This is a genomic window from Shewanella sp. SM21, assembly GCF_025654335.1.
GTDB classification, from domain to species: Bacteria; Pseudomonadota; Gammaproteobacteria; order Enterobacterales; family Shewanellaceae; genus Shewanella; species Shewanella oncorhynchi.
On record NZ_JAKKRL010000013.1, the window covers coordinates 57,672 to 115,342 of the forward strand.

General features: G+C 46.1%; 51 protein-coding genes (2 of these 51 cut by a window edge). 21 read left to right on the top strand and 30 right to left on the bottom strand.

Going from position 1 to position 57,671, the window contains the following annotated elements:
* Positions 1-184 carry the 5' portion of a 50S ribosomal protein L27 gene (rpmA, locus tag L5L94_RS17000; protein ID WP_006080527.1) on the bottom strand. It extends 71 nt beyond the left edge of the window, so only the first 184 of its 255 coding nucleotides appear in the window; it begins with the start codon at positions 182-184; the stop codon falls past the left edge of the window.
* A 14-nt stretch (positions 185-198) separates the two neighbouring features.
* Complete coding sequence (rplU, locus tag L5L94_RS17005; RefSeq protein ID WP_006080526.1) at positions 199-510, bottom strand: 50S ribosomal protein L21; 312 nt, start codon at positions 508-510, stop codon at positions 199-201.
* Between the two features lie 272 nt (positions 511-782).
* On the opposite strand from rplU, the gene ispB reads away from it, so the two are divergent.
* The gene (gene ispB / locus L5L94_RS17010) at positions 783-1,754 is read left to right on the top strand and encodes an octaprenyl diphosphate synthase (RefSeq protein ID WP_049821790.1); all 972 of its coding nucleotides are present in this window, start codon (positions 783-785) and stop codon (positions 1,752-1,754) included.
* Positions 1,755-1,836: 82 nt separating this feature from the next.
* On the opposite strand, the gene ung is transcribed toward ispB, so the two are convergent.
* Positions 1,837-2,502: a uracil-DNA glycosylase gene (gene ung / locus L5L94_RS17015; RefSeq protein WP_028761537.1), complete on the bottom strand. Its 666-nt coding sequence runs from the start codon at positions 2,500-2,502 to the stop codon at positions 1,837-1,839.
* 187 nt (positions 2,503-2,689) lie between these two features.
* Between ung and L5L94_RS17020 the strand changes: the two genes are divergently transcribed.
* Together L5L94_RS17020 and L5L94_RS17025 are read left to right on the top strand one after the other, a co-directional pair.
* On the top strand, positions 2,690-3,253 hold the full coding sequence (locus L5L94_RS17020) for a Tfp pilus assembly protein FimT/FimU (RefSeq protein ID WP_028761538.1): 564 nt from the start codon (positions 2,690-2,692) through the stop codon (positions 3,251-3,253).
* 74 nt (positions 3,254-3,327) lie between these two features.
* A complete protein-coding gene (locus tag L5L94_RS17025) occupies positions 3,328-3,648 on the top strand; it encodes a DUF3144 domain-containing protein (RefSeq protein WP_263164208.1) in 321 nt (106 codons plus the stop codon).
* A 92-nt stretch (positions 3,649-3,740) separates the two neighbouring features.
* Here L5L94_RS17025 and L5L94_RS17030 read toward each other — a convergent pair whose 3' ends face one another.
* The gene (locus L5L94_RS17030) at positions 3,741-4,355 is read right to left on the bottom strand and encodes a LysE family translocator (RefSeq protein ID WP_105250002.1); all 615 of its coding nucleotides are present in this window, start codon (positions 4,353-4,355) and stop codon (positions 3,741-3,743) included.
* 277 nt (positions 4,356-4,632) lie between these two features.
* Between L5L94_RS17030 and L5L94_RS17035 the strand changes: the two genes are divergently transcribed.
* Positions 4,633-5,184 (top strand): thioredoxin family protein, encoded by a 552-nt coding sequence (locus L5L94_RS17035; RefSeq protein WP_113939891.1) that lies wholly within the window; start codon positions 4,633-4,635, stop codon positions 5,182-5,184.
* 141 nt (positions 5,185-5,325) lie between these two features.
* Here the strand turns inward: L5L94_RS17035 and L5L94_RS17040 are convergent, their stop codons facing one another.
* Complete coding sequence (locus L5L94_RS17040) at positions 5,326-7,902, bottom strand: TonB-dependent receptor plug domain-containing protein (RefSeq protein ID WP_263164260.1); 2,577 nt, start codon at positions 7,900-7,902, stop codon at positions 5,326-5,328.
* 368 nt (positions 7,903-8,270) lie between these two features.
* Here L5L94_RS17040 and L5L94_RS17045 point away from each other — a divergent pair, with 368 nt between their 5' ends.
* From L5L94_RS17045 to L5L94_RS17055, 3 genes are all read left to right on the top strand, one after another.
* Positions 8,271-9,731, top strand: a complete 1,461-nt coding sequence (locus L5L94_RS17045) for a sigma-54 interaction domain-containing protein (protein ID WP_105250005.1) — start codon at positions 8,271-8,273, stop codon at positions 9,729-9,731.
* Positions 9,732-9,903: 172 nt separating this feature from the next.
* Positions 9,904-11,376: a cytochrome c oxidase accessory protein CcoG gene (gene ccoG, locus L5L94_RS17050; protein WP_263164210.1), complete on the top strand. Its 1,473-nt coding sequence runs from the start codon at positions 9,904-9,906 to the stop codon at positions 11,374-11,376.
* A gap of 522 nt (positions 11,377-11,898) precedes the next feature.
* The gene (locus L5L94_RS17055) at positions 11,899-13,500 is read left to right on the top strand and encodes an AMP-binding protein (RefSeq protein WP_263164212.1); all 1,602 of its coding nucleotides are present in this window, start codon (positions 11,899-11,901) and stop codon (positions 13,498-13,500) included.
* Positions 13,501-13,597: 97 nt separating this feature from the next.
* Here L5L94_RS17055 and L5L94_RS17060 read toward each other — a convergent pair whose 3' ends face one another.
* The 4 genes from L5L94_RS17060 to L5L94_RS17075 form a co-directional block, all read right to left on the bottom strand.
* Positions 13,598-15,502, bottom strand: a complete 1,905-nt coding sequence (locus tag L5L94_RS17060; RefSeq protein ID WP_263164213.1) for an ABC transporter transmembrane domain-containing protein — start codon at positions 15,500-15,502, stop codon at positions 13,598-13,600.
* Between the two features lie 218 nt (positions 15,503-15,720).
* Positions 15,721-16,278 carry a heme utilization protein HutZ gene (gene hutZ / locus L5L94_RS17065; protein WP_263164215.1) on the bottom strand — a complete coding sequence of 186 codons (558 nt, stop codon included), beginning with the start codon at positions 16,276-16,278 and terminating at the stop codon, positions 15,721-15,723.
* A 36-nt stretch (positions 16,279-16,314) separates the two neighbouring features.
* The gene (gene hutX, locus L5L94_RS17070) at positions 16,315-16,896 is read right to left on the bottom strand and encodes a heme utilization cystosolic carrier protein HutX (RefSeq protein ID WP_263164217.1); all 582 of its coding nucleotides are present in this window, start codon (positions 16,894-16,896) and stop codon (positions 16,315-16,317) included.
* 35 nt (positions 16,897-16,931) lie between these two features.
* Positions 16,932-19,022, bottom strand: a complete 2,091-nt coding sequence (locus tag L5L94_RS17075) for a TonB-dependent hemoglobin/transferrin/lactoferrin family receptor (RefSeq protein ID WP_263164219.1) — start codon at positions 19,020-19,022, stop codon at positions 16,932-16,934.
* 349 nt (positions 19,023-19,371) lie between these two features.
* On the opposite strand from L5L94_RS17075, the gene L5L94_RS17080 reads away from it, so the two are divergent.
* The 7 genes from L5L94_RS17080 (at position 19,372) to L5L94_RS17110 (ending at position 25,014) form a co-directional block, all read left to right on the top strand.
* Positions 19,372-20,229: an energy transducer TonB gene (locus L5L94_RS17080; RefSeq protein ID WP_263164220.1), complete on the top strand. Its 858-nt coding sequence runs from the start codon at positions 19,372-19,374 to the stop codon at positions 20,227-20,229.
* Positions 20,230-20,365: 136 nt separating this feature from the next.
* On the top strand, positions 20,366-21,121 hold the full coding sequence (locus L5L94_RS17085; RefSeq protein ID WP_113939886.1) for a MotA/TolQ/ExbB proton channel family protein: 756 nt from the start codon (positions 20,366-20,368) through the stop codon (positions 21,119-21,121).
* Positions 21,118-21,555, top strand: coding sequence for an ExbD/TolR family protein (locus L5L94_RS17090; RefSeq protein WP_263164221.1), 438 nt, complete (start codon positions 21,118-21,120; stop codon positions 21,553-21,555). The genes L5L94_RS17085 and L5L94_RS17090 overlap by 4 nt, the downstream gene beginning before the upstream one ends.
* 96 nt (positions 21,556-21,651) lie before the next feature.
* Positions 21,652-22,623: a hemin ABC transporter substrate-binding protein gene (locus L5L94_RS17095; protein ID WP_263164222.1), complete on the top strand. Its 972-nt coding sequence runs from the start codon at positions 21,652-21,654 to the stop codon at positions 22,621-22,623.
* A gap of 65 nt (positions 22,624-22,688) precedes the next feature.
* Positions 22,689-23,705, top strand: coding sequence for a FecCD family ABC transporter permease (locus tag L5L94_RS17100; RefSeq protein WP_219235177.1), 1,017 nt, complete (start codon positions 22,689-22,691; stop codon positions 23,703-23,705).
* 10 nt (positions 23,706-23,715) lie between these two features.
* Positions 23,716-24,555, top strand: a complete 840-nt coding sequence (locus L5L94_RS17105; protein ID WP_263164224.1) for a heme ABC transporter ATP-binding protein — start codon at positions 23,716-23,718, stop codon at positions 24,553-24,555.
* Positions 24,556-24,669: 114 nt separating this feature from the next.
* The gene (locus L5L94_RS17110; RefSeq protein WP_263164226.1) at positions 24,670-25,014 is read left to right on the top strand and encodes a DUF2956 domain-containing protein; all 345 of its coding nucleotides are present in this window, start codon (positions 24,670-24,672) and stop codon (positions 25,012-25,014) included.
* Between the two features lie 46 nt (positions 25,015-25,060).
* Here L5L94_RS17110 and L5L94_RS17115 read toward each other — a convergent pair whose 3' ends face one another.
* Both L5L94_RS17115 and L5L94_RS17120 read right to left on the bottom strand, forming a co-directional pair.
* Entirely contained in the window at positions 25,061-25,450 is a 390-nt protein-coding gene (locus L5L94_RS17115) for a hypothetical protein (protein WP_251071146.1), read from the bottom strand.
* 743 nt (positions 25,451-26,193) lie between these two features.
* Positions 26,194-27,732, bottom strand: a complete 1,539-nt coding sequence (locus tag L5L94_RS17120) for a leucyl aminopeptidase family protein (protein WP_263164228.1) — start codon at positions 27,730-27,732, stop codon at positions 26,194-26,196.
* Positions 27,733-27,951: 219 nt separating this feature from the next.
* Here L5L94_RS17120 and L5L94_RS17125 point away from each other — a divergent pair, with 219 nt between their 5' ends.
* The 3 genes from L5L94_RS17125 to L5L94_RS17135 all read left to right on the top strand — a co-directional run bounded on the left by L5L94_RS17125 (position 27,952) and on the right by L5L94_RS17135 (position 31,953).
* Positions 27,952-29,412: an aminoacyl-histidine dipeptidase gene (locus L5L94_RS17125; protein WP_263164229.1), complete on the top strand. Its 1,461-nt coding sequence runs from the start codon at positions 27,952-27,954 to the stop codon at positions 29,410-29,412.
* Between the two features lie 244 nt (positions 29,413-29,656).
* Positions 29,657-30,211 (top strand): cache domain-containing protein, encoded by a 555-nt coding sequence (locus L5L94_RS17130; protein WP_028761558.1) that lies wholly within the window; start codon positions 29,657-29,659, stop codon positions 30,209-30,211.
* Between the two features lie 95 nt (positions 30,212-30,306).
* Positions 30,307-31,953, top strand: a complete 1,647-nt coding sequence (locus L5L94_RS17135) for a methyl-accepting chemotaxis protein (RefSeq protein WP_263164232.1) — start codon at positions 30,307-30,309, stop codon at positions 31,951-31,953.
* A 153-nt stretch (positions 31,954-32,106) separates the two neighbouring features.
* Here L5L94_RS17135 and L5L94_RS17140 read toward each other — a convergent pair whose 3' ends face one another.
* A complete protein-coding gene (locus L5L94_RS17140) occupies positions 32,107-33,039 on the bottom strand; it encodes a DMT family transporter (RefSeq protein ID WP_212600395.1) in 933 nt (310 codons plus the stop codon).
* 92 nt (positions 33,040-33,131) lie between these two features.
* Between L5L94_RS17140 and L5L94_RS17145 the strand changes: the two genes are divergently transcribed.
* Positions 33,132-34,031 carry a LysR family transcriptional regulator gene (locus tag L5L94_RS17145; protein ID WP_263164234.1) on the top strand — a complete coding sequence of 300 codons (900 nt, stop codon included), beginning with the start codon at positions 33,132-33,134 and terminating at the stop codon, positions 34,029-34,031.
* 28 nt (positions 34,032-34,059) lie between these two features.
* On the opposite strand, the gene dinB is transcribed toward L5L94_RS17145, so the two are convergent.
* The 16 genes from dinB to L5L94_RS17225 form a co-directional block, all read right to left on the bottom strand.
* Complete coding sequence (gene dinB / locus L5L94_RS17150; RefSeq protein ID WP_263164235.1) at positions 34,060-35,136, bottom strand: DNA polymerase IV; 1,077 nt, start codon at positions 35,134-35,136, stop codon at positions 34,060-34,062.
* Positions 35,137-35,338: 202 nt separating this feature from the next.
* On the bottom strand, positions 35,339-35,806 hold the full coding sequence (gene bfr, locus L5L94_RS17155; RefSeq protein ID WP_011918791.1) for a bacterioferritin: 468 nt from the start codon (positions 35,804-35,806) through the stop codon (positions 35,339-35,341).
* 9 nt (positions 35,807-35,815) lie between these two features.
* The gene (gene bfr / locus L5L94_RS17160; RefSeq protein WP_006080475.1) at positions 35,816-36,289 is read right to left on the bottom strand and encodes a bacterioferritin; all 474 of its coding nucleotides are present in this window, start codon (positions 36,287-36,289) and stop codon (positions 35,816-35,818) included.
* Between the two features lie 252 nt (positions 36,290-36,541).
* Entirely contained in the window at positions 36,542-36,766 is a 225-nt protein-coding gene (gene nqrM, locus L5L94_RS17165) for a (Na+)-NQR maturation NqrM (RefSeq protein ID WP_105250019.1), read from the bottom strand.
* A gap of 15 nt (positions 36,767-36,781) precedes the next feature.
* A complete protein-coding gene (locus L5L94_RS17170) occupies positions 36,782-37,828 on the bottom strand; it encodes an FAD:protein FMN transferase (RefSeq protein WP_263164237.1) in 1,047 nt (348 codons plus the stop codon).
* Positions 37,829-37,926: 98 nt separating this feature from the next.
* Positions 37,927-39,183 carry an NADH:ubiquinone reductase (Na(+)-transporting) subunit F gene (nqrF, locus tag L5L94_RS17175; protein ID WP_028761565.1) on the bottom strand — a complete coding sequence of 419 codons (1,257 nt, stop codon included), beginning with the start codon at positions 39,181-39,183 and terminating at the stop codon, positions 37,927-37,929.
* A gap of 46 nt (positions 39,184-39,229) precedes the next feature.
* Positions 39,230-39,838: an NADH:ubiquinone reductase (Na(+)-transporting) subunit E gene (gene nqrE, locus L5L94_RS17180; protein ID WP_006080469.1), complete on the bottom strand. Its 609-nt coding sequence runs from the start codon at positions 39,836-39,838 to the stop codon at positions 39,230-39,232.
* A 5-nt stretch (positions 39,839-39,843) separates the two neighbouring features.
* Positions 39,844-40,476 (bottom strand): NADH:ubiquinone reductase (Na(+)-transporting) subunit D, encoded by a 633-nt coding sequence (locus L5L94_RS17185; RefSeq protein ID WP_006080467.1) that lies wholly within the window; start codon positions 40,474-40,476, stop codon positions 39,844-39,846.
* Complete coding sequence (locus L5L94_RS17190) at positions 40,476-41,264, bottom strand: Na(+)-translocating NADH-quinone reductase subunit C (RefSeq protein WP_028761566.1); 789 nt, start codon at positions 41,262-41,264, stop codon at positions 40,476-40,478. Before L5L94_RS17190 ends, L5L94_RS17185 begins: the two co-directional genes overlap by 1 nt.
* On the bottom strand, positions 41,257-42,456 hold the full coding sequence (locus L5L94_RS17195) for an NADH:ubiquinone reductase (Na(+)-transporting) subunit B (protein WP_105250021.1): 1,200 nt from the start codon (positions 42,454-42,456) through the stop codon (positions 41,257-41,259). The genes L5L94_RS17190 and L5L94_RS17195 overlap by 8 nt, the downstream gene beginning before the upstream one ends.
* Complete coding sequence (locus tag L5L94_RS17200) at positions 42,456-43,790, bottom strand: Na(+)-translocating NADH-quinone reductase subunit A (RefSeq protein WP_028761568.1); 1,335 nt, start codon at positions 43,788-43,790, stop codon at positions 42,456-42,458. The genes L5L94_RS17195 and L5L94_RS17200 overlap by 1 nt, the downstream gene beginning before the upstream one ends.
* Before the next feature lie 401 nt (positions 43,791-44,191).
* Complete coding sequence (locus L5L94_RS17205) at positions 44,192-46,246, bottom strand: TonB-dependent receptor domain-containing protein (protein ID WP_263164238.1); 2,055 nt, start codon at positions 46,244-46,246, stop codon at positions 44,192-44,194.
* Between the two features lie 164 nt (positions 46,247-46,410).
* Entirely contained in the window at positions 46,411-46,920 is a 510-nt protein-coding gene (luxS, locus tag L5L94_RS17210; RefSeq protein ID WP_028761570.1) for an S-ribosylhomocysteine lyase, read from the bottom strand.
* A gap of 165 nt (positions 46,921-47,085) precedes the next feature.
* Complete coding sequence (locus L5L94_RS17215; RefSeq protein ID WP_113939872.1) at positions 47,086-48,204, bottom strand: TRAP transporter substrate-binding protein; 1,119 nt, start codon at positions 48,202-48,204, stop codon at positions 47,086-47,088.
* Between the two features lie 232 nt (positions 48,205-48,436).
* Positions 48,437-48,757: a BolA family protein gene (locus L5L94_RS17220; RefSeq protein ID WP_173246445.1), complete on the bottom strand. Its 321-nt coding sequence runs from the start codon at positions 48,755-48,757 to the stop codon at positions 48,437-48,439.
* A gap of 152 nt (positions 48,758-48,909) precedes the next feature.
* A complete protein-coding gene (locus L5L94_RS17225; RefSeq protein WP_113939871.1) occupies positions 48,910-49,524 on the bottom strand; it encodes an alpha-ketoglutarate-dependent dioxygenase AlkB family protein in 615 nt (204 codons plus the stop codon).
* 83 nt (positions 49,525-49,607) lie between these two features.
* Between L5L94_RS17225 and L5L94_RS17230 the strand changes: the two genes are divergently transcribed.
* A complete protein-coding gene (locus tag L5L94_RS17230; protein ID WP_263164262.1) occupies positions 49,608-50,744 on the top strand; it encodes a methyltransferase in 1,137 nt (378 codons plus the stop codon).
* Positions 50,745-50,956: 212 nt separating this feature from the next.
* Positions 50,957-54,133, top strand: a complete 3,177-nt coding sequence (locus L5L94_RS17235) for a DUF2339 domain-containing protein (protein WP_263164242.1) — start codon at positions 50,957-50,959, stop codon at positions 54,131-54,133.
* A 120-nt stretch (positions 54,134-54,253) separates the two neighbouring features.
* Here L5L94_RS17235 and L5L94_RS17240 read toward each other — a convergent pair whose 3' ends face one another.
* Positions 54,254-55,552, bottom strand: a complete 1,299-nt coding sequence (locus L5L94_RS17240; protein WP_263164244.1) for an O-acetylhomoserine aminocarboxypropyltransferase/cysteine synthase family protein — start codon at positions 55,550-55,552, stop codon at positions 54,254-54,256.
* Between the two features lie 123 nt (positions 55,553-55,675).
* Positions 55,676-57,115 carry a PLP-dependent aminotransferase family protein gene (locus L5L94_RS17245; RefSeq protein WP_263164246.1) on the bottom strand — a complete coding sequence of 480 codons (1,440 nt, stop codon included), beginning with the start codon at positions 57,113-57,115 and terminating at the stop codon, positions 55,676-55,678.
* 158 nt (positions 57,116-57,273) lie between these two features.
* Between L5L94_RS17245 and L5L94_RS17250 the strand changes: the two genes are divergently transcribed.
* Positions 57,274-57,671: the 5' end (the start) of a cytochrome ubiquinol oxidase subunit I gene (locus L5L94_RS17250; RefSeq protein WP_011790509.1), read on the top strand. The gene runs 937 nt beyond the window's last position; the window shows 398 of its 1,335 coding nt (coding positions 1-398); the start codon lies at positions 57,274-57,276; its stop codon lies off the right edge, out of view.

The window sequence follows — 57,671 nt, forward strand, 5'->3', positions numbered from 1 at the left end:
GAGCAAACAGAGTATGGTCACGACCAATACCTACGTTTACACCAGCGTGGAATTTAGTACCACGTTGACGAACAATAATGTTACCAGCTAGAACTGATTCACCGCCAAAGCGCTTAACACCTAGACGTTTACTTTCTGAATCGCGGCCGTTACGAGTAGAACCGCCAGCTTTTTTATGTGCCATGAGTTAGACTCCTATTATGCGTTGATAGCAGTAATTTTAACTTCAGTGAACCACTGACGGTGGCCCATTTTCTTGTCGTGGTGCTTACGACGACGGAACTTAACGATAGTAACTTTATCGCCACGACCGTGACTTACAACTTCAGCAACGACTTTACCGCCAGCTACTAAAGGAGCACCAACATGCACTGTTTCGCCATCAGCGATCAAAAGAACTTGATCGAACTCGATAGTTTCGCCAGTTGCAACTTCTAACTTTTCTAAACGTACTGTGTGGCCTTCAGCTACACGGTGTTGTTTACCACCACTTTGAAAAACAGCGTACATAGCTATTTTACTCCAATTCCTAACACGCGGGCTCATTCTTGGATGAGGCAGGGTGCTACAAAAACTTTATTGACAATGGGCGCGGAGTTTACGCGAAGAATCAAACTCTGGCAAGCCCTAATTAGGAAAGAATAAAAAAAGACCGGATTAACTCTCACATTAGTTGAGCTAGTGCTGTCATATGTCAGAATTTTAGGTAAAATTCATTTCATTATAACACGTGAGCCTAAACAGGGGCCGGGAACGTAATGACCCCACAACCAGAGTCTATTATGGATTTAAACGCTATTCGTCAACTGGCTGACACTGATATGCAAGCAGTCAATCAGCTGATATATAAACAGCTTGAATCAGATGTCGCCCTAATTAATCAATTAGGTTTTTACATTATTAATGGTGGTGGTAAACGTCTTCGTCCTCTGCTGTCGGTTTTAGCCGCACGAGCAGTGAGCTACGAAGGCGAAGCACATCTTAAGCTAGCGGCGATTATTGAGTTTATCCATACAGCCTCATTGCTCCATGATGATGTAGTTGATGAATCGACGTTACGCCGCGGACGAGAAACCGCCAATGCACTGTTTGGCAATAGTGCCAGTGTGCTAGTCGGGGATTTCCTTTATACCCGCTCATTCCAGATGATGACCGAACTTGACAACATGAAAGTGCTCAGAGTGTTAGCTGATACGACTAACGTGTTGGCCGAGGGCGAAGTCTTACAGCTAATGAATTGCAATGACCCTGACACCACTGAAGAAAGCTATATGCGGGTCATTTATTGCAAAACAGCCAAGTTATTTGAAGCCGCGACGCTACTCGCGGGCGTGCTAGCAGGTGCAACGCCTGAGCAAGAAACCGCCTTAGGCAACTATGGTAAGTATCTCGGCACCGCCTTTCAGCTTACCGACGACTTACTCGACTATACCGCCGACAGTGACGAGCTAGGTAAGAATATCGGTGATGACCTTGCCGAAGGTAAACCGACTCTGCCACTCATCTATGCCATTGCCCATGGCACAGACGAAGAGAAACAGCTCATACGTCAAGCAATTGAACAAGGTGATGGTACTCAGGCCATAGATAAAATCGTAGCAGCACTGCACCATTGCGGCGCGTTAAACTACACCCAACAAAAAGCAATTGAAGAATCAGAGAAAGCGATCGCGGCATTATCTGCTTTACCCGATAGCGACTATAAGCAAGCCTTAGTAACGCTAGCTAAGATTTCGGTCGACAGAAACCACTGATTGCTAACTAATGTAATTTCGCCCCAAAAATAAGGTCTTACTCAGTAAGACCTTTTTTATTGCTTTAACCGCAATCCTAAAATCAAACCTGCCAAAGGATCGGCGTTTCGCCTCGCTCAAGCAATAATTGATTCACTTGAGAGAAATGCCCACAACCAAAAAAACCGCGATAAGCCGATAAAGGTGAAGGATGTGGTCCTGTGAGCACTTGATGTTGCGGTGCGTTAACGACTTGGCCCTTTTTAATGGCATGACTACCCCAAAGCACGAAAATAATCGGCTGAGTCTGCCGATTTAATAATTCCAGCACCGCAGTCGTAAAGACTTCCCACCCGGCTTTGGCATGGGAATGCGCCTTGCCTTGCTCAACGGTCAGCACCGTATTGAGCATCAATATCCCCTGCTCCGCCCATGCGGATAAATCGCCATGGGATGGCACAACAAAACCGTCAATATCCGTCGCTAATTCTTTGTACATATTGGCTAAAGATGGCGGTGGTTTTATCCCGCATTTAACCGAAAAACATAAACCATGGGCTTGATCTGGGCCGTGATAGGGATCTTGGCCAATCAAAACCACTCTGACTTGTTCAAGGGGCGTCATACTAAAAGCATTGAAAACATCAACTTCGGGTGGATAAACCACTTTCCCAGCCCTGCGTTCATTGTCAACAAATGCGCTTAGTTGCTGAAAATAAGGCAAAGCTCTTTGCTCATCGATAAATGTTTGCCATGTCGCCTGAGTCACTATTTTACTTCCTCAATTCTATAATCGGGTTAGCTTAAAAGTCCTGTAGTAGTATGGCAAGTTTGCAGACCTTACCTGCCGCTAAGTAATACCACTAAACTTGCTAGGTCTCACGTTAAGACTTTCAATTTAAAACATTCGAAATTAAGTGATATAGTGCGCCCATTCTCGCACACTCTGATACGTAATGATGATCCAACATTCTGATAAATCAATTCAAAGACATCAAACGGGTTTCACCTTAATTGAACTTGTGGTGGTCATCATAGTGCTCGGTATTTTAGCCGTAGTGGCCCTGCCAAAATTTATCAATGTGCAACAAGATGCTCAAATTGCAACAGTTAAAGCGGCAGGCGGAGGCTTTAAATCAGCCATCAATCTGGCACGTTCCGTATGGGCTGTAAAAGTGGGCTCAGGTCCAAAAGAGGATTTACCCGTATTTGGTACGGCACAATCCGAACAAATAGATTTCAACGCCTTCGGTTGGCCAGCACAACACTATATCCATGGCAATGAGGCCTCTCCGGCACTCGATAATGTTGAAGACTGTATATCGGTATGGGAAGTATTATTTCAAAATGCCCAGCCAAGTGTCTCGCGCTTGAATATTGATGCGACTGAAACCGACTATAAAGCCAGTTATACCGATCCTGGCCAGTGCACTTATTTGTATCGAACAAACGATAAACTGTCGATTAATTATGACTCCCATACAGGAGTCGTCATTACCGACACAGATCCCAATAGTTAATGCCTGACGATTCCTTCTTACACCAATTAAGTTAGAATCGAACTTTAATCTGTTACTTTTTTAGAGTGAACGCCATGACCGACACGAGCACCACCACCATTTACGAACTTGCCGATCAGTTTATTGCCTTAGCCAATCAGCTAAGCCAACAAGAAGCAGATGTAGGTAAAGTTGGCACAGCACTCCGTTTTGCCGCAGCACGTTTTAATGCCTTCGAAGCCGCGATTAAATCAGCGGATCTCGGTGCTGAAAAAGAGAGCGCATTAGAATGGTTTAGCAGTGAATTCAAAGAAATGCTGAGTGACAACTTAGACGACCACATTGCCAATCCACCCATTATCCAAGAAAGTGTGGCAGAAGAAGCTGATAATTCTGTGCAAATGTTTAAAGGCTAATCACGCCTTGATTTAAATGCATAGCCATAAACAAACACGCCATCGATTGATGGCGTGTTTGTTATTTAAAACCAATGATTTTAGATAGATCACTAAAGCGTGTACACCACACGGATCGCCAGCAATATCAATACTACGCCGGACAACTTATCAATTAACCCCGCTTTTTCTCTCAACTTAGGCAACACACTCGAGTGGGATAGCAATAAGGCTATCAAGGTGTACCAAAGACCATCGACCACTAACGGTGTAAAAACAATTAATGCTTTAGCCGTCATGCTGTCGGCGACCATCACAAATTGGCTGAATAACGCAAGAAAAAATAGCATTATCTTAGGGTTGAATAAAGAAATAGCAATACCATCACGGGCTGCGGTTAAGGTATCTGTCGCCTCCCCTGCAGCCAATTTAGCTTGCATACCGCCATTGGAACGCAGCGCTTGAACTCCCATCCAAGCAAGGTATAAGGCACCGAGAATCGCAATGCCATTAAAGACTAAGGGCGCCTTTTTAAGGACTACGGCTAAGCCCAGTAACGTCACCAGCGCATAGATCCCAATCCCTATCGAGTGTGCCCAAGCACAAACGATACCCTTTCCCCGCCCACCACCTAAAGTATGACGTACTACCATAGTCAAACTTGGGCCCGGCGACATAGCCCCCAAACAACAAATAGCCAATAAACCTAACCAAGTACTCCAACTCATTGATGACACCTTTCGCCGAATAAAAAAGCCCACTGCTGGGCCTTAAACTTGCTTGCTATTCTAACATCGCGTCATCAAGGCGTTAACGCTAATAAATCCATTTTCAATAAATGAACAGTCATTTAAGAGAACCCCAAACGCGATAATCCCATAAATTCACACTGATTTAAGCCGTTAACCGCTAAGATTAGCGTTAACCTAAGTCTTTATAGCCAAACCTTAATACCTAAGCCTTCATCGCTATTATCACAAAGGCGATTCTCAATCAGGAAATTTTATGAACACTATAACGCTGATCAGTATTTTTATTCTTTGCCTATTAATAGGTGCGATCTTATTACTGCTTTGGCAAAGACAAAAAGGTAAAACCATACCGCTGACGGTGATTTTTGTGCTGGGATTTTTCGCCTTAGGGCTCAGTGCTATTATTGGATTTGTGCACAAAAGCGAGGATTACCAAGCCTATCAAAAACTACAATGGCACACCTTAGCCCCAGAGAAAATCGCGCCTCTGGTTGCCCAAGGCTATACCGTCTTTGTCGATATTACCTCTGATTGGTGCACCATCTGCCAAACGAATAAAGCGGAAGTCACCCACAGGGAGCAAATTGTAAATGCCTTGATGGCCGACAATATCATCCTGATGCAAGGTAACTGGAGTGAGGCGAATAAAACGATTGAAACCTATATGCGCCATGAAGGAGTGCCCGGCACGCCCTACAATAAAATTTATGGTCCAAGCGCCCCTAATGGGATTCTATTGCCATCAAAACTCAGTATGAGTGATGTGTTAAATGGTTTAGTTGCCGCGCAAACGAATCGTAACTAAGCACTAAACCATATTTAGGACGAGTCAAATACGAATAAAAAAGGCTGCATTGCAGCCTTTTTGCTTACTTCACTTCTATTTATAAAAGCCAAATTTCTTGAAAGGTGGGTTAGAAATCGCTTCTATAAATTGGCTTACTCATTAAAAACGGTAATTCACTCGACCATAGTAGAAACCGCCGTTGTAATCGAATGGCCCACTTTCATAATAAACGCCACCGAGTTCACCCAAGGTCCCTTCTTTCAGCTTTTGCGCTTCTTGATCAAATAGATTATTAGCCCCCACCGCCAAGGTTAAGCCATCAAGTAATTGATAGCTCATTTCAAGATCGACGGTCACTGCAGCATCAGCCATTTCAGAGCCCCAGTCAGAGGTATCATCAGCGTGAGTCGCATAGTACTCACCAAAATAGTTACCACGTAGTGACAGGGTTACCTTGTCCCATGACTGTGCCCAAGTTAAGGTGGCACGGTGCGCTGGGATACCATCTTCTAATCGACAAACTTTACCCGCATCGGTCGTTTTAAGATCAAACTTATCAACGCTGGTATCGGTCCAACCATAGGCAAGACTGAATTTAGCATTACCCGATAGGATTTCCGCATCATAGGAGGCGACGATATCGATACCTTGAGTCGTAGTATCAAAGTCATTGGTGTAATAGCTCACGCCTTGGATCAACTCAGGGAACTCAACCCCTGCGGCACGTAAGGCATCATAATCTGTAGCCTCAACATCAATCTTACTCGACTGTGCAATACGGCCCTCTACGCCAATGTTGTAGTAATCGACCGTTAAGAAGAAGCTTTCGTACTCATATACAGCCCCAATCGCATAACTAATCGACTCTTCTGGCTTTAACACTTCACCACCGTAAAATGCCGCAAGCGGATCGGTTGGGGGGGCAATAAAGGTCTGGATCAATTCACCATCGATGATCGATGTCTGGGTATTCACCACGTTTTCTTGGCCAACCGTTGGAGCACGAAAGCCGGTGCTGTGTGAGGCGCGGAACGACAATTCATCCGTTGCAGAATACTGCAACGTCAATTTGTAATTTAACGTATCACCAAAGGTTGAAAAGTCTTCGTAGCGCAGTGCTAAACCGAGTAACCAGTCATCACTTAAATAAGCTTCTAAATCAGTATAAATACCTATGTTATGACGTGAGTTTTTACCCGCAGACTCTGGGCCAAAGCCTTTAAAACCATGCGCACCAATGTTGAAACCTTGACTAGCATAAGGGCCAGCAATCCACGAGGCTTCATCACCTTGAGAAATCTCAAACGACTCATTTCGCCATTCAAAACCAGAAGCAAAACTAATGTCTTCAATGCCTCCTAAGGTTATGAAGCGCGAGAAATCGAGGTTAACGGTAGTTTCAACTTGCTCATAAGCCCCCGTATCAAAATCGGTCGGAGTGTCTAATCCTAGTGATGGATTCAACGAATTTTTAAGACCAAAACTGGCTTTGTTCGCCCCAGTACCAGCACTGAAATCATAATTCCATTCACCGATATCGCCTTTTACACCTGCGAAGAAGGACATATCTTCAATGGTGCCGGTGAACTGTGGCGTATAGCCACCTGGAAATATCTGGTTCATAGCAAAGCAATTTGGGTCGGCAACCATCGCCTTGTATGCATCAGTGTCGAGTACGTTGCCGTCACTTCCATCAGCATTTTTAGGGATCGGTACGAGTCCACATGTTGATGGATCACCATTTACAGCGCCCACAAGTAAATTCTGACCACCATCATTGGAATACACATTGCTACGATTTTGCGGGTAACGATAATAGAAGCCTCCCACGGCATCGCGGGAAGACAGATTACCAAAGGCATAGGCATGCATATTGGCATTAATGTCTAAGCCTGAGTTGATGAACACTGAATAGTCATCATTAATCTCAGGATTACCCCACACTTGTGCGGGGTCATTAATCGCGGTATTACCCTGCTCGGCTAAGTTAGCCGCATCAGGACGCTGCACACTACGGCTAGTGGAGTCAGCATTTTTATACTGGAAGCTTAAATTGACGAAGCCATTTTCAGTCACAGGTAAACCGACATCACCTTCGACCGTAGTTGTAGCACCATCACCCTCGTAATATTCTCCTTGGGTCACAGTGATGGAACCACCCTCGGAATTATCTTTTAAAACAAAGTTCATGACTCCGGCAATCGCATCCGACCCATACTGCGCCGCAGCGCCGTCGCGCAATACTTCAACTTGCTTTAATGCAGAACCAGGAATAACTGAGATATCAGGACCTTGAGCGCCATCGTTAATACCACCACCTTGGAACGCAATCACAGATGCACGGTGACGACGCTTACCGTTGACTAGCACTAGCGTACTGTCTGATGGCAAACCCCGTAAATTAACGGGACGAACTAAGGTTGCTGCATCACTAATGGGTTGAGCGCGTGAGTTAAACGATGGCACCGAAGTCACTAACATATCAATCATGTCAGTCGAACCATTCTTTTTAAGGTCGTCACTACTAATAATATCAATAGGAACGGGGGAATCGCCGATTGAGCGTGGCGCAGCACGGGACCCTACAACTGCAATTTTTTCAACGTTCTCATTTTTAACAGCCGTCTCATCTTCTTCTGCTATTGCCTGCGGACTGATTAAACTACCAGACAAGGCTAGAGTAATCGCCAAACTCACTGCACTTAATCCAAACTTCTGCTTCTTTGAGGTCATCATATTCATCCCAACTGCTTATTATTTTTAGAATACCTGACCTGCTTTGTGCGATTCTCGTCCCTAAACCTTGCTACCACGGCCAACACAAATTACATTGCACAAACATTTTTATAACATAAATTAAACAATATCCAATGTTAAATCAGACTTTTGAATGAATATTAGTCATTTATCTTTTATATCAATTTCTTAGATGAAAATATTTTTTAGAGTATGGCACCAAGTAAAATGTACTCGAACGGCAAAAAGTGTGAGCAGAAAAATCACCAAAGAAAAAATGCTTAAAGGGCATAATAAAAAACACGATATATCGCGTCACAGTACTTAAGGTATACTCAGAAAATACCGCCAAAACCAGAGTAAGACAGATGACCAATAAGATTTCAGTCAATAATGAAAAATCGATAGATAAGCATTTCTTACCGGAAAACCAGTTACTGCTCAACGCTGTCGGCGAAGGTATTTATGGATTTGATTTAAGCGGTAATGCGGTGTTTATCAATCCGGCAGCCGAACGCATGACGGGTTGGAAGAATGAAGAGCTACTCGGTAAAAACATCCATAACTGCCATCATCACAGTCATGCAGATGGCAGTCATTATCCCCAAGAGGATTGTCCAATTTACAACACCTTAAAGGATGGGATCACCCGAGAAATCACCCACGATGTATTTTGGCGTAAAGATGGCAGTAGCTTCCCCGTTCATTACAGTTCCACCCCTGTTTACCGTGACAATCAACTGATTGGCGTAGTCGCGATATTTCGCGACATTAGTATTCAAAAACAAACAGAGCAGTCATTACGCCAAGCACTAGCCCAAGTACAAGCGCTCTCGGAGCGACTCGCCTCTGAAAATCATTATCTACAGGCAGAGCTGGCAGATAAAACGGGTGATGTGGATATTTCGGGTGCTAGTACAGTGATCCGCCATATGATCCAGCAATTGCACATGGTGGCCAATACCGACAGTACTGTGCTCATTTGTGGTGAAAATGGCACAGGAAAAGAACTCGTTGCCCGTAACTTACATCAGCTCAGTCGCCGCAAAGATAAACCCATGATCAGTGTCAACTGTGCCGCCTTTTCGGCATCTTTACTAGAAAGTGAACTCTTTGGCCACGAGAAGGGGGCATTTACTGGCGCCACAAGCCGCCGTAAAGGTCGCTTCGAACTTGCTCATCAAGGCACACTGTTCCTCGACGAAGTCGCTGAACTCAGTTTAGAAGCCCAATCAAAACTACTGCGAGTCATCCAAGAACAATCCTTTGAACGTCTCGGTGGCAGCGAAACCATTCAAGTGGATATTCGCTTAGTCGCCGCCAGTCACCACGATTTACTCAAGCGAGTCGAACAGGGATTATTTAGGATGGATCTCTATTACCGTTTGAATGTATTCCCTATTCAAGTACCACCACTGCGCGCAAGAATCGAAGATATTCCCGAACTCGTCAGCCATATTCTGCACAACTTGAATCGTAAGCTAGGTAAAAAAATCCGTGGAGTGAGCCAAAAGGGGCTACAAAAACTCATGGCTTATACTTGGCCCGGCAATGTGCGCGAACTGCAAAATATCCTCGAACGCGAAGCCATTCTATCCCAAGGAGATATTCTGCAGATCCACGCTATGCCGAGCAATAATCCCTTAGCTCAAACCCAAGGGCAAACCTTAGCAGAAGCGGAAGCGCTGCATATAGAACAAACCCTTAAGCGCTTAAACTGGCGCATATCCGGCCCACTCGGCGCAGCGAATGTCCTCGGTGTGCCCGCAAGTACACTGAGATCGCGAATGAAAAAACTGGGGATCCAGCGTCAATCGAGTGAAATCTAATTCAAAACGAGCACACTAAAAACGCGATATATCGCCAATGTGTGATATATCGTGATCTTTATCTGGCTTTAATCACAAAATAACCATATATATCATAAGGTTGAATCATTCAAAACTTGGCCTAGCGCTTGCTATAGGGAGGCGAATCTTATTTAAGCCGTTAGGACCCTTTATGCCCAAGAGCGAAGTTACCCCAAATTCTCCAAGTGTAAATAAGAGTGTGGGCGCGAAACCTGCCTCAGTAGAGCTACACATTCCGGTTAAAAACCTCTCTACTGAAACCGCAGCAAAGAGTAGTCTCCCCTCTGGCAATATCCATTTCCGTGAGCAAAAAGGTGATTTTCAGCGCCTGCGAACCATGATGAATAGCCTATTGATCGTGATGTTTTTCGCCCTGCCGTTTATCTCTATTGATGGCCGCCAAGCAATACTGTTAGATATCAGCCAACAACAGTTTTTTTTCTTTGGTATCACGCTCTGGCCACAGGACTTTACCTTGCTGGCATGGATTTTTATCGCCGCCGCCTTCGGTCTGTTTTTCATTACCGTATTTTGGGGGCGTGTTTGGTGCGGTTACCTTTGCCCACAAACAGCTTGGACCTTTATCTATGTGTGGATAGAAACGCGCATCGAAGGCAGCAGTAATAAACGTAAGCAGCTCGATAAAGCCCCTTGGACTAGCAGTAAAATCGGTAAAAGAAGTGCAAAACACCTACTTTGGGGTCTAACAGCTCTGCTCACTGGCTGTGGTTTTATCGGTTATTTTATTCCCGCCCGCGAACTTTATGTGGACATCTTGACGAGTAATGCCAGCTTCTGGGTGACAAGCTGGGTGTGGTTTTTCGCCATTTGTACTTATCTCAATGCAGGCTGGATGCGCGAGCAAATGTGCTTACATTGCTGCCCCTATTCACGTTTCCAAGCTGTGATGTTCGATGCCAACACTAAAACCGTGACCTATGATGCACAGCGCGGTGAAGCCCGTGGCCCTCGCAAACGTAAACAAGAGAACAATCAAGATAACCATACTTTAGGTGACTGTGTTGACTGTAATTTATGTGTCGAAGTGTGCCCAACAGGGATAGATATTCGTAACGGCTTGCAATATGAGTGCATTAACTGTGGCGCCTGTGTCGATGCCTGTAATGAGACTATGTTGAAGTTCGATTACAAGCAGAATCTTATCGGTTATATGAGTGAAAATGATCTTAAGGGAGTAAATTACTCCTATTGGCGCTCGCCGCGTTTCTTAGGCTACGGTGCAGCGGTCATTATCATGTTTATCGTCATAGGGTTAGACTTAAATAGCCGCAGCGAGATCCAGCTTAACGTGATCCGTGATCGCCAAAGCTTGTACCGTGAAACCTCAGATAATAAAGTTGAAAATACCTATCAGCTAAAGATCCGCAACAAGACGCAAGATACTAAGCAGTATCAACTCGCCGTCGACAGTGAAATGCCCTTTAGCTTGATTGCCGATCCTATTATTACCTTGGCAGCGGGTGAACAAGTCGACTATCCCGTCACTGTATTAGCCGATAAGGATGCTATCCCCTCGGGGCGCAAAATTATCCAATTCTCGGTGACGGATGTTAAACAACCAACACAACAAGTGAGCCAAGAAACCGGATTCTTCAGTCCCTAGCACTGGGCTTTTAGCGCTTAATATGAGTTACCGTAACATTGGTCATCATCAGATTAACTACCCAATCGGCGCTTGAGGAATCAACTCAAGCGCTGGTTAAAGGCAGAAATTCATCCCCAAAGACAACCATATCTTTAACGTCTCATACATCGGAATCAAACCTTAAACACCTACAAAGCTGAAAATTTCCCCCGTTAAACGGCGCATAGACAAAGCAAATTGAGCACATTCAATCTTAATCCTTAGAAACATAACGGTTACAAATTTTAAATTGTCTTTCCTTAAACTCTTATTTAGGTTTTGTGGTTCATTAGATAACTAAGCTTCTAAGATAACTAAGCTATAGTTAAGCACTCAGCTTTAGAGTAAAAATACTATTTGTTACATAAAGATACCGTTATTGGCATAAAGATGTTTTTCGCAATAAGCATTGACCTCTAGTGCTAACACCCTCTAATCTAAACACCTGTTTAACTCCAAAATAATAACAACTAATAAACATCATCTTTGAGGTAGTTCAGCATGGCATACGATCAAGACTCTCAACTCAAACTAAACTACTCATCACTGGTCGATCTGATCGAGAAAACCAGCCTGCGTTACGGTGATAAACCCGCCTATGCCTGTCTCGGTAAAACCAGCAGTTTTAACGAGATAGAACGCGATTCTCGTTACTTTGCCGCCTATTTACAAAATAAGACCACACTCAAACCGGGCGATCGCATCGCCATTCAATTGCCTAATATCACCCAATTTGTCATCGCGGCCTACGGCGCAATCAGGGCTGGGCTTATCTTAGTTAACACTAATCCCCTGTATACCGAGCGTGAGCTCATCCATCAGTTCAATGATTCTGGTGCCAAAGCGATCGTGGTTTTATCCGATCTATTACCGACCTTAGCCAAAGTCATCGACAGCACCAAAATAGAATATGTCATTTCAACCCACCCTTTAGATTTGATCGATCCGCACGTACAGCCTAAGACAGGCCTGAAGAATGTGGAGTTTTGCCAAATTTTAAAACAAGGCGCAGAACTCCCCTTTAGCCGATTTATCTCAAATCTCGACGACCTCTCGGCGTTGCAATATACGGGCGGCACCACTGGATTATCTAAAGGTGCTATGTTGACCCACGGCAATATGCTCGCTAATGCGGCGCAGGTAAAATCCCGCATCGCGAGCGTGATCACCGAAGGGGAAGATATCTTCGTTGCACCGCTACCGATTTACCATATTTATGCATTTATGGTGAACTTAGTGCTGTATTTCGAGTGTGGCGGCTGCTCGGTATTAATTCCAAATCCACGGGATATTAGCGGCTTAATTAAGACACTCGCCAAATATCCCTTCACTGGATTTGCGGGACTCAATACTCTGTTTGTCGCCCTATGCCATCAACCCGAGTTTAAAGCACTCGACTTTAGCCATTTAAAAATCACCATCTCGGGCGGCACAGCACTGACGGCCGCGGCGGCCAACATTTGGCAACAGACGACAGGCAACATGATCAGTGAAGGTTATGGGCTATCTGAAACTTCGCCGGTGATTTCACTCAATGCACCCGGTTATCAAAAACTAGGCACTATTGGTAAACCTGTTATTGGCACTGAGGTTAAACTCTTAGATGAAAACGACATTGAAGTGCCCTTAGGTACGGCCGGAGAATTAGCCGCACGCGGCCCACAAGTCATGCGGGGATATTGGAATAATCCGCAGGAAACCGCCAATGCTATGACTCAAGATGGCTTCTTCAAAACTGGGGATATTGCCATAGCAACAGCGGAAGGTTTCCACCAAATAGTTGATCGTAAAAAAGATATGATCATAGTCTCAGGTTTTAATGTCTATCCCAACGAAGTGGAAAACGTCCTAGCGAGCCACCCTAATGTGATCGAATGCGCCGTGGTGGGAGTAAAAGATGAGCACTCGGGCGAAGCGGTTAAAGCCTTTATCGTGCTAAAGGATGATAGCCAAGATCATCAACAGGCTAAAGAGGCCATTCTAACCTATTGCCGCGAGCAGTTAACCGCCTATAAATTGCCAAAAGTGATTGAATTTATGGCGCAATTACCTAAAAGTACCGTCGGCAAAGTTTTGCGCCGCGAGCTAAAAGATAAAGCTTAAAAAACGCATTTAAAGGCAAAGCTAAGAAACAAAAACACAATAAAAGACCCAGTAAGCTAGCCTGAGCGTTTCAGCTAGCAACTGGGTTTTATTTTACCTACACGGTCTCATTCAAGGCGCTGGCATTGGCCTCTTCGGTTAACAATTGCAGACTGGCAAATTCACGATATAACGCATTAGATTGCATTAACTCTTGGTGGCGACCGCTGGCGACAATCTCGCCCTTATCAAACACAAAAATCCTATCGGCATTGATTACCGTCGATAAACGGTGAGCAATAATCAAAGTCGTTTTACCCGCCATCAATACATCCAGCGCTTGCTTCACTTTCTGCTCGCTTACCGCATCTAAAGCGCTGGTCGCTTCATCGAGTAACAATATCGGTCTGTTGGCTAAAATCGCCCGCGCAATGGCAATACGTTGCTTTTGTCCACCAGAAAGCCGCACACCACGCTCACCTAAATAGGTTTGATAACCTTCAGTAAACTCGCTAATAAACTCGTGGGCACGGGCCGCAATACAGGCATCTATCACTTCTTGCTCGGTGGCATCGACTCGACCATAACGCACGTTTTCAAGTACGCTAGTCGCAAAAATTACCGAGTCCTGCGGCACTAGAGCAAACTGCGACCGCAACTCCTGCGGCAGAAGATTAGCAATATCAATACCTTCCAGTCGAATACTGCCAGCGCTAGGCACGTAAAAGCGTTGCAATAACTGGAACAAGGTACTTTTACCCGCGCCACTTGGCCCGACTAAGGCAACCCGTTCACCCGCGGCAATAGCCATATTGAGCTGTTTTAGCACTAAGACATCATGCTTTGGATAGGCAAAATTGAGTCCTTCAATCATTAACTCCCCACTGACCTTGGCGGGCAAAGTCACAGGATGAGTTGCAACGGGAATATCCACTTGCGTTTCAGCCAGTTCGATTAAACGTTCGGCGGCGCCAGAAGCCCGCTGGATCTCGCCTATCACTTCGCTAATGGTCGCTACTGCGCCCGCGACCATGACAGCGTAAAACATAAAGGCAGATAACTCACCGCCCGTCATCTTACCCGCCATCACATCGTGGGCACCGACCCAAGTCACCATAGCAATTGCGGCGATACTTAAAAACATCACGGTTGAGATCAATAAGGCACGGTAACGGATCCGGCCACTGGCCGCAGACATGACATCTTCGACGCGGCGATTGAACAAGCTACGGTCTTTATCTTCATGCCCATAGGCTTGTACCGTATGAATTTCATGAAGTGTTTCATCAACATAAGCGCCGAGATCCGCAACCCTATCTTGGCTTTCCCGTGCTAACACACGTACTTTGCGACCAAAAAAGATCACCGGCCCTAACACTAAGGGCACCGCCAACAACACCAGCAATGTCATCTTAACGCTAGTGATACCCATCATGACTAAACCACCAAGCACAGTTACGCTAGAGCGCAGCGCCATGGAAAGACTCGAACCCACCACAGTTTGTAGCAAAGTAGAATCGGCGGTAAAACGGGAGATCACTTCACCGGTGCGCACCTTAGCGTAAAAGGCGGGAGAAAGTTTAAGCAGTTGATTGTAAACAGTGAGACGAATATCGGCGCTGACCCGCTCACCAAGCCAAGTCATCAAATAGAAGCGGCAAAACACCGCTGTGCCACTGACGGCGGTAATTCCGAGCACTAACAGTATGATTTCATTCAGCCGCTGCGCATTGTCCCTTACAAAGCCTTCATCGACCATCAAGCGCACACCTTGGCCCAATGATAACCAAGCGAGCGACCCTATAATCAAGCAGATAATCGCCGCGACAACTTTCAGTTTGTAGGGTTTAAGAAAACCCATAATCCAAGGCAATACCGATCTTTGCTGCGCCGAGGTCCATTTAGCCTTTGATGCATCAGCGCTTGTTGTAGGCATGACTGGAATTAACTTTTCGGGCAATGGCTCAGCCCCCGCTTTAATGGGTTCAGATGATTTGGCTAGTTCGGCTGTCGGCTCGGTCACGGGTGGCATCCTTGAGGTAGGTAAGGCAATTCAAATATAACATCAGCATGAATGGGATCATCTGCAGCCGTTAACCGCGCAGCATTACTTAAAGCATATAAGTGAGATGCTACCTCTTGCAGTGGAATTCAAGGGCTGTGTGGTTTTACTCAAAAGAAAAGCATAAAACAAACCCGCAGCGAGTGCGGGTTTGTTTTATTACAATAGCTTGACGCGGCTTAAGCGACTTGCTTGTTTTCCGGCGTTTTTGGCGTGCCGTGGTGGCCATCGCGCTTCCAATCCACATCTAACAACTCTGCGCCGCTCAGGCTAAATGCTTGGCCAAAACCTTTGACGTAAAGACCCTGATGGGGCGCGAGCTTATATAAGTTAAAATCGGTTAACGCCGCAAGGTTATCGGACATTTCGCCAAAACGTGCCGATAACACACCAACACCTTTGCTGAAGGCGGGCGTATCGCGGGGCACTGCCTCGGCAATCGCATCGAAGGTTAAACGCTTGCGGGCAAAAACCGATTTGGCCGCAGTTTCGTCTTCAACTAACATCACAGAGATCTTAGATGAGTGCTTTAAATTATGACCGTGACGGGCTAAGTCACTCACCAAAATATAAAAACCATCATCAGCCAGAGCAAAGGGCGCATAGCTCGCATTCGGCTGGCCATCTGTGCCAATGGTGGCCAGTTGCAAGGTCTCGCGCTGCTGTTTAAAGGCTTCGATTTCGGGTAAGAGTTTGTCTCTTAAACGTTGTTCTTGTTCGGTAATTTCAGGTTTCATTTACTGTTTTCCTTAATACTTTTGTTAATGCTCAATTCAGAGGTGTGATTGCACCGAGGCAAAGGCAGTCGCGAGCGCTTTAAATTGGCGAACTTGCTCAGGAAACAGTGCTCTTTGTTTATCACGGCCTAAATACACTTTGAACACTACCTCACCTTCACTGCCGAAAAAGTTAATCGAATGGCTCTCGCTGCCTCTAAAAGGTCTGCTGATCAAGGCGATACCACTCATGTCATCTAATTTGAGATGACCATGCAAACCGTCCCCCTTGCTGTAGAGGTTGTAATAACCGTGGGCGTATTTTCCCTCGGGGAAATCCCCTTTAAATTCAAATACGCTGCCAGATAACATCACAATAGTGGTTAACTTTCCCCATTTGGGTAAGGCTTGCAGTAAGGTATCGAGCTGAGTTAACGGAACAAACACCACTTGTTCGGGCGGCAGCGCTGCAACCACTTCAAGCTCGGCAATGCCTAATTCACTGGCGAGCTGTGCTGGCATTAAATCAGCTTGTTGTTCAAATCGTTGTCGCAATTGCGCCTGTAGCTCACTTAGCTGACGTTGCTCAGAGCTTAAATCTGGCGCGACATCGAGCTCGGTATCGAGTGTCATCTTCATTTTACTGTCTCCAGCGGTAGTGACTATTGAGTGGCTTAGAACATATATCGCGCCGATAACTTCATATTACGACCCGGTTGATACAAGGTTTGCCACGCTTGTTGATACTTCTCATCACCGATATTTTCGATTGCGAAATCCACTCTCACACCCGCCATCGCGCCCATAGTCGGCTCCCACGCAACATACACATCCCATAGGGTGTAATCGTCGTATTTCGCCACTTTAAAGCCGTCAGGCGTATTCGACTGAGTCGCCACATAAGTGACGCGAGTGCCGAGTTTCATGTCACCTTCCATAATGCCTTGGGATAAATCGACATTGAACTTATTGGCGGGTATACCTTCTATATCATCGCCCGTTTGACGATCTTCGCCATGGGTTTGGCCGTAATTCATCGCTAAGCGAGTTTGGCCAATACGGTAACGACCGCTAATTTCAAAACCTGTTAAACGTGCATCTTCAACGTTATTCCATGAGGTCGTTTGCTCGAATCCAGGAATGCCACGCCAAGGATTAGATACTTGCTGCACGATAAAATCGTCCACATCGTTACGGAAAACGTTAAACGTTAGCGCCAGTTCATCATCACCCGCTAACTCACTGAAACGTAAGTCCGCTTTAATTTCTTTATTGCGCGCAGTCTCTGCTTTTAGATCCGAATTCACCGCGAAGGTGTTACATAAACCTTGGGGTAAAAATCCGGGGATTGGCGGGATGCAATAGTGGGTGCCGCTGGAGAACATTTCCTCTACCGTAGGTGCGCGGAAGGCTTGATCGTAACGGGCACTTAAGGTCAACCAAGGCTGAGTCTGCCACACCAAGCCAAGCGATGGTGATAACTCATTGTCATCTGAGGATAAGTTGAGATTATGGCTGTCATTTTTAAAGCTGTCATAACGCAGACCCGCATCAAGATTTAACGTCTTAGTCAGCTCGATATCCGCACGCGTAAAAGCGCCCCATACTGTGGTTTCGCCATCGATATTCTCTGGACGCTGGCCCACTTGGCCCGAATCATCACGCGTCGTTTCTATGGTATCGCGAAAACCATCGACCCCGTAGGTCAACAGAGTATTGCCTAAACGCGAACTGTTATTAAGGTTAATCCCCACAGTGCGGAACTCAGTACTGTCTTGCTGACCTTTCGTAATACGGTCTTCATCGTAGTCGGTACTGTTCCAATACACTTGCATCTTAGTATCCAGATACGGGTTATTAGCAGGATTGAGACTGTAGTTTAGGGTGAGGTTTTGATCGTCAGTCTTGCGGCGCACCAAAGGCACTGAACTACTCACAGCAGCAGAAGGATTGCTCGGTACTAATTCATTGTTTTTGCTGGCTCTTGCAGATAACTCTAACCGTGATGCCTCGTCGGCTTGCCAACCGAATTTAGCTAAACCACTGCTGCCTTGGGATGCACTGTTGTTTAGAGTTTCATCATTACCGGTTTTTATATTGTTTGAATCGTAATAGGAACCATTGAGTAACCAATCGATGCTGTCTTGTTGACCATAGATAGCACCACTGGTTTTAGTGCGGGAGCCATTGGTCTCATAACCTTGTTTGAAATAGCCACCAAAGGTCTCATCTTGCGCTAAAAAATCTTGTGCCGACTTAGTATTCTGCGCTACGACGCCACCGAGGGCACCACTGCCCCACAAGCTACTGGCAGGGCCGCGCAGCACTTCGATGGATTTGAGCAACTCTGGGTCCATAAAGTAGGTACCTCTGTGACCAGAGCTGGTATTTTGTCTTGCACCGTCAATTGTTTGCAACACACGATCGCCACTTAAACCACGGATTTCAACCCCTTGAGATGAAGCTCTTGGGCCATTAGTCAACGTAATATTCGCCTCATTTTTAAGGGCATTAGCAACTGATGATGCTTGGGCGACCGTAAGTTGCTCTTCATCCACCACTGCCACGCTACGGCTGGTTTCGGAGGCTTTTTCACTGATGCGTGTTGCACTCACCAATACTTCATCAAATTCAGTCGTGACCAGTTTTTTATTCGCATCCTGTTGAACAACGGGCTTAACACTTTCCTCTGCCGCTAACGTAAAACTTAGGGCCGTACCACTCAGTGCTATCGCCATGGCGATCACTAACGGCTTTTTTTTCATCTCTTCATCCTCAAGTGATATTCAGGTGTTTCCGTGCAATTTAATACTGAGCCTAGACTCTCTTTCCTGACGCCAATCCTTTCGAGATTGAGTCTGTTACAGATGTTCCATTCCAGATTTGGCTCTTTCGAGATTGAGCCCCTTCCAGATCGAGCCCAAGGCAATCAGTACCCATAAAGTAGGATAAATTGTCGGTTTAGCTGCTTTTTTAAGCGCTCATTCGAGCTATTGCAGGCACTCTACCTGAGACAATAAAATAGATCAAATGCAAATCATTATCATTTGCGATCTTGTTTATATTGAGATATCTTAATTAGGAAAATGGCTTTCATTGGAAAAAGAGGTTGCTGTGACACCAAAACGATATCTTGCCTTTGGCGCGTTAACGGTTGCCATCCAGACGGGTGTTATCGCCTCACAACCCGCTATGACTATGCAGCCAAGCGCCCAATCATCGAGCGTAAATCAAGCATCGCTCACTCCCAGCGCGAATACTGTCACCCTTAATTTTTCTACCGCGACTAGCGCTACAAGCAACACGATTGCAGAGCCCATCAAGCAAATAGACGCCAAAGTAGCCACTGTGAACAGTACAGTGCAAAAAAACAGTGCAGCGCAAAAAGTATCAACTGTAGGATCTGTCGATAAGGCGGTTATCCCGAAAACTAAAGCTGATCAACGAATTGACCGCCAACTCGCCAAAAAATCTTCAGCAACAAAACCCACGGCTAACAATCATCCGGATACTGATCCTTTAACGACGAACGCTTTAGAACCAAGTGCTTTAGCACATAAGCGACTTGAACAAGTTGAACAACAAACAGAACCAAAAACAGCACAAATGGATTTAATCGCTAACGCAGCCAAAGTTGATGCAAAAGCGACCCCAAATGTAGCCAGTGCAACAACTGACAGTGCCCAAACTAACATAGTGGAATTAGCCAAACCGCTGTTCGCTGCAGCACCACCGCAACCGACTTATCCAAAGATAGCGCGTAAAAAAGGGCTAGAAGGCACCGCAACCATAGAAGTGATGTTTAACGAACTTGGTGAGCAACTGGCACTGACGTTAGTAAAAAGCTCAGGGTTCAGTCTGTTAGATCAAGCCGCGTTAGATGCAGTTGAAAACTGGCAATTTGCGGCGCCAGCGCAAAGGCTAGCGAGTCATTATAAGGTCAGAGTGCCTATTCGCTTCGCGCTCAACTAACAGGCCCAATGTTGCCACTGAAAAGTTAGCTCGTGGGAAGTTAGCTCGTGGAGTATTAGCCACCGCACAACTAGCCTGATTTTTGTTTTACTAACTTACATATAAAACTACTTTTTCAATCGATTGGAGAGGCTTAATGCCCGTAACTGATTTTTCAACCCTACAGACTCAGCTTGGCGTGCTCACTTGGCCCTTGTTGTTATGTGCTTTTTTAGCTTTGATGATCTGCCTTGAACGTAGCGCCTTGTTTTTGCATCAAACTCTGCTGTCAATCTGGCCCCAAAAACAGGCCTGGGTAAAAGCATTGCGTCAATCAAGCTCAGCGGCGACCACTGAAAACGTCAGCGCCCTGCTAGCGCAAACCAGCGCACAGCAAGATTTACTCGCCCGTGGCGCGACCTTGTTACTCAAACAAGTCCACCAGCCAAAAGTGCTAAGGGAAGAATTACTCAGTCTGTGGCTCAATAAGCAACAACGCGACTTGCAAGCCGGACTCAAGGTTTTACAAGTGATTGGCATCATTAGTCCACTGCTCGGTCTGCTCGGCACAGTATTAGGACTCATCGAAATGTTTGCCCAACTCGGGCAATCACAAGGCCCCGTCACGCCAGCACAACTCAGTGCTGGACTGGGCCTTGCGATGAACACCACAGCTGCCGGACTCATGATCGCCGTGCCCGCCATTACCGCCGCCCATCTTTTTGGGATCTGGGCTCAAGGTCAATGCCTGCGCGCTGGGCATGTGCTCAATCAACTCAATCTCTGGTTAGCGGGTATCGAAGATATTTCAATTGATGCCAATCATTACCAAGCATTCACCCGAGTCAGTAAAACCAGCGTCGAGCAAAAATTAGCATCCAAGCCCCATTCTCAAATTGAGCCACAGACATGATAAGTGCAGAGAAACCATTCTTATCGCAGGCTGGCATTGCTTCGCCTGAGCAACTTCCGAGCCTAGATTTAACAGCGTTAATCGACATTATTTTTATCGTGCTGGTGTTTTTACTGCTGACGGCAAATAGCCAATTATTGAGTTTGCCGGTAGATGTGCCACAAAGCCCAAGCTCGGCAATCACGGCAATCGACAACAAACAAACAATTGCCATCAATATCATGGCAACAGCGCCTTATTGGGCTATTGATGGCAAAGAGTTTGATGACTTAGCCACTTTTACCACTGCATTTACTGCACATTTTCAGACTATGCCGAAGGCGACGGTTGTCATTGCCGCCGACAAAGCCGCGCCAGTGGAACCTTTGATGCAACTGCTGGCACTGTTACAGACGCAGTCCATCAGTCAGACCCAAATTTTGATGGAGCATTAGCGTATCCGAACCCGCCATTTAAACGAGAAAGCAAAAGTCTGACATCAAAAACGGCATCTAAGCCTGTCGCGAACAAGTTGTATTAGGAGTTTAACCATGTTGTTTCAAGCAACTAAAATACCAGTAAAAAAAGGTTCCAGTGCTCAGCGTTATCAACATAAGCGCACATATAAGACATTAAAAAATTTGATGTTTTTCATATCAGCACTTACGGCCTTACTATCCTCAAGCGTTTTTAGCGCTGAACTGAGTGCCGAGCCAGAGATAAGACTCGTGAGTGCGGGTACAGGAGTCACAGAGCTCGTGCTCGCCCTCGATGCAGGCAATGAGCTAGTCGCCATCGACTCCACCAGCTATGTGCCTGAAAGTTTGAGCCATGTGGCTAAGCTTGGTTATCACAGAATGCTCTCCGCCGAAGGCATTATTGCCCTCTCCCCAACGCTGGTTGTCGGTTCAGATGTGATGGGACCAGAAACCACACTTAAGGTATTAAAACAGGCGAATATCCAAGTCGTGCAATTACCCGCAACAAATGATGAACCACAACTGATGAACAATGTGGATACCTTAGGTCACTTACTCAATCGCCAAGAACATGCGGTTAAATTAAAACAAGATTTACATCAACAACTGCAAAGCTTAGCGGGTAAAAAACAACAAGTGCGCGATGCGGGCTCTCAGCCAAAAATTCTCTTCATGCTGTTACAAGAAGGCCGCGGTGCACGGGTTGGCGGTAAAGGCACAGCCGCAGATACTATTATCGAGCTGTCTGGGGCACAAAATATCGCCGAGTTTGATGGCTACAAAAGCATGTCTCAAGAAGGGATTCTGTCCTTGCAGCCCGACATTATTTTGCTGTCAAAGCGTAGCGATAAACCCACAGATCAAACTAATGCACAAATTGCTCAAGAACTGTTGAAAGAGATGCCACTACTCGCCCATACCCCAGCAGGTGAAAACGGCCATATTCAAACACTGGCACCGCAAGCCCTTCTCGGTGGTTTAGGCATCAGTGCCATAAGCGCCGCGGATACGCTCGCCAGCACATTGCTCAAGCAAAACCATTAACAGACGCAGCGATGAGCACAGTTAGCACTAATTAGCCCCAGATAAAAATAGAAAGGATATTTGAGATGTTCCTCAACCGCTGGCTCTGGCCGAGTCTAGTCACACTGTTAGCCCTCAGCGGCTTACTCTCGGTCAGCACTGGCCCCGTTAGCATCAGCTTTATCGACGCCCTAAATGCAGTGTTCAATTGGGCTACCCAGCAAAATATCGGCAATATTGCGCCCCACGAGCAACTGGTAATCAACAATGTGCGCTTACCACGGACATTACTGGCGTTAGCAGTAGGCGCTACGCTCGCACAGTGCGGCGCGGTAATGCAGGGGCTTTTTCGCAATCCCTTAGCGGATCCCGGTATTATCGGAGTGTCATCCGGCGCTGCACTTGGCGCAGCCATCTGTATCGTGCTGCTACCCAACGCGAATCCGTTGATGATCCCCATCAGTGCGTTTGCATCGGGATTAGTGACCACCCTTATCGTCTACCGACTCGCCAGCAGCCCAACAGGTACATCGGTCGTATTATTACTTTTGTCGGGTGTTGCCATAGCTGCGCTGGCAGGCGCAGGAATAGGTGTTCTCACATATCTTGCCAACGACATGGCGCTACGTGACTTAACCCTATGGCAAATGGGATCGATTGCAGGTGCGCAGTGGCTATATGTCAGCCTTTGTCTTGTGACCTTAGCGCTACTGAGTTGGCGATTTCACCAAGATGCGGCGGCACTCAATGCCTTGCTGCTTGGCGAATCCGAAGCACGCCACTTAGGGATAGATGTCGATAGGCTCAAACTTAGGCTTATTTTGCTTTGCGCCTTAGGGGTTGGCGTAAGTGTAGCTGCAACAGGAATTATCGGCTTTATCGGCCTCGTCGTGCCGCATTTAGTGCGCATGATGTTAGGGCCAGATCATCGCCAACTGCTGCCCATCAGCGCACTTTTAGGTGCAGCCCTATTGGCATTGGCCGATATCGGCGCGCGCGCTTTTTTACCGCCTGCCGAGTTACCCGTTGGACTCGTCACCGCGCTCATCGGTGCGCCTTTCTTCATCTTTTTACTACTGCAACAGCGCAGTAAGCTAATCTAAGCGAGTTTTTATGGCTGCAACATCCTTTGCAAATCAACCATCACAATCGACAACTTATTCAGCTAAGGCGCAATTTGATCGCACCGAGCTCAGCATTTGTCAGCTCGATGTCAGCATCGGTCCAAAAACCGTGCTCAGTGATATTAATGTACAGTTTCAATCGGGTGCGGTAACCGCCCTACTCGGCCCAAATGGTGCGGGTAAATCCACCCTGCTTAAAGCCCTTTGCCAAGAAATCAGCACACCAAGGCAAAGTATACGACTAGGCCATAGCCAGCTGGCGGATTGGCCTAGGAGCGAGCTGGCAAAATCCTTAGCTGTACTGCCGCAACACGCCAGCCTCACCTTTCCTTTCACTGTGTCAGAAGTCGTAGCAATGGGCTTATATCCCTTAACCATCAGTAAGATAGAAGGTGATGCGTTAGTTACCGAGCAACTGGCGCAAGTGGGCTTAACCCATCTGGCTAAGCGCAGCTATCCAACCCTCTCTGGCGGCGAGAAACAGCGAGTCCAACTCGCCAGAGTCTTAACTCAACTCAGGCAATCGCCGTTTCCGCCCGTACTATTACTGGATGAACCAACATCGGCGTTAGATCTTGCCCAGCAGCACAGAGTACTTGAATTAGCCCAAAACTTAGCTCACCAACAAGGCTACACTGTAATAGTGGTACTGCATGACTTAAACCAAGCCGCGCGCTATAGCGATCAATTAATTGTGTTAAAACAAGGGCGAATCGTCAGTGAAGGCACGCCATCCGATGCTTTGTCGGTTGATACCATTAGGGAAGTATGGGACTACGAGCCTGTATATATCCCCGCCCCACAGGGTGGACATCCACTGATTTTTTAATGGAAAGAAGATATTCATCTTACGTTTTTGAGGTCTAATGTGGGTATAATCGCTGCGTTTACACTTTAGCTATCACCTTTTAGCCACAGCCGCATTAATTTAGGCAGAGCCCAGATGAAACCCACTATCTCGACAGAAACTCAACAAGAAGCACTGGTCGCAGCCAAAGCCACCAAAAAGCCGGGCCAAACCAAAGAGCAAACTAAACTCATTGCCCAAGGGATAGAAAAAGGCATAGCTGAATATAAAAAGCTGCAAAAAGCCAAAGCTCGCGAACGGGATAAAGCACGTAAACAACAGTTGAGAGCAAAATCTCGCACAGTTAATGACACTGATGAACTAGAGGATTCAGACGCATTATTCGAATCTCAACGTCAGTTCACCACCGCGACTTGGATTGCCATAACGCTTTTACTATTAAGTTGGGTAGGGTTTGCCGCATATATCTTTGCAGATTAAAGGCTATGATTTATATATAAAAATTAAAAAATCCATATATCACTTGTTAGGCAATATCCTCTAATACCTTACACACATCATTAATTGAAAAAATATTACCGTTAAGGCTTGCTCGGTCTTTTGATATATTCAGAACGAGCCTAAATACATTGTTCGCATCAGGATAACGGGCAAGCTTTAAAATGATGTCATCACCACTTTCTTCTGCAGACCGAAAATCCCAGCCCTTCCCTGATAAATCAAAAAGCACTTCCGCCGTTTCAGTATTGATTAACACTGGCGCATAAACCCAATGCGACATTCGCATCTCACTGGGGTTGATATCCAGTGTTAACTTACCATTTTGAAAAAACAACTTAGTGTCCATAAACAGTCCCTGAGTAACAAGTATCACAAGCGATAGGCCGATAGCTTGTATATTGAACCCCATATCCATTTATTGTCCATACCACATCACTTCTAACACGAACCGTTTACGCTCATTACATCAGGCAAAACCGTTAAATACTTAAGCGAAAAAAAGACAAAAAAAAGCCTGCTCAATGAGCAGGCAAAGACATATTTCAAGCGTCCCTTTCGGGGAAGTACATTACCGCGCTAGCGGGAAAAACCTGGCATATCCATGCAAAAACATCAATATGCTACTTGAGTCTAAACACGCCAAAAAAGGCGATACAAAGGTTGATGGATGATGGAAACTAAAACTTTAAGGAGGGTTAGGCCTTAAAGCTCATGGCGAATAAACCGCCACGCAAAACATCAGTGTTAAACCAAGTGTTTTGCCAATAAATATGGTTGTTGCCTGTATAAGACATAGTCAATACTCCTAAATTAGTTGTGATTAAGTACTCTAGTGAAGCTTGGCTCGGTTCCTTGGAACTAGAGATTCTCATATCCGTTGAGACGACTTGTCACTCAGGTCCTTGGAGAAAAATATCCATCCTGGATAGACTAGAGAGGAAAGGCGTAGTGCCTAATCCACGAAAGTAATTATATGGATTTGTAGTTTTATTACAACCTTTATTTGTATTTTTTTTGATTAAGGCTTTTTAATGTAATTAAATTACACAATTATAGTGAGGTTAATGGCGATCTGTTTCACAGAAAAACAGAAATAACCCTGTAAATATCTAATAAATAAGATATTACAGAATTATTTCTATTTGTTACCACAAATCGTTAGCGATTGATCAGATATTGATACAAGCCCACCAGCGGACTCGCTGTGGGTTTGCCGTAGAGCGGATCACCTTCTGTTGCACTTCCTGCAATATCTAAGTGTGTGTAAGCCAAGGGAATAGGGGCATTAACCCCATGATCAAATAGTCCAGAGGCTTTCAGTAAAAACGCCGCGGGATATTGATGTCCACGGGCGGTAATCGATGATGGTGCATTATTGGAAGATAATATTTCAGCAGCGCCTGACACATCGCGGATCTTAGCGAAGTCTTCAGGGCGTAATGTAGACACTTCAAAGGGTTCACCCCATTGAGTCGCCTGCTGTTGTAAAGTGACAGCGCATTGCTGTGAACTCGCCACTGAGTTTTCAACCGCCGCAGGATAACTGCCATAACAACGTACGACATGACCTGTGAGTGTTGCTACCGAAAACATCTCAGGCTTCACCGCCGACACGGCTTTGATACGTAAATGGCTCAGTAAATCCGCCAGCACTAAGCGCCCTTCAGCATCCGTATTACCAATTCGTACCCGCACACCCGCATGGCTCGTAATAATTTCATCGGTCACGAAGGCTTCGCTGCCTATGCTGTTACGCACTAAACCTAACTCGGCAATGACTCGAATACCTTTAGGCTTTAGCATTGACAGAGTTTTAAATAAACCCGCCACGGCAGAAGCGCCGCCTTTATCACGACTCATACCCGCCATAGCGCCGCCGACTTTCAGATCGGCGCCGCCGGTATCGTAAATCACGCCCTTACCCGCAAACAGGAAAGTGCGAGTCACTTGACCCTCAGGCAGATACTCTAGCTTCACCACGCGAGGCTGATGACGACCGACGGCAAAAGAAGAACGCGCCACAGCACTGAGCAGCGGATAATCACGCTCTAAAATATCTCTGTCTTCTACCACTGCGGTTTTGATCACGCTGCCCGCAAACGATTGTAAACAATAGTCCGCAAAGGCTTTAGCCGACATGCGCTCAGGTTCAGTACCACACAAATCCCGCGCTAATAGGCGGCCAGCTTCTAAGGCATTGAGCAAATTGCTGTTATGGGTTGATGAAGATAATAACCCTATGGCCTCAAATGCAGGTGTTAAGCCCGTCGCTTCACGCAGCTCTAAGGTTTGCCACAGTTCTTGACCGCAGGCTAATGCTGCAACTTCAGAGGCAAAACTAAAACGTGAGTCCTTCGATGGCACTACATATAACAATGGACGTTTTGCGCCTGCGTCTTTTGCAATGGCAATCGCCGCCCTTGCAGCATTGGCATAGACTCGCACGTCCACATACTCGTCATTCACTTGGGTGACAGGGGCAATGATCAAACGCCCTCCCGCAAGCCCTGGGGCAAACAGTAATGTCGGGCTCTTACCCACGCGCTTATCCACGTGGGCACCGTGCTGAGCCAATAAACCTATCTCATCAAAACCGATAGAATCCAGATCGGGCGTCACCACCACAACCGCATCCCAGCCTTCACCATCAAAAATGGCATTTTCTGCTTTTACATCAACGAAGTTAACTTGAAACATGACCCATCCTTTTTCATTATTGTGCCTGCATTATTCCCGCTCTATCGCTTAATTACCAATCTAAAAGTGGTACCGACACTCCCAGAAAAAATCGAACTGGAAACTTTGGCTGCCAGCTCACCAAAAGCCTGTGACGCTGAGATTATTTGGCTGCACAGAATGTGGTAGAATGGCCACAAATTTGCCCTATACTCACAAGACCTTATGAGGGACACTCAAGTGACAGCCTTAAGTCAGTTATACCCGCAGCCATTATGGCAATGGTTCGAACAAATTTGCGCGATTCCCCATCCATCTAAGCATGAGCAAGCCTTAAGCCAGCACATTCAAGCGTGGGCTAAAAGCAAACAACTTGCCGTCGTTGAGGATGCCGTTGGCAACGTGATCATCCGTAAGCCTGCGACGCCGGGTATGGAAGATCGTAAAATCGTGGTTATTCAAGCCCATATCGATATGGTGCCACAAAAAAATGCCAATAAAGTGCATGATTTTACTAAAGATCCTATCGAAGCTTATGTCGATGGCGATTGGGTTAAAGCCAAGGGCACAACCTTAGGTTCAGATAACGGTATTGGCATGGCATCGGCTTTAGCCATTTTAGGCTCTGATGATATCAAGCACGGCCCATTAGAAGTGCTGCTGACGATAGATGAAGAAGCGGGCATGACAGGTGCTTTTGGTTTACAGGCGGGCATGTTAGACGCTGACATTCTGATCAATACCGACTCAGAGCAAGAAGGTGAAATCTACATGGGCTGCGCCGGCGGTGTCGATGCTCAAATCACCCTGCCTATGGTGTGGCAAGCCTCTGAGCAAAGTTACTCAGCCTTTAGCCTGCACTTATCTGGCTTAAAAGGGGGTCACTCTGGGGTGAACATTCACTTAGGTCGTGGCAATGCCAACAAGCTATTGGCGCGTTTCCTCTTTGAAAACGCAGATGATTTAGCGTTGGAGTTGACCCAATTTAGCGGCGGTTCACTGCGTAATGCGATTCCACGGGAAGCCAACATCAGCTTTATGTTGCCAGAAGAAAACGTCAGCGCCTTAAACGAAAAAGTCGCTGAGTTTGAAGCGCTTATCCGCACCGAACTCGCCATTGCCGATCCCGATATGCGTTTAGTGTTAAACACTATCCCAACACCAAAACGTGTGATGAGCGAAAACAGCCAAAATACCCTGATCGATTTGCTGCATGTGTGCCCGAACGGCGTGATCCGCATGAGTGATGAAGTCGAAGGTGTGACTGAAACCTCGCTCAACGTTGGCGTTATCAGCACTAACGATGAAGAAGTCACTATCCTGTGCCTTATCCGCTCGCTGATCGATTCTGGCCGTACTCAAGTCGAAGGCATGTTAACTGCGCTGACCAACTTAGCCGGAGCCGATATCGATTTAAGCGGTGCTTACCCAGGCTGGAAGCCAGATAACAACTCACCTGTAATGGCAATAGTGCGCGAAACCTATCAAGACATTTACCACAAAGAGCCAGTGATCATGGTGATCCATGCAGGTCTCGAGTGTGGCCTATTCAAGAAACCCTATCCAGACATGGACATGGTCTCGATTGGTCCCACCATTCGATATCCACACGGTCCAGACGAAATGGTAAACATCACCACAGTCGGCCAATATTGGACCTTATTATTAGCCGTACTCGAGCGTATTCCAGTCAAGGCTTAATATTCTAACCTTACCCTAGCTCACTCAATTCAAGGCCATATCTGCTCAAGTCAGATGTGGCCTTATTTTTTACCGCGGATTCTATTTGTGTAGAAATGCCATCGATAAAATTTTTATGAAAGAACTGAATAACTTGAATTTTCTACTATAGTTGTTCTGTCTGACCCTAACGTATTTTTGCTTATCGCGCTTTTAGAGATAACCGCTTTCCCCTTCAATACTGTGACCTTAAGGAATAGAGATCATGAAATTTGGTAAAATCTTGTCAGCCGCTGCACTACTGCTCAGCAGTAACCTCAGTTTCGCCGAAGAAGTCCCCAAAGCCGTTATAGACCTAGCCGATTCACTGATGCCATTAGGCAGAGAAGTGGTACTGGTGAATGCTGTTAAAGCGCAAAATGCCCAAGGCAAAAGCTTAGATTCAATCAAAACATTAGATGAAAAATGGATTGCCACCGCAGGTATTGATGACTTTATGTCATCCCTGATGAACAACGAAGCGGCCAAGTTTCTCACGACCTTCGAAGCCAGCAAACCTTACTACCAAGAAATTTTCCTCATGGACAATCAAGGCGCGAACGTCGCCATGATCAGTAAAACTTCAGATTATTGGCAGGGTGATGAGGATAAATGGCAAAAATCCTTCGCCAATGGCAAAGGCGATAAACACATAGGTCCGGTCAAATTTGACGAGAGCTCCCAAGCCTATCTAGTACAAATTTCTATTCCAGTGATGGATGGTGATGCCGCAATTGGCGCTATAACGATTGGGATCAACCTAGATCAATTTGGACTCTAATTACCAGAGAACGCCAGTGATGGGCTGCATCCTCTTACCACAGAGGTTATTGCGGCTCTCACCTTTTCAGTGCATCAATCAAGGAGGGCGTGACTATGGAATGGTATAAAGATCTATCCGTTAATCAGAAACTGACTTATCCAAGTCTGCTACTCGCTGGCGTAGTCATCTTCGCCTCTTCAACTGGCATTTTAGGACTCAAAGCCTTAAATCACAGCGCGAATACACTCGCGCTTGAATACTTACCTAGCCAATCTGAACTACTACAAGCCGATAAAGAGCTTTATCAAGCTCAAGTGGCCGAGCGCAGCCTGATGTTTGTTAACGTGGGCACAGACTCTTACAACGACCTTTTAAAGCAGCACACTAATAGTATCTCTCTGGTTAAAGAACATATTGATAAGTTTGCCGATGTGACCACAAGTCCCATCGCTAAAGATAAGCTCAATGAATTAAATCACAGTTTCGATACTTGGCGAGCGACAACCACAGAAATCAGTAATCAACGCACCCAAAATGGCCGTAACGGTAGAACGACGGCGATTGATCTTAGTTTCGGTCAAGCAGCAACGCAATTCGAGCAACTACACCAGAACATTAATCATTTAATCAATGATTTAAATAGTAATACTACCGCAGCGATAGCCCAAGTAGATGATGATGCCAATCATGGACAACAGATGCAGTTAATTGCCTTAGCCATCAGTCTCTTGATCTGCATACTCTTTATCGTTGCACTGCCTAAACTCATCAGCAAACCGCTGGCGGTTTTACTCGCAAAAATCCACGACATTACCGATGGTGATGGCGATTTGACCGAACGAGTCCACTTAACCTCTAAAGACGAGCTTGGTGATCTCGCCAAGGCATTCAATCATTTTCTCGATAACTTACACGGTATTATCTCGCAATTTAAACAGTCTACATCAGAGCTCAACACCGCTGCCGAAGGTCTAGCCAAAACCAGCGCATCAGCAAAACATAACTTGATGGATCAACAAGCTGCCACCCACAGAATCGCCGATGCCAGCGATCATATTGCCGCATCCGTGCAAGAAGTATCAGTCAGTGCCAGTCATGCCGCCGATGCCGCTAAACAAGCCGACGTATTTACCGCCGACGGTCAGGCAAGAGTGAAAAAAACCATCAATGTGATTCGTGAACTTGCGGGAGATGTAGGCACGGCAGAAATGCAGATCAATAAACTCGAACAGGAAGGCCAACATATTGGCCGCGTGCTTGAGGTGATTCAAGCCATTGCCGAACAGACGAATCTATTAGCCCTTAATGCTGCAATTGAAGCGGCGCGCGCGGGCGAACAAGGACGCGGCTTTGCAGTGGTTGCCGATGAAGTGCGCTCCCTTGCCTCTAAGACTCACCAATCAACCGAAGAAATTAAATTGATGATCGCCAATGTGCAAAATGGCACTCAAAGCGCTGTGGCAGCGATTAATATCGGTAATGAAAAGGCTATCTCAAGCGTAGAAGCCGCCAGTAATGCCGGTGAAGCCTTAGCGCATATTGCAGAAATGGTGAGCCAAATTAGTGAGATGAACAATCAAATCGCCCTCGCAGCCAAAGCGCAAACCACTATGGTCAATGAGAGCCATCAAAATATTCAACACATTGCCGAACAGTCGGAGGAGAGTCTACGAACCACTGATGAAATCTACGCAGCAAGCGTACAACTCTCGTCAATGGCGAGTAATCTCACTGCGCTGGTCAGCCGCTTTAAACTGTAATTTGTTGAGAGTGAAAGCTTTTATATAAGTTACCTTTTGTAAATCAGTGATGTTTGAAAGGTCCCCTCAAACGAATAAGGGAGCATAAACCTGTCGCAGTGATTATCTGAATTCAGGTGCTCCCTTATATTTAAACAGCAAAGCTAGCACCGATTAGCAGCGCTTAACCACTAAGCCTCTTGCCGCGCGTAGGTTGACTAACATAGGTAACATCAACGCAAGGATCACTATCAGCATCCCTACCAACTGAATTTCCGTCACCGCCTGCCCCATGGCTAACGCCGTTAATGCTGCAAAAACGGGCACGAGATTAAAAAAAATCGATGCCTTAGCGGGGCCAAGCGCCTTAACACCGTTAATCCAAAACAGATAACCGAGCACAGTGGCGAACAAACCTATGTAGAGCACGCTAGAAAAAGCCGTTGCCGACAGTTCCATCAACTCCAGCCAAGGGTGAAATTCACCTCGGCCAAGCCCAACCACGGACATAGACACACTGGCAGCTATCATACTCAGCAAGGTAAAGGGCAACACAGGCAACCAATGGCCGACCCGTTGCGAACAAATGGTATAACCACTCCACGCCAACATGCCGGCGGCAATCATCACATCACCTTGGTTAAAACTAAAGTTGAGCAACTGCTGCACACTACCGTTGGTGATCACTAGCAGTACGCCCGCCAATCCCCCCACTAAGCTAAACACTTGTTGTCTGCTGAGCCATTCACGCTGTAATAGCGCATTGACGATTGAAGTCACCAGCGGGCTGAGCGCCATAATCAAGGCACCATTGGCAGCAGAGGTATGCTGCAGGCCATTAAATAACGCCAGATTTAAGCCGCCTACACCAATCACACCCACTAACGCTATGACAATATATTGCACCAAACTCAATTTGGGCCAAGCCTGACGAGTAAAAACGATATATAACGCTAGAGTCACAGCCGCAATGGTAAAACGCCAGAAGACGAGGGACTCTCCTGACATCTCCTCCAGCACTCGCTTAGCAATCGGAAACACACTGCCCCAGCTAAAAACGCAAATCAGTAGACAAACGAATGTCATGTAAGGTGTATGGGATTTCATATCGGCCTCTATGGAGGTAATTGGGATTGAGCTTAGTTTATAAGTTTCATATATTATTAAAACCAACAAGATTGAGAGCTTAAATTCCAAATATGAAACTTAATTATTCCTTAGACGATATGCGCTTATTTTGGGTGGTGGCACAGCAAGGGAGTTTTAAGCTCGCGGCGCAGCACTTAGGCATTCCACCTTCAACCTTAAGCCGTCGAATCAATCTGTTAGAACAATCCTTAGGTCTGCGTTTACTGCACAGAGACGCCCATAGAGTCAACCTTACCGCCACAGGTCAGCGGTATCTCGAACGCTGCGGCCCGCTATTTATCGAGTTAAACCAGGTATCTGGTGAGTTGCATGCGGATAAACATCAAGCGGTTGGCAAATTGCGGATCTCGGCGCCCATCAATACAACCTATCGCTGGCTGGGTGAATCACTCAACGCCTTCCAACGGCATTATCCCAATATTGATATCGATTTAAGTCTGTCGAACATGAATATCGATGTCAGTGAAAACGCCATCGATATCGCCTTTCGAGTGGGCGAACCTAAAGATCCCGATTGGATTGCAAGGCCACTTACCACAATTAGCTTTGTACTTTGCGCCAGCACATCGGCAACGCAGTGGCATGCGCTGCAATCCATTGAAGCGCTGGATCAGCATCCGGTTATCATCGCCAAGCCCACAAAAACGTGGCGTTTACAGCACAATAGCACAGGGCAAAATGTCGAGTTTGAACCAAGGGGGAATATCAAACTAGCCGTCGATGATATGGCGATTGCCTGTCAGGCCGTGGTGGCGGGGCTTGGGATTGGACTCATACCCATCAGCATGGCGAGTGAACAGATACGAAGTGGCAAACTCATTCAAATACTGCCCGAGTGGCAAGGTATTCCGCGCACCGCCTACTTGATGTATCGCGATCGGGACAACCTGCCCTTACGGGTCAGACTGTTAATTGATTTTATGCTGGCAAATCCACCCGAGGCTTATTGAGCCAATATAGGCTATTGTGCTCCACCCACTAGAGAGCTAAATCCAGCTGAGTCTGGCCGTTTAAGCTTGTGGCGACGACAAGAGTAGAATCGGCGAGGCCGACCGAAATACCCAATAGACGAATGCCACGGCCTTCTTGCCTTTCCATAGCCTGTGCGAGTAGCTCATAGAACATTACAATCGAGACTTCATCGCTGCGGTGCTCAATTGTAGTCTGCTTGAAATCGTTAAACTTAAGTTTGACCACCTGTTTATGTATTTTGCGTTCCTTAGCACTGCGACTTAAACGCAACGACAGTTCTTGGATCAAACTCGGCATCACCTGCTGGCACTGCTCTAAGCTATAAATATCCTTTGCTAACGTGGTTTCAACACCCACTGATTTGCGCTCTCTGTCGGCAGAAATACCCCGTTCATCTATGCCTTGGGAACGCTCAATCAACACGCCACCAAACTTACCGAATCGCGCTAAGAGCTCAGGTTTAGAATAAGCTTGCACATCACCACAGGTATTGAGCCCGAGCGAAGAGAGCTTTTCTGCGGTGACTTTACCAACACCGGGAATTTTACGCAGCGATAAGGTCTTAACAAACTCAGAAAGCGTCTCTGGCGTAATGATATATTGGCCGTTTGGCTTGTTCAGATCCGAGGCGATCTTAGCTAAAAATTTTACTGGCGCGATACCCGCCGATGCGGTTAAACCCGTTTCGGCTAAGATATCGCGACGAATCGCTTGGGCAATCAAGGTCGCAGAGCCCTTATGTTGTTGGCACTCACTCACATCCAAATAAGCTTCATCTAAGGAAAGCGGCTCAATTAATTGGGTATAGCGAGAAAATATTTCACGAATTTGTAGCGACACTTCTTTGTAAACCTGCATCCGACCCGGAACTAAAATCAGCTCAGGGCACAACTTAAAGGCATAAGCCGTTGCCATTGCTGAACGTACACCGAATTTACGTGCCTCGTAACTGCAAGTACTGATAACACCGCGACGGTCGCTACTGCCCCCCACAGCTAAAGGTTTGCCACGGTACTCAGGAAAGTCGCGCATTTCCACTGCAGCAAAATAGCAGTCCATATCGATATGAATAATTTTTCGCACGTTGAATTCCTCCAACGCCAAAATACTGTATATAAAAACAGTAATCAAGTATTCCTGATAGATTTGGGCCAATAAGATGTGGCCTAGCGCTAGAAAAGAGAACAAGACAAGTGTGAGGAACAACAGACATGCTTAATAACTGAGTTTCCTAGGCCATTACACTCAGTGGCCTAGGTATTTACTCAACCTAACAATCTAAGGCTCACATCTTAGTTTGCAGGTAGTTTTGCAGCCCAACACGGTCAATAAGCCCAAGTTGTTTTTCGAGCCAATACATATGGTCAGACTCTGTATCGTCGAGTAATACTTCAAGGATTTCGCGGGTCTGGTAATCTTGCTTCTGCTCACACAGTGCAATCACTTTGCGCAAATCGTCCGCGACCTTGTATTCGTAGGCGAGATCATTACGTAGCATCTCTTCTACATCTTTACCTATGTTCAATGCCTCACGGGCGGCAACATTGGGTGTACCTTCGAGGAATAAAATGCGCTGCACTAATTTGGCTGCATGGGCTTTCTCATCATCTGACTCATGGGCGATACGCTCATAGAGTTCATTCAGGCCCCAATCTTCATACATATGGGCATGGACAAAATACTGATCCATTGCCGAGAGTTCTCCCGTTAGGAGTCGATTTAACGCATCGATAACGTCTTTATCGCCTTTCATATCTTGCTCCTATTGGTCGCTAATTTGCGATTGTAGATAATTTTGAATACCGGTTAGCGTAATGAGCTCTTGCTGCGACTCAAGCCAATCTAAGTGCTCTTCTTCGTCTTCGAGAATATCTTCCAGCAGATCGCGGCTCACATAGTCCTGTTCTGCTTCACACAAGCTGATCGCATCACGCAGCAATGTAAGCTGCTCTTGCACCATGGCCAGATCGCAATCGAGCATCTCTTGGCTATGTTCACCAATGCGAAGTTTTTCGAGTTGTTGCAGATTAGGCAGACCTTCCAAAAACAGCACTCGCTCGATGAGCTTATCGGCATGCTTCATATCTTGGATGGATTTTTTGTATTCGACGTGGTTTAACTTCTCTAAGCCCCAATGTTTAAACATGCGGGCATGGAGGAAATATTGATTGATGGCGGTCAACTCACAGGTAAGCACCCGATTCAGTTGCCCAACCACTTTAGGATGACCTTTCATAAGTTACTATCCTTGGTAAGCGTGAAAAGATTGATCTAAATCAAGCTTCTAGCCTAGTACAATTTATCGACCAACTCAAATTATCTTTATATTTCACTCACTTAATGATGAAAAGCATTCTCATTCCTGCTTAGATTAACTTGCTATCCCACTCTAATCCCAAGGATAAATCTCAAATGATTAACCCGTGTAAGAAAATACGAGGCAAAAAATAGCCCCCTAAATTGGGGGCTATGATCGAATCAAGACTATTTAGATAATGCGGTCTTTCGTTAACTTCTCACGACGCGCTTCTTCAGCGGCCATACGACGTTTACGTTTGTCACAAGGGTCATCACAATCACACGCTTTTTCAATCCCTAGAACACCTAAACCGCCACAACTTCCTTCAACGGCTTTGCGCTTGATGAGATAACCAATCGACATGAGTAAAAAGAAGACTAACAAGATCACAAATGCCGCGATAAAAGAGGTCATGGTTTACTCCAAAAACTAAATAAGGAAAGGCTTGAAGGCGTCGCTGTAATAGACCTTAAATCCGTCGCCTTGCTTTTCGATTAGCATTATCGCCAAGTGTTCCTTCTTGGCAAGCTCCAATGATGCTTCTGTGCCCAAAACCATCATGGCCGTCGCAAAACCGTCGGCCGTCATACAATTTTGATGCAATACAGTCACGGATGCTAACTTATGATTTATCGGCAAACCAGTACGCGGATCGATTATATGCGTAAAACGTTGGCCGTCTTCTTCATAATAATTACGATAATCACCAGAGGTCGCCATCGCCATAGTACCAGGTGCAATAACCTGCTGTACGGCTTCAGAGCCATCATTGGTCGGTTGCTCTATAGCAACACGCCAAGAGCTTCCATCACCTTTGGCACCTTTGATACTCAGTTCGCCACCAATTTCAACTAAATACCCAATCGCATGGTATTTATCAAGAATAGAAGCGATTTTATCAACCCCAAATCCCTTCGCGATTGATGATAAATCTACATATAAATGGGTGTTGTGCTTACTTAGACGATTGCCTTCAATGGAAAGTTCACTAATCCCTGTTTTGGCTTTAGCCGCATCAATATCAGCCTGTGTCGGAACTTTCGTTGGACGCTTATCAGGTCCAAAACCCCACAGATTAACTAAAGGACCTAAGGTAATATCAAGTGCCTTATCAGTCACTTGATATAAACGTATTCCCTCTTGCACCACTTTTATGGTATCCGGTGAGACTTCAACGCTTTGCTCCAATGGCAATTGGTTGAAACGGGATAATTCTGAATTAGGCCGATAGGTCGACATCTGGTCATTGACTAGCTCAAGGGCTAAATCAATTTCCGCTTGAAGTAACTGCGCCGTCGGCATCTGCTCATTCGGGACGACTTTAATGTGATAAGTCGTGCCCATAGTGCTGCCGGCCAACGAAATGACTTCGTTTTGCTTAGAACAGGCTGAAACAAAAAAGGCCAGTCCCACGAGGACTAGCCAGTTAAATGAATACTTTAACGCTGAGGTATTGATCTTTAAGGTCTGAAACATAGTGACCTACTACTCTTATTTGGGCCCTTAAATGCAAAAGTTGCAGATGAGAGATTATCCTCAACATCTGCAACTTTTCTATCTAGGACTAATGAACATTAGCCGCCGAAGTCATCCAACAGGATGTTTTCGTCTTCGACACCAAGATTTTTCAACATACCAATTACGGCAGCGTTCATCATTGGAGGTCCACACATGTAGAACTCACAATCTTCTGGGGCATCATGGTTTTTCAGATAGTTTTCATACAATACGTTATGAATAAAACCTGTGTAACCATCCCAGTTATCCTCTGGTTGAGGATCTGAAAGTGCCACATGCCATACGAAGTTATCATTCTCAGCCGCTAGGCCGTCGAAATCTTCTACGTAGAACATTTCACGCTTAGAACGTGCACCGTACCAGAAGCTCATCTTACGTTTAGACTGAAGACGCTTCAGCTGGTCGAAGATATGTGAACGCATTGGCGCCATACCCGCACCACCGCCGATAAACACCATTTCTGCATCGGTATCTTTCGCGAAGAATTCACCGAATGGACCAGATATAGTGACTTTATCACCCGCTTTTAAGCTCCAAATGTAAGATGACATCTTACCGCAAGGCAGTGTCAAGTTACGTGGTGGAGGCGTAGCAATACGCACGTTCAGCATAATAATACCGAACTCTTCTGGGTAGTTAGCCATTGAGTATGCACGGATAGTTTCTTCATCAACCTTAGATTCAAGATTGAAGAAACCGAAGTGTTCCCAGTCGCCACGGTATTGTGCAGGTACATCAAAATCTGCATATTTAATATGATGAGCAGGTGCTTCGATTTGAATATAACCGCCAGCACGGAATGGTACAGACTCGCCATCAGGAATTTGCAGCTTCAGTTCTTTAATGAAAGTGGCTTTGTTATCGTTAGAGATAACTTCACATTCCCATTTCTTGATACCGAAGATTTCTTCGTCAAGCTCGATTTCCATATCGTTCTTAACGTTAACCTGACAAGAAAGACGACAACCTTTACGGGCATCACCTTTGCTGATGTGGTCAAGTTCCGTTGGCAGAATATCGCCGCCGCCAGACTTAATCACCACGCGACATTGGCCACATGAGCCACCGCCACCACACGCACTCGATACGAAGATACCGCTGTTAGCCAAAACGCCTAACAACTTACCGCCCGCACCGGTTGTAATCGCTTTTTCAGGATCGTCATTAATGCCGATCGTGATGTCACCACTAGCCACTAACTTAGACTTAGCGAATAAAATCACTAATACCAAGATGAGGACGATAGCAGTAAACATACTCACACCGAGGTAAACCTCGAGCGGAGTAGATTTAAAAATACCAAGAATATCCATTAACTTATCCTTAGAAGGTCCAATTCAAGAAGCCGTTATGTGTCTCTTACAGAGACACACCTGAAAACGACATGAAACCTAAGGCCATCAAACCAGCGGTGATAAAGGTAATCCCTAAACCACGTAGGCCGTTAGGCACGTCGGCATACTTCAGCTTCTCACGGATACCGGCCATCAATACGATAGCTAATGCCCAACCCACTCCTGAGCCGAAACCAAACACCACACTCTCGCCTAGCTTGTAGTCACGCTCAACCATGAATGATACCGCACCGAAAATCGCGCAGTTCACTGTGATCAAAGGTAAGAAAATACCTAATGCGTTGTACAAAGGTGGAAAGTACTTGTCCAGTGCCATTTCCAGAATTTGAACCAAAGCCGCAATCACACCGATAAAGGTAATGAATTTCAAGAAGCTTAAGTCAGCTTCAGGTGCGCCAGCCCAAGCAAGTGCACCAGGAGCTAGCAGCCCTTGATAGATAACTTGGTTTGCTGGGACAGAGATAGTTAACACTACAACTACCGCAATCCCTAGGCCCATGGCGGTAGTGACTTTCTTAGACACAGCCAAGAAAGTACACATACCTAGGAAGAAGGCCAGTGCCATGTTTTCAATGAAAACAGAGCGAATTAACAGGCTAATATAATGTTCCATCGCACTTACCCTTTTGCTTCAACTTGCTCTGGCTTATAGGTACGAATAATCCAAATCAAAACACCGATCAGGAAGAACGCACTCGGAGGCAGTAGTAGCAGACCGTTTGGTTGGTACCAGCCGCCATCAGAGATCTTGTGCAGGATTTCAACACCGAACAGAGAACCGTTACCAAACAGTTCACGTACGAAGCCAACAGCTAACAGAATCGCACCGTAACCTAAACCGTTACCGATACCATCCATAAAGCTCATCATTGGCGGTGTTTTCATCGCGTAGGCTTCGGCACGACCCATTACGATACAGTTCGTAATAATCAGACCGACGAATACCGACAGCTGCTTAGAGATCTGATAAGCATAAGCCTGCAGCAATTGGTCAACCACGATTACCAAAGAGGCAATAATGGTCATCTGTACGATAATACGCACACTGCTTGGAATATGATTACGGATCATTGAGATAAACAGGTTCGAAAACGCAGTTACCGCAGTTAACGCCAACGCCATTACCAGTGCAGTTTCGAGCTTGCTCGTTACCGCTAATGCACTACATACACCAAGTACTTGTAAAGCAATCGGGTTGTTGTTGACTATAGGTCCGGTCAGAACCTGTTTCAGTTCTTTAGCGTCAGACATTAGTTGAGACCTCCATTGCGTGCTTTTTCAATGAAACTCGCAAAACCTTCTTTACCCAACCAGAATGTCAGTGAATGTTGTACACCGTTACTCGTTAAGGTTGCGCCAGATAATGCATCTACACCGTACTCAGTGCTAGCAACAGTTGGGTTTTTCGTTACGCTGATAGCGAGTTTACCTTGCTCATCAAATAACTTTTTGCCATGCCATTTCGCTTTCCACTGAGCATTTTGCACTTCGCCACCTAAGCCCGGCGTTTCGCCGTGCTCGTAGTAGACTAAGCTTTGCACTGTGTTTAGGTCAGCATCCATAGCAAGGAAGGCATACATAGTAGACCATAGGCCATAACCATGGATTGGCAGAATGACACTGGTTAATTTACCTTGGCCGTCACGAACAAGATAAACCACAGCCTTATCAGCAACACGTTTCACTGAAGCGATGTCATTCTCAGGTACAAATGAGGTTTTCACATCACGAGAAGCTTTACGTTGATCATAAGTGTCAGCATCAACACCCTCAACCCAAGCACCCGTTTTCAAATCGACCAGTTTAGCTTCGATGTGTTTGCCGTATGTATCTAGAATTTGCGCTTTGGTCACTTTGCCAGCTTTAGTATCGATAAGACCAGCGGCTTCCAGAATGTACTTTTGCTTATCAAGCAGTTTATTTTCTGCTTGAGTCGGTCTCAGTAACACTGCTGCAGTAGACACAAATATCGCACAAATTAGACACAGGCCAACGACGATAAATAAGGTTCTGCCGAACGAATCTTTATTACTAGCCACGGGCAATCCTCCGCTTGATATTTGCCTGAACCACGAAGTGGTCGAACAATGGCGCGAACAAGTTAGCAAACAAAATTGCCAACATCATGCCTTCAGGGAATGCAGGGTTAATCACGCGGATAAACACAGCCATTGCACCGATCAAGATACCGTATGCCCATTTAGCTTGGTTAGTAAATGACGCTGACACTGGGTCTGTCGCCATAAACATCATGCCAAACGCAAAACCACCTAACACTAAGTGCCAGTACCAAGGCATTGCAAACATTGGATTAGTGTCACTACCGACAACGTTAAGCAGCGTAGAAATGGCAATCATGCCCACCATTACACCGCCAACGATACGCCATGAAGCGATACGCGTGTAGATGATGACCAAACCACCTAACAGAATCGCTAATGTAGACACTTCACCCACTGAACCTGGAATGAAACCGAAGAACGCATCCCACCAGTTTTGGTTAATTGCGTAATCTAAAGTGCCAGACGCCGCTTGACTCAGTGCAGTTGCACCTGAGTAACCGTCAGCCACAACCCATGAGGTATCACCTGACATATTCAACGGATAAGCGAAGAACAAGAAGGCACGACCCGCTAGTGCTGGGTTTAAGAAGTTACGCCCTGTACCACCGAACACTTCTTTCGCCACGACCACACCGAAGGTGATACCCAGCGCCACCATCCATAATGGGATAGTTGCTGGCAGCGTTAAAGCAAACAGGATAGAGGTAACGAAGAAACCTTCGTTGACTTCATGACCACGGATAGAGGCGAACAGCACTTCCCAGATACCACCGACGGCAAAGGTCACCGCGTAGATAGGTAGGAAGAAACAGGCGCCATACCACATCAGCGCAGGCCAGCCAGAGTTTGCCGTAAGTTCGGTACCGAACATGCTGAACAAGCTCACTTGCCATACGTCAGGGGTAGCAAAACCAGCCACTAAAGCTAATTGAGCTTGTAAACCTACGTTGTACATACCCACGAACATCGCTGGGAAAGCACAAGCCCAAACCGTAATCATCATACGTTTTAGGTCGAGGTTATCGCGAACATGGGTTTTGCCCTTGTTCACTTTACCTGGGGTATAAAAAATCGTGTATGCCGCTTCGAATAGGGCATAAAACTTTTCGTATTTACCGCCTTTTTCAAAGTCGGGTTCAATACGTTCGAAAAAATCTTTCAAGCTCATTAGCCTTCCCTCTCGATCGTATCTAGACAGTCACGCAGATATGAACCGTAGTCATACTTGCCTGGACATACGAACGTACACAGTGCGAGATCTTCTTCATCTAACTCTAACGCGCCTAAAGTAGCAGCACCGTCAAAGTCACCTGAAATCAAGTCACGCAACAACATAGTAGGAAGAATGTCCAATGGCATTACACGCTCATAGTTACCAATTGGCACCATAGCGCGGTCTGAACCACCTGTACTGGTCGTCATGCTGAACAGACGAGAAGGAGCAAGATGTCCTAAGAATGCACGAGTGATAGAATATTTGTCTGAGCCTGGTAATACCCAGCCTAAAAATTCTTTCTCTGTACCTTCTTCTAACAGACTTACTTGAACATGGTAACGACCTAAATACCCTTGTGGGCCAACGGCTGTACGACCATTCAGAACAGAGCCTGAAATTAGACGAACATTGCCATCTAAGGCTTCACCTGCGGTTAATTCAGTCATGCTCGCGCCCACAACAGTGCGTACGAGTCTTGGCTTAGCCGCTTTAGGGCCTGCGATCGCAATAACACGTTCGGTATTGAGTTCACCCGTCGTAAATAGCTGACCAATTGCTATTACATCTTGGTAACCAATATGCCAAACGGTACGTTTTGCAGAGGCAGACAATAAGAAGTGAATGTGAGTACCGACTAATCCTGCAGGGTGCACACCGGCAAATTCTTCAACTTGGGCGTTTGCGGCAGGAATATCAGCGCCAGGCGCTTTACAAAGGTAAACTTTACCGTCAGTAAGTCTTGCTAAGACCTTAAGACCATTAGCAAAATCTTCTTTATGCTCACGGATCACCACAACGGGATCAGCGGCAAGAGGTTGAGTATCTATTGCGGTTACAAAAATACCAGCAGCAGAAGAGTCTACAGCAGGAACTTTGCTAAAAGGACGAGTACGCAAAGCAGTCCATAAACCTGATTCAATCAGATTGTCACGGACTAACTGCGAGTCGAGCGTATCGAGTGCAGTGGCATCATATTTAGCAAAGGCAACGCTGTCGTTTCCTTCCACTTCAATGACAACAGACTGCAGAACACGCTGGGCGCCCCGGTTAATGTCTAATATAGTACCACTGGCTAAAGCCGTATATTTAACGCCTAAATTCTTCTTATCTTCAAAAAGAACTTGGCCTTTTTGTACTTTATCGCCCACTTTGATCTTCATCGTTGGACGTAAGCCAATATACTCTTCACCCAAAGTAGCTACATGTTTAATGGCTGGGCCATTATGGATAACTTGCTCTGGTCCGCCTGCTATAGGCAGTTCCAATCCTTTCTTAATTGTAATCATATCCACAAGCACTACGTTTGAAGGAAAGACAATGCGCCGCGTTCCTGCTAAATACTTAGGTTTTAAACAAAACCTACTGCATTGAGCTAGCGCAGATTTATCACAGAAATGCGATCGCAATCACGCTGGTCGCGCGCATTTTACCCCAATTGACTTGGCATCGCCACGAAAATTATAGGTGATTTCAAACCTAAAATACGGATTGAAAAGAATCATGCGCTACGGCGTTCACCTTCCGACCTAGTGACTGATCAGAAAGAGAGAATATTACGGCCACTGGGTACTATAGCATTAATAATTAAAGATTTAATTTAGCAAAAAGTCGAAACGTCCACTAAACGCAGCCGAAATCGATCTTATTTGTTTCAATTGATTTAAATTCAAACAAAATAAAACTCAATTTAAAAGCGCCATTGATAACCTAAATAGCTAATACGTCCATTTTCCGATCGAATTCCGCTATTTGATGCTGTTGTGACTAATGTCTCATCTAAGAGGTTTTCTACCCTAAAATAAATCTCATGGTGACGGTTAAAATGATAATTCGCCGCCAAATCTACTCGCCATTGTACTGCGATAGGCTGTAATTCAGCGCCAAATTGGCCCATTTCCCGCTCGGATTGATAAAAGACATTTGCATTCAATTCATATTCGGCATATTTCATTCCAGCACTAAAATGCAATTGCTGCTCAGGTAACCAAGCCACTCTATCACCAGCCACAACGCAACCTTGGATTTCGTTACAGCTATTGGTTTGATACTCCGAATTCGAATATTGATAATTTAAGACTAATGGTAACTGTACACTACCGATATCCCACTGGTAGCCAAGACTCAGCTCAACTCCTTTGGTCAGTACATCCACAACATTACCTTGAACCCACAAACGACTGTCGGCACATTGGGTATACGCATCACAATTGACATGCAGGTTATCAAAATCTTGAACGTAGGTTTTGATGTCAGCACTAAAATGCTCACTGGCATATTGGGCGCTGACTTGATATTGCAATGATACTTGTGCCTCTTGCTCAAGATTCCCCGCACTTGCGGCGGTCCATGAGCGGCGAATATCCGTACTAAAGCGCCAATCTCCAGCATCATATAAAACACCGAGTTGTGGCATCCAATCGCTGTCGGAGAAATCAGCCGCATCCAGTCCTACATAAGCTAAATCGACCTTGCGATTGACGCTCACTTGTTCATAGGCAAGCGCGAGCTTTATCTGTAATTCGTCCCAATTAAACAAGGAATCGATTGCCGAAGTAAATGCTGTTGCATCGTCGGTATAGGCCAATAACGGATTTTGTGCATCACTCACTAAACTCAAGTCCTGCTGCCATAGACTCTGTTGATCGCCAAGGTGCATCTCGGCTTTATCCGTATGATAACGGGCACTATAGATAATTTGATGGGCACCATACTGATTCACTGATTCAGTTTGTGCCCCAAAGGAGCTGAAATCATTGTCTTGCTGTAAAGAAGCCAGTTCGACGCCATCGACTGTCGGCTGACGTTCAAATGCGGCCAACGCAGCAAGACTCTGGGCATCGAGCATTTGCCCATCAAATTGATTGAGTTGGTTTAATTGCTGCGAATAGGACTGGTAGTAAAAGTCTGTGGTGACCTTATGCCCACCATTGAGCGTAACTTGGTGAGACAGTTGGTACTTATGATGTCGCCCCTGATGTTTATCCGCCGCAGTGGCCGAATACAAACTCATAGGATCTTGTTGCCAATCGGCCTGTGTTAACCCAAGCAGAGAGCGATAACTATCATCATCGAGAAACTGGTAAGTAAACTCAGTCACCTGTGGACTTCTAGCGCCGAGTAAACTCGCGGCGTTGATTTTAAATAAGATGTCTGTCGTTTGGTGGTCTGTGTCTTGACCATTGAGCAAGTGATCGGCGCCGCTATTATCTGCATAATTAACCGCGAGTATCATGCCATACTCTTTTTGCTTCACTCCCCAATTCATATCGACACTGTAGTCTGAATCGGTATTGCCCTCGAGAGTCGCCTTACTATTCTCGGTCTGCTCAGCAACAGGTAAGGTTTGATAACTCACCACCCCAAACGCACCTTGCCCACCGACAGCCATATTTGCCATCGGGGTAGCAGTAACACTCTGTTGTTGCAGCAGATTAGGTAAGAGTTGTAATTGCGGTGCCGAATACGGCGCAGGGGAGAAATACACTCTATCTTGTAATACCGCAATACCTTGAGTCGCGCTGCGCATACTGATGCTCGCGGGATTTCCACTAAGATCCGCAGGCAAAACCGTCAAAGCCGTCAATTGACCTAACGCTAAACGATTAGACGTTGAATGAAATGTGTCATTGAGCTTGTTCAATTCAAGCATTTGACTGTGAAGATCATCGGCGAACGTTGTGCTAGAACAGACAAGAGAAACAGAAATTGCACAAAGTGATACAGTGAAGTAACGACTAGGCATACCAAGCTCCCAAAAACTTTGTTAGCGTACGGTGTTTTTGTTATTGACTTGTAAAATAGCTGAGTTTACTTGAAAAAAAAAGCGACTCTCGTCGCTTTCTCTTATTTACTTCAGGAAACTGAATTTACTAAAGAAGCACTCTCATACTATAAGAGTGCGAACAATTACAGGTTACCTAGAATTTCATCGCTTAATTTTAGATCGTCATTACGATTAACACTTACGCCTGCAGCAATAATATTACGGGCGATATCTTGTGCTTGCTCTAATGAATGCATCTCATACGTACCACATTGGTATTCGTTCAGCTCAGGGATTTCAGACTGCTCAACCACTTTAAGCACATCTTCCATCGCGGCTAACCACGCATCGGCCACTTGGCGCTCTGTGGGTTCACCAATCAAACTCATATAAAAACCGGTACGACATCCCATTGGCGAAATATCAATGATCTCAACATCGCTGCCATTTAAATGGTCACGCATAAAACCCGCGAACAAATGCTCTAGAGTATGAATTCCACGCTCACTGAGGATCTCTTTATTCGGTGCGCAAAAACGTAAATCAAATACAGTAATGGCATCGCCCTTTGGCGTGCTCATATGCTTAGCGATACGAACCGCAGGGGCATTCATCCGAGTATGGTCGACGGTAAAGCTATCAAGTAATGGCATAGGGATCTCCAAATTCTCAGGGCGACATCAACGCCACTGTAACTGTCTATTTATGGCTTGCAAGCATAACACCAAATGAATTACGCCGATAACAAGATAATCTAAGATGAAATCATCTCATATAAATCAGATGCTAATGTGACAATTTGCAGAAAAAAACATCATTTAGTGTTGACGCTGCTGACTGTAAGCATCCTCAGATATTTTATGGTACTGGCGCACACCTTGCTCATACGCGTGATAAGCATCGTACACCTTTCGCATTAAGGGATCTTGATTCGCTTGATCTTCAATCACTTGTTTGGAGATTTTCTCAAGCTCCAACAACACGTTCGGTGGAAACGCTTTAAGTTCCACACCTTCGTCCTTCACTAACGTTTCAAGGGCGGTCACGTTACGGGTCGTGTATTCATCGAGCATATCTTGGTTAATGGCTCTCGCAGCAACTCTGACTATGGCCTGTAAATCCTCAGGTAAACTCTCGAAGGCTGCGGTATTAATCAAGAATTCCATATTTGAACCTGGCTCATGCCAACCAGGGTAATAGTAATACTTAGCCACTTTATGTAAACCGAAGGCAAGATCATTCACTGGCCCTACCCACTCTGCGGCATCAATCGCCCCCGTTTGCAGTGCACCATAAAGTTCACGCCCCGCCATGTTTACAGGTACAGCACCAACGCGTTTCAACACTTCACCACCTAAGCCCGGCATGCGGACCTTCAATCCCTTAAAATCAGCAATGGTATTGATGGGTTTATTAAACCAGCCACCCATTTGCATCCCAGTATTGCCACCCGCTAGGGGAATAATACCAAAGGGTTGATACACTTCAGTCCACAGCTCCATACCACCACCATAGTGAAGCCAGCCATTTATTTCCTGTGCGGTCATACCAAAGGGGATCGATGAAAAAAACTGCGCTGCGGGCGCTTTTCCTCTCCAGTAGAAAGAAGCGGAGTGGGCCATTTGAATTTTACCCTGACTCACACCATCAAATACGGCAAAAGCGGGCATCAACTCACCCGCACCATAAACGCTAATCTTTAACCGACCGTTAGACATTTCATCGACTAAATGCGCAAAACGCTCAGGAGCCATGCCTAAACCGGGGAAGTTTTTCGGCCAAGAGGTCGCAAGACGCCATTCAATGGCAGGTAAAGCATGGGGAACATCAGTTGCGGCGTGGGAAGCGGCTACGCTTTGCGCATCACTGGAGACGGGGTTACAACCGCTCAGTCCCATCAGCAGCACTGAGATAAACAAACTCCCTAACTTACGCATTTTTAATAGTCTCCCTGATGTCAAACGAGCGCATGGATCCAACTGACATGGAAATACACTCAGGATGGGTATCGACAATCACATCGCCCAACCTCTTAAAATAAAACATATTGTTAACACAGAAACTAAGGTAGGGAAACTCAAAAATAGTCTTAAGTTGGTCTAAAACAAAAAGCCACTCTATGAAGAGTGGCCTTGAAATCTAAGCTAAACAGTATTGCTGAGCGATTAATTAACCGCGACAATTTGGCGTATTAGGTACTTGTGCATTCGCATCCCACTCATTTTGAGTGAAAGTATGAATAGACAAAGCATGCACGCCATTGGCTAACTCATAGGCTAAGTGAGTGTTGACCAATCGATGACGGGCTAATAAACGTAAGCCATCAAACTGCTCGCTTACCAGCACAACTTTAAAGTGGGTTTCTGAATTCGGTGGTACATGGTGACGATTACTTTCGTTAATCACTTCTAAATGGGTCGGCGAGAAGCATTCGGTTAATTTCTGCGAAATAGTGTTAGCCACAGTGCCCTGCACATGAGTATTGGACATATTCGAGTCTCAGAATGGGAAAATCCAGTTGCCGCAGAGTACTGCTTCAAATTGAAAAGATCAAATTCACGCTTTCAATTTGTTGATGCCCTACCACTTTATATCCAGTCATATTTCGCAGTGCTTCACCATAGGCAGTTAGCGGGAGGCAATTAACCATGGAAATTAACGATAAGTTGTCTAAAGGTATAGTTCCAACGCGGCTCTTTTACTTTCAAACGTTTAGGCAAACTGTGTAACCAGTCACTTTGCATAGGCCAGTGCATGATCAGTAGATCGCCACTGTGCAAACTGATGCAGTACTTGGTTTGACTGTGCTTATGCTTAAGCACAAAATCCCGCGTGGCGCCTAAGGTAATAGAAGCAATATGACTCCCCTGAGCAATTTCAGGTTCATCATCACTGTGGGCGCCCATACAATCTTTACCATCGGCGTAGCGATTCACTAATACCCCGTTGCTCTCCAAGCCATAATCCCGCGCTAACTTATCCCTCAACTTGTGAGCATATTTAGGCCAAGGTAAGGCGCGGATAAACAGTCCAGAATATAAATAGTCGCAGCCCAAATCGCCAAACCACACTTGCTGGCGAGGAATAGCGTGAAACTGACCAAAGACTTGGATTTCTGGGCGGCTTAAGGGATAGGTCAGCGCTTCTTTCATTAGCGCCGCTTGCTGCTCAGCATTAAGATAACCCCGCACTAAGGTGATGGGCGGTTTAATTTGAGCCTCACCCTCTGTATCAAACCCTAACTTACCTTGCTGCATTGACGTCCTCCATGCGAGCCGTCGCACTGCGCCATGAAATCTGCGATAATCTGCGCCTTAAATTTATTGGCGCAGTGTGGCACATGACAACACAATTTTCAGTAGCGGGTGTTGAACTCGAACTCTTACGGTATCCGGCTCAGCAGGAATCTAATCTTCAAGCTTGGGATGCCGCCGATGAACACTTACTCAAAAGCCTTATTGAGTCAGAGCAAGCCGCCGTGCCAACCGCCATTATCAACGACAGTTTCGGCGCTTTAAGCTGCGGTTTATCTAAATTGAATCCATGTTGGCCACTGCGTGTTGAAACCGATGCCAGAACCAGCTTTTTAGGCACAGAACAAAACCATGGCCGCAATCAGTTGCCAATGGATAATCTGCAGTGGTTTACCAGCCGCGATACCTTGCCGGAAAACTTAGCCTTAGTATTGATGAAGTTGCCTAAGAACTTAAGCTACTTTGCCCACCAGCTAAGACGCTTGTCGCAAGTGTTACCCGCAGGCACTCGTGTATTAGTAGCCGCCAAATCCAAATCGATTAATGGCGCCTTACTCGACATCTTTGCTAAGCATTTAGGCCTCGCAAGCGCCAGTTTAGCGTGGAAAAACACACGAGTGATCACCTGTGTCAGTGATGGCAAACCAAGACCATTAGCCAAAGAAGTGACTTGGGCCGTACCCGAATATCAACTTGAGATCAGCAATTTAAGTAATGTGTTTGCCGCCAACAAACTCGATATTGGCGCACGCATCATGCTAGAGAATCTGCCCAAAGGGGATTTTAAGTCGATTGTTGATCTCGGCTGTGGCAATGGCGTGCTGGGGTTACGCACCGCCCAGTTATTCCCAGAGGCTGACATTCACTTTATCGACGATTCTGAAATGGCAGTCGCATCAGCCAAGGCAAACTGGGCACGCAATCAATTATCCGCAGACAAAGGCCACTTCTATTGGGACGATTGCATGACGCATCTGCCCGATGATGTTCAACCGGATCTGGTGCTGTGTAATCCGCCGTTTCATCAAGGTGAAGCCATTACCGATCATATCGCCTGGCAGATGTTTTTAGATGCTCGCCGTCGCTTAAAAGACGGTGGCATCTTACATATCGTCGGTAACCGTCATCTGGCTTACCATGTAAAATTACAGCGCTTATTTAAGAACTGCACCACAGTCGCCTCCAACGGTAAATTTGTGATCCTACAGGCACAGAAAAAATAACCTCATCGAAATTGACACGTTAAATGAGAGCCAGCAATGTTTGGCTCTTTTTTATACAGGGCTCTTTTTATGCTGAGCAATGACATGTTGGAAAAGCAGCAGTCGGAGATTTCCTAAAAATCAACAACAACTAGCCGAAAAATACACATACAAGTACACTTCTTGCCGACAAAGGTTTATGAGTTAAGCACTTAAACACTTAGGAATGAGATATGCCGTTAAAGGATGACGTTGCCCAACTAAAAGCTGAGCTGGCACAATTACAATCGCTGCATTTATCGCAGCAATCTTCGCTCGGTCGTCAATTAGCAGAATTCTCCACTAAGCTCGAGACCTTAAGTCAGCAAATTGCGACTGAAGACACGCTCCCATTAACCTATGCGGCACAAACACCAACCCTTGAGCCAGCTTCCGTAGAACCAGCCTCAGCAGAACCCAACCCATGGCAGCAAGGCCCTATACCAAGTGAAACTTGGCAAGAAGACCCTTGGCAAAGAAAAACGAAAAATACCCCGACGGAACAAGCCACTAAAACCGAACACCTTTCTCAAGCGCAAAATCAACAGCTGAGTGATGAAGTCAAATTGCAGGCAAGCGTGCAAGCGGCGAGTCAATTTGATGAGTTGTTATCCCAAGGACTCGCGGCCGTCATGGCACCCTTTGCGGCAGTCAACGAGCAAGTCAAATCTTTCTACCATCATTATCAGGCTAAGGGATTAGGACCTGTCTTTTTAATGACTGTCGCAGGGATCATCACCCTGACCTTAGGCTTTGGTTATTTACTGCAATATTCAATCAACCATTGGTTTTCAGAACTTGGCAAAGCGCTACTCGGGTTTGCCAGCGCGAACGCTATCATAGCCGGCGGGATTTTTATTCGCCAAAAACGCGCCGGCATGGCGGATTTTGGCTCAGGTATTGTCGGACTCGGACTCATACTTAATTATCTCTGCGCGTACTTTATTGGGCCGTATTTTGAGTTAATTCCCAATAGCGCGAGTTTTATCTTACTGTTATTGATCACTTTGGCGGGTTATGGCCTGTCGATGCGCTTAGATGCCAAAGTGATCGCCGTGATCGCCTTAGTCGGTGGTTCGACCGCACCTATGATGCTGTTATCCCAAAGCTATGCGCCGCTATTGTATCTGCCTTATTTAGTGCTTATTGGTGCGGGCGCCCTTGCCCAGAGTCGCAAACTTAAGTGGCCGCTGCTACTGGAAATCAGCGCCCTGTTGCACATAGGCTGCATCGAAGCTTTTAGCCATTTCATTGAATTGCCACTCAGCGACGTTGGCGGCGTCAGTCTGCTCGCGCTTATCAGTATTAATGCGTTCTTTTATCTCTACGGCATCACCAGCCTACTATTTACCAAGCAGTTTACCCATCATGATGAAAAACATAATGCACTGAGCCATCGCATACTCGCCCTACCGATAGTATTGCTCGCCTTTGTGTTATTAGAGTTGACGCAATTTACTGAGTTCGCAGGGGAAATCTTTGCGGCCAACGCACTGATTTGCGCAGCTCTCTATTGGAAACTGACTCTCTATTGGAAGCGCACAGGCAACCTAGAAAAAGCCCGTAGTGGCTTATTGTTAGCCTTTGCAGGCAGTTTTGCGGGATTTGCCGCACTGTATTTACTCAGCAACGATTTCCTTGGATTAGTATTACTGCTCGAAGCCTTATTACTCTTGTGGATTGGCACCAAAGAAGAACTGATTTCCGTTCGCGCCGAAGCCTATGTATTGCTGCTGATGGGATTAGGGCTCAATGCGTCTAGTGTACTGACGGGCATGAGCCTTTTAGAATCAAGCTTTACCGATGGGGCGCCAATTTCTCCCTTGTCAGCTTTTGGCTTTCCACTGTTAGCACTGGCCTTAAGTTGCGCCGCCTTAGTCTTAGTGATTCGGCTATTAACACTCCATCATACGTTACTTTCGACCCTAGAAAGTCAGCTAAACAGAGTGTTAAAAGAGCTATTAAGCGGTTTTTATGTAGGGACAATTATCCTCGCGGCTTATCTTCTGAGCAGCGATTACTACCTCGCCATCTTGCCACTGGTCAGCCTATTACTGCTGTATTTGAGCGCAAAGGACAGACTCGTTCTCAGCGAGTTTGCTGCTTGGCTCTTACTATTGCCGCTGCTGTTTAAGGTTGTTGAAGGCATAACGCTCACAGGCAGTTTTAGCTTTAGTGCCCAACCGCTTATGGCAAAACTGGCACGGTTTGAGTTATTTATCGCCCTACTCTTGGCCCATTATTGGTATCGTCACCACTATAAAGATGCCTTATTTGCCAAAGCCGCTTATACGATGCAAATCTTCTGCTATTTGCTGCTGCCGCTTATTCTGCTGCCCAAAGTCATCCGCAACCATTGGGAATATACCGCTATTGCACTCTGGCTGAGCACCTTTATGAGCCTAGGTTTAGCCTACTTTGTTAAACATAAGAGTTTGAATATAGAAGCCAAAATCCTCACTTGGCTAGCGGTTCTGATGACAGCCTCGCTATGCCTTATTCACGCTTGGCAAGGACTCGCGGCGCTAGCCGTTGGCGCCCTCTTTATGGGCTTCACACTGCTTCGTTATCACCAATTACCCGAGCATTGGCGCCCCTTACTGCAACTACAATGGCAATTGAGCACTTATTACTTTGCACTGGTATTGGCCGTGATCGTTTATGGCTTTAATCATTCTGAGCTAGTAGGAATAGCCATGACAGCATTAGCCTTAAGTGGTTATTTTGCATTGCTAATCCAAAGAGGTTTAAGCCTGAGAGGTGTAAGTCAGGCATCTGTAGGCCAAACCTCATATAGCGCAAAATTCCCCCTCGCAGCCGAAATCCAAGCCGCAATAAAGGAAAGCTATCATCTCGCCTATGGCCTAACGTTAGGCTTAGCCCTGCTGCCCATCATGTTGCATTTTGAGCTAACACTCGGGCTTAATCGTGATAATGCCTCGTTTATGTTAATCGAGTTTTTATCACTGGCGCTCCTAGCAAGGCTTATCTTGCAGCACGGTGCAGCAATACGCTTACATAGACGCATCTTACCTTTACAAGGACTTAAGTGGGGTTGGCATCTGTTACTCGCCTTAAGTTACTTCATGTGGAGTTATAGCTTCGATAACATTATTGCCGCCCCACTCAGCGCGATTTTATTGGTTATCCATGGCAGTGTGTTGATGTTTATCAGCTTAAAACCACAAAATGCCGATATGATCCGCCTCGCTGCTGGGCTATTTACCTTATCGACGCTCAAGGTGCTATTACTGGATATGGCGTCCTTCGAGCTAGTGCAAAAGGTGATTGCCTTTATGCTGATCGGGGTTATTTTGCTGACTGTTTCTTACTTCTATCAGAAGGCGAGAAATCGACTGCAGCAAGATTAACATCGTTTTTAAAGCACTAAAAAAGCCGCTATCGAATTGAATCGATGGCGGCTTTTTACTGTTAACGATTTAATAAAGCGATGAGGTATCGGCTATTTAATATGAACTATTCGATACGAGCTATTTGCTCACCAGTGCCTTATCGAGCGCCTGCGCCACATCGTTAATGATGTCGTCGATATGCTCAATCCCAACCGAGATACGGATAAGATCCTCAGACACGCCCGCCCTTGCCAGTTCATCGGCATCGAGCTGTCTGTGCGTGGTACTCGCAGGGTGACAGGCCAAGGATTTAGCATCCCCAATGTTCACTAAACGCAGGATCATCTGCAGTGCATCGATAAAACGTCCGCCAGCACGCTTACCTTCTTCTGCTGTGGCCGCTTTAATCCCAAAGCTGATGATCCCAGAAGCTTTTCCGCCAGTGATCTTGTGGCAATTATCCTGATAAGGGCTGCTTGGCAAGGCGCCGTAGTTCACCCAACTGACCGCCGGATGCAGCACCAGATATTCCGCTAATGCCAAGGCATTTGAGCAATGGCGCTCCATTCTAAGGCTTAAGGTTTCAAGGCCTTGCAACAGTAAAAATGCGCTGTGCGGTGACAGTGCGGCGCCGGTATTACGCAGCGGTACTACACGGCAACGACCAATAAATGCAGCAGGACCAAAGGCTTCGGTATAAACCACGCCGTGGTAGGAAGGATCGGCTTGGTTAAGTAAGGCAAATCTTTCCTTATTCGCCACCCAATCGAACTTGCCTGAATCGATAATCACCCCACCAATCGTTGTTCCATGGCCACCAATGTATTTAGTTAAAGAGTGGATAACGATATCGGCGCCATGCTCAAAGGGGCGACATAACACTGGAGTCGCGACCGTATTATCGACAATCAAAGGCACGCCATGTTTATGGGCAATCTCGGCTAAACGCTGTAAATCGACAATATTGCCAGCCGGATTACCAATCGATTCGCAGAACAAGGCTTTAGTTTTGTCATCGATCAGCTCATCGAGGCCTTCAAAATCATCGAAGGCCGCCATGCGCACTTCAACGCCTTGGCGCGGCAGCGTATGGGCAAACAGATTATAGGTGCCGCCATAGAGCTGACTGGTACTGACGATGTTATCGCCAACTTGAGTCAAGGCTTGAATCGCATAGGTAATCGCCGCCATACCCGATGCCACGGCCAGCGCACCTATGCCGCCTTCAATGGCCGCCAGACGTTGCTCTAGCACGCTAGTGGTAGGATTCATGATGCGCGTATAAATATTGCCAGCGACTTTTAAGTCAAATAAATCAGCACCATGCTGGGTATCATCGAAAGTATAAGAGGTGGTTTGATAGATAGGTACTGCGGCCGCCTTCGTGGTCGCTTCTGACTCATAACCATGGTGTAATGCCAGTGACTCTAATTTCATTTTCCCTTCCTTATCCGTAGCAGCCCAGTATTCAATCGACATAGAGAATTGCACAAGATTTGTGCATGTTCAACAAGCTAACAGATAGACATCTAGAAGTCTAAAACTTTTTAACCACAGCCTTTAACTTCGGCGCAAATTGTTGTGGATAAGTTCGGCCAGCACCACGACCGCAGAGACTATCTCTGGCGAGCACTCGTATGAGGCATTCAAACGCATAAAATGGCAGAATTCGACCTGATTACTAAAGAGATTTCCGGGTGCAATACTGATCCCACGCTCAATCGCCTGATAATAAATTTGTGTAGCGTCCATGTGTGATGGCAGCGCTAACCAGAGAAAATAGCCGCCCTGCGCGAAGTTGACCCCCACAGATTCGGGCAAATGCGCGCACAATAATTGATACATGGCCAATTTACGGCTGGCTAACTTTTTACGTAACTGTTTCAAATGCCGTTCATATTGCGTCGACTGAATAAAATCGGCGATGGCGAGCTGCATCGGCGCACTAGTCGATAACGTCGACATGACTTGTAAGCGTTGTAACTGCGGTGCATGGCATCCCGCCGCAACCCAGCCGACACGATAACCAGCAATCAAAGACTTAGAAAATGAGCCGCAGTGCAACACCCGTCCTTCGGTATCGAAGGCTTTTACTGGCCTTGGCGCGCTGGAATCAACATAGAGTTCTTGATAAACATCATCCTCAATCAGACTGACCTTATGCTCGTTTAGTAACTGATAAAGCGCCTGTTTTTTAGCATCCGATAAGCTGCAACCTAAGGGATTTTGATGTTGGCTCATCAACCAGCAGGCTTTCACTGGATAGGTATTTAACACTTCAGCCAGCGCCTCAAGATCAATCCCCTGTTGTGGATCGGTAGCAACCGCAATCGCTCTGAGTTTAAGCCGTTCAATCGCTTGCATCGCACCATAAAAGGTCGGTGATTCAATGACAACCCAATCACCCGCTTGAGTCAGGGTCGCTAAACTCAAATTCAGCGCCTCCATGGCACCCGAGGTAATGATGATTTCGTCGGGCGAAATGCTCATGCCTAATTTGGCATAACGTTGGGAAATAGCCTTACGCAGTCCCGCATTTCCTGGCGGTAAATTATCGGCGGCAAAAGAAGGTGACATGTGCCGAGTCACCTTAACCAAAGATCGCGCCAGTGCTTGTTGCGGGAATAAACTAGGATCGGGAAATCCTGAGCCAAAGGGCACTATGTCCGCCTGCTTTGAAGCCTGCAGAACATTGAAGACAAACTCATTAATATCCACACTATCGGAAAGATAAATCGGCTTTTGTCGCTCGGGATAACGAAAGGCTTCTCCCTGCCGCGCGATTAATTCCGGCTTTGGCGCCACTAAATAGCCAGACTTAGCCTGCGCCGAGATCACACCTTGGCTTTCCAATAACTGATAGGCATTGAGCACTGTCATCAGACTCAAGCCTGAATCGGCCACAGTTTGACGCAGCGACGGCAACTTGTCCCCCGCCTGCCAAACACCTTGGGCTATTCGTGTCTTTAATTCCTGCGCTAACTGCTCGTACTTCGTCATCTGTTATAGCTCAATCAAGATATTCTGTGCCTGTTATAGCCAGCATATCCCATGGTCTAATAGCACACAAGCTTTCACCGCCGAGCCAATATAGGGTTCAGTGAACGCGACTAGATCAATGCCTTTGTAACGAGAAATGCCTATCGCTCGAGGAAATTATGTTTGATTTTGATGCCACAGTACTCGCTAGGATCCAATTTGCTTTTACCATCTCTTTTCACATTATTTTCCCTGCCATCACTATCGGCCTCGCCACCTATCTGGCGGTATTAGAAGGTTTATGGCTGAAAACGGCGAATGAGGTTTACCAACAACTCTATCAATTTTGGTCGAAGATTTTTGCCATTAACTTCGGCATGGGAGTGGTCTCAGGCATAGTGATGGCCTATCAATTTGGTACCCATTGGAGTGCTTTTTCCGCCTTCGCGGGCAGCGTAACTGGGCCGCTACTCACCTATGAAGTCCTCACCGCCTTCTTCCTCGAAGCGGGTTTTCTGGGGGTCATGCTATTTGGTCAGCAGAAGGTAGGCAAAAACCTGCATTTCTTCGCCACTTG

What these genes read in the sequence shown, in the direction of transcription:
- rplU (WP_006080526.1), bottom strand. Translation starts at nt 510, where the DNA reads ATGTACGCTGTTTTTCAAAGTGGTGGTAAACAACACCGTGTAGCTGAA.
- ispB (WP_049821790.1), top strand. Translation starts at nt 783, where the DNA reads ATGGATTTAAACGCTATTCGTCAACTGGCTGACACTGATATGCAAGCA.
- L5L94_RS17020 (WP_028761538.1), top strand. Translation starts at nt 2,690, where the DNA reads ATGATGATCCAACATTCTGATAAATCAATTCAAAGACATCAAACGGGT.
- L5L94_RS17025 (WP_263164208.1), top strand. Translation starts at nt 3,328, where the DNA reads ATGACCGACACGAGCACCACCACCATTTACGAACTTGCCGATCAGTTT.
- L5L94_RS17030 (WP_105250002.1), bottom strand. Translation starts at nt 4,355, where the DNA reads ATGAGTTGGAGTACTTGGTTAGGTTTATTGGCTATTTGTTGTTTGGGG.
- L5L94_RS17035 (WP_113939891.1), top strand. Translation starts at nt 4,633, where the DNA reads ATGAACACTATAACGCTGATCAGTATTTTTATTCTTTGCCTATTAATA.
- L5L94_RS17040 (WP_263164260.1), bottom strand. Translation starts at nt 7,902, where the DNA reads ATGATGACCTCAAAGAAGCAGAAGTTTGGATTAAGTGCAGTGAGTTTG.
- L5L94_RS17045 (WP_105250005.1), top strand. Translation starts at nt 8,271, where the DNA reads ATGACCAATAAGATTTCAGTCAATAATGAAAAATCGATAGATAAGCAT.
- ccoG (WP_263164210.1), top strand. Translation starts at nt 9,904, where the DNA reads ATGCCCAAGAGCGAAGTTACCCCAAATTCTCCAAGTGTAAATAAGAGT.
- L5L94_RS17055 (WP_263164212.1), top strand. Translation starts at nt 11,899, where the DNA reads ATGGCATACGATCAAGACTCTCAACTCAAACTAAACTACTCATCACTG.
- hutZ (WP_263164215.1), bottom strand. Translation starts at nt 16,278, where the DNA reads ATGAAACCTGAAATTACCGAACAAGAACAACGTTTAAGAGACAAACTC.
- hutX (WP_263164217.1), bottom strand. Translation starts at nt 16,896, where the DNA reads ATGAAGATGACACTCGATACCGAGCTCGATGTCGCGCCAGATTTAAGC.
- L5L94_RS17075 (WP_263164219.1), bottom strand. Translation starts at nt 19,022, where the DNA reads ATGAAAAAAAAGCCGTTAGTGATCGCCATGGCGATAGCACTGAGTGGT.
- L5L94_RS17085 (WP_113939886.1), top strand. Translation starts at nt 20,366, where the DNA reads ATGCCCGTAACTGATTTTTCAACCCTACAGACTCAGCTTGGCGTGCTC.
- L5L94_RS17090 (WP_263164221.1), top strand. Translation starts at nt 21,118, where the DNA reads ATGATAAGTGCAGAGAAACCATTCTTATCGCAGGCTGGCATTGCTTCG.
- L5L94_RS17095 (WP_263164222.1), top strand. Translation starts at nt 21,652, where the DNA reads ATGTTGTTTCAAGCAACTAAAATACCAGTAAAAAAAGGTTCCAGTGCT.
- L5L94_RS17100 (WP_219235177.1), top strand. Translation starts at nt 22,689, where the DNA reads ATGTTCCTCAACCGCTGGCTCTGGCCGAGTCTAGTCACACTGTTAGCC.
- L5L94_RS17105 (WP_263164224.1), top strand. Translation starts at nt 23,716, where the DNA reads ATGGCTGCAACATCCTTTGCAAATCAACCATCACAATCGACAACTTAT.
- L5L94_RS17110 (WP_263164226.1), top strand. Translation starts at nt 24,670, where the DNA reads ATGAAACCCACTATCTCGACAGAAACTCAACAAGAAGCACTGGTCGCA.
- L5L94_RS17115 (WP_251071146.1), bottom strand. Translation starts at nt 25,450, where the DNA reads ATGGATATGGGGTTCAATATACAAGCTATCGGCCTATCGCTTGTGATA.
- L5L94_RS17120 (WP_263164228.1), bottom strand. Translation starts at nt 27,732, where the DNA reads ATGTTTCAAGTTAACTTCGTTGATGTAAAAGCAGAAAATGCCATTTTT.
- L5L94_RS17130 (WP_028761558.1), top strand. Translation starts at nt 29,657, where the DNA reads ATGAAATTTGGTAAAATCTTGTCAGCCGCTGCACTACTGCTCAGCAGT.
- L5L94_RS17135 (WP_263164232.1), top strand. Translation starts at nt 30,307, where the DNA reads ATGGAATGGTATAAAGATCTATCCGTTAATCAGAAACTGACTTATCCA.
- L5L94_RS17140 (WP_212600395.1), bottom strand. Translation starts at nt 33,039, where the DNA reads ATGAAATCCCATACACCTTACATGACATTCGTTTGTCTACTGATTTGC.
- L5L94_RS17145 (WP_263164234.1), top strand. Translation starts at nt 33,132, where the DNA reads ATGAAACTTAATTATTCCTTAGACGATATGCGCTTATTTTGGGTGGTG.
- bfr (WP_011918791.1), bottom strand. Translation starts at nt 35,806, where the DNA reads ATGAAAGGCGATAAAGACGTTATCGATGCGTTAAATCGACTCCTAACG.
- bfr (WP_006080475.1), bottom strand. Translation starts at nt 36,289, where the DNA reads ATGAAAGGTCATCCTAAAGTGGTTGGGCAACTGAATCGGGTGCTTACC.
- nqrM (WP_105250019.1), bottom strand. Translation starts at nt 36,766, where the DNA reads ATGACCTCTTTTATCGCGGCATTTGTGATCTTGTTAGTCTTCTTTTTA.
- L5L94_RS17170 (WP_263164237.1), bottom strand. Translation starts at nt 37,828, where the DNA reads ATGTTTCAGACCTTAAAGATCAATACCTCAGCGTTAAAGTATTCATTT.
- nqrF (WP_028761565.1), bottom strand. Translation starts at nt 39,183, where the DNA reads ATGGATATTCTTGGTATTTTTAAATCTACTCCGCTCGAGGTTTACCTC.
- nqrE (WP_006080469.1), bottom strand. Translation starts at nt 39,838, where the DNA reads ATGGAACATTATATTAGCCTGTTAATTCGCTCTGTTTTCATTGAAAAC.
- L5L94_RS17185 (WP_006080467.1), bottom strand. Translation starts at nt 40,476, where the DNA reads ATGTCTGACGCTAAAGAACTGAAACAGGTTCTGACCGGACCTATAGTC.
- L5L94_RS17195 (WP_105250021.1), bottom strand. Translation starts at nt 42,456, where the DNA reads ATGAGCTTGAAAGATTTTTTCGAACGTATTGAACCCGACTTTGAAAAA.
- L5L94_RS17200 (WP_028761568.1), bottom strand. Translation starts at nt 43,790, where the DNA reads ATGATTACAATTAAGAAAGGATTGGAACTGCCTATAGCAGGCGGACCA.
- L5L94_RS17205 (WP_263164238.1), bottom strand. Translation starts at nt 46,246, where the DNA reads ATGCCTAGTCGTTACTTCACTGTATCACTTTGTGCAATTTCTGTTTCT.
- luxS (WP_028761570.1), bottom strand. Translation starts at nt 46,920, where the DNA reads ATGCCATTACTTGATAGCTTTACCGTCGACCATACTCGGATGAATGCC.
- L5L94_RS17215 (WP_113939872.1), bottom strand. Translation starts at nt 48,204, where the DNA reads ATGCGTAAGTTAGGGAGTTTGTTTATCTCAGTGCTGCTGATGGGACTG.
- L5L94_RS17220 (WP_173246445.1), bottom strand. Translation starts at nt 48,757, where the DNA reads ATGTCCAATACTCATGTGCAGGGCACTGTGGCTAACACTATTTCGCAG.
- L5L94_RS17225 (WP_113939871.1), bottom strand. Translation starts at nt 49,524, where the DNA reads ATGCAGCAAGGTAAGTTAGGGTTTGATACAGAGGGTGAGGCTCAAATT.
- L5L94_RS17230 (WP_263164262.1), top strand. Translation starts at nt 49,608, where the DNA reads ATGACAACACAATTTTCAGTAGCGGGTGTTGAACTCGAACTCTTACGG.
- L5L94_RS17235 (WP_263164242.1), top strand. Translation starts at nt 50,957, where the DNA reads ATGCCGTTAAAGGATGACGTTGCCCAACTAAAAGCTGAGCTGGCACAA.
- L5L94_RS17240 (WP_263164244.1), bottom strand. Translation starts at nt 55,552, where the DNA reads ATGAAATTAGAGTCACTGGCATTACACCATGGTTATGAGTCAGAAGCG.
- L5L94_RS17245 (WP_263164246.1), bottom strand. Translation starts at nt 57,115, where the DNA reads ATGACGAAGTACGAGCAGTTAGCGCAGGAATTAAAGACACGAATAGCC.